The organism is Micromonospora sp. SD19 (genome assembly GCF_054462275.1).
Genome location: NZ_JBTLMN010000001.1, coordinates 1,254,318 through 1,311,988, shown reverse-complemented (window position 1 = coordinate 1,311,988; position 57,671 = coordinate 1,254,318). Strand labels below are relative to the sequence as shown.

Here is a 57,671-nt window from a genome sequence, read left to right as displayed (position 1 = left end):
TGTCGTACGACTTCTTACCCTTGGCCAGCGCGATCTCGACCTTGGCCCAGCCGTCCGAGAAGTAGACCTGCAACGGGACGATGGTGAAACCACCCTCGCGGGTCTTGCCGACGAGCTTGTCGATCTCGCCCCGGTTGAGCAACAGTTTGCGGGTACGCCGGGGCTCATGGTTGGTCCAGGTGCCCTGGGTGTACTCCGGAATGTGCATCGCGTGCAGGTACAACTCGCCGTCACGTTCCTGCGCGAACGCGTCGACGAGCGACGCCCGCCCGGCCCGCAGCGACTTGACCTCGGTGCCGGTCAGCGCCATGCCCGCCTCGTACGTGTCGAGGATCGCGTAGTCGTGGCGCGCCTTCTTGTTGGAGGCGACCACCTTGCGCCCCTTTTCCCGTGGCATCGGTGCCACCTCCTCTCCCTCGTCCGCGGCCGGTTCACCCGGCCGGACAACCGATCATGCTACCCGAGTGGAAGGACCCTCCCGCGCCGTTTATTTCCGGCTGCGGGAGGGTCCTCGGAAGACCACGGGACGACCCGTACGGTGCCTAGACCCGCAGGTAGAAGCGCAGGGTGATCCAGGCGGTGGCGGCGCTGACCAGACCACCGACGCCAGCCATCAGCGGGAAGATGAACAGGATGTCGCCCCAGGTGATCGGCGAGAGCAGACCCTGCAACGCGCTCAACGACCCGTCGAAGAGCAGATACTTCGCCGCGACCAGGGCCACCAGACCGAGCAGTGAACCGATCAGGCCGGCCACCACGGCCTCCAGCACGAACGGCGCCTGGATGAACCAGTTGGACGCGCCGACCAGCTTCATGACCGCCACCTCACGCCGCTTGCTGTACGCGGCCACCTGAATGGTGTTCGCGACGAGCAGCAGGGCGGCGATCGCCATCACGATGGCGGCGGCCAGGGCGATGTTCTGGATCGAGGTGAGGATGTTGAAGATCTTGTCGAGCAGTCGACTCTGGTCGATGATCTCCTCGACGCCCGCCGTGTCCTTGTACTGGTCGTAGACGTCCTTGTACTGCTCCGGGTTGTTCAGCTTGAGCCGGAACGCCTCGGGCAGCTGGTCGGGCTTGACCGCGTTCACCAGGTCCGGCGCGTCCTGGTACATCTCCTTGAAGCGCTTGTACGCCTCGTCCTTGTTGACGTAGAGGACATCCTTGACCAGGGGGTCGCTGTCGAGCTTGGTCTGCAGGTCAGTGCGTTCCTGCTCGGTCACCTCCTGGGTCAAGAAGATCGAGACTTCGATGTTCTTGTAGTAGAGGTCCTTCATGTCGTCGACCTGGCGGTACATGAGACCGCTGGCGCCGAGCATGGTCAGCGAGACCGCCATCGTGATGATCATCGCGATGGACATGGTCACGTTGCGCCACAGTCCGACCAGTACCTCGGACAGGACGTATTTCACGCGCATCGGGATTTCCTCCGGGTCTCCGGCATGAGGTGTTCGTCGTCAGGCTGCGCAGGGGTGGAGCGCCGGCTCACCCGTAGACGCCGCGGGCCTGGTCACGCACGATGCGACCGCTCTCAATCTCAACGACGCGGCGGCGCATCTGGTTCACGATGTTGGAGTCGTGGGTGACCATCACGACGGTCGTGCCGGTGCGATTGATCCGGTCCAGCAGACGCATGATCTCGATCGAGGTGTCCGGGTCCAGGTTTCCGGTGGGCTCGTCCGCGAGAAGGATCAGCGGACGGTTCACGAACGCCCGGGCGACGGCGACCCGCTGCTGCTCACCACCGGAGAGCTCGTGCGGGTAGCGGTGCTCCTTGCCACCGAGCCCGACCAGCTCCAGCACCTCCGGCACGACGCGGCGGGCAACCGCCTTCGTCTTGCCGATCACCTCGAGAGCGAACGCCACGTTCTCGTAGGCGGTGCGGTTCGGCAGCAGCCGGAAGTCCTGGAAGACGCAGCCGATCGAGCGCCGGAAGTGGGGTCGCTTCCAGGACCGCATCGACGTGACGTCCTTGCCGTTCACCACGACGCGGCCCTTGTTGGGGGCCACCTCGTGCAGCAGCATCTTGATGATCGTGGACTTGCCGGAGCCGGATGGACCGATGAAGAAGACGAACTCGCCCTTCTCGATCGAGACGGACACGTTGTCGAGCGAAGGCCGGGACGCCTTCGGGTACGTCTTCGTCACTTGCTCAAGCTGAATCACGGGTGGTGAGTCTACGCGGTGTAACAACTGAGCCAAGCCCCACGCCCCGCCGATCCGGCACGAGTCGTCGAATCAGGCTCCTACCTGGAGATCGATGACGCGCTCCGCCCGCGCGCCGTCACGCACCGTCGCCGGCGAGCTGCCGCTGCTTACGCCAACGGATGCCCGCCTCGATGAAACCGTCCAACTCGCCGTCGAAGACCGCGCTCGGATTGCCGGTCTCCTGCTCAGTTCGGAGATCCTTCACCATCTGATAGGGGTGCAGGACGTACGAGCGCATCTGGTCACCCCACGAGCCCGCCGCGTTCTCCTTGAGCCCTTCGAGCTTGGCCTGCTCCTCCTGGCGCTTGCGCTCCAGCAGCCGAGCCTGGAGCACCCGCAGCGCGGAGGCCTTGTTCTGCAGCTGGGACTTCTCGTTCTGGCAGGTCACCACGATGCCGGTCGGGATGTGCGTCAGCCGCACCGCCGAGTCGGTGGTGTTGACGCTCTGCCCACCCGGGCCGGAGGAGCGGTAGACGTCGACGCGTACCTCGTTCTCCGGGATGTCGATGTGGTCGGTCTGCTCGGTGACCGGCAGGACCTCGACCCCCGCGAAGCTGGTCTGCCGACGCCCCTGGTTGTCGAACGGGCTGATCCGGACCAGCCGGTGCGTGCCCGACTCGACACTGAGCGTGCCGTACGCGTACGGCACCTTGACCGCGAAGGTGGCCGACTTCAGACCCGCCTCCTCGGCGTACGAGGTCTCGTAGACCTCGGTCGGGTAGCCGTGCCGCTCCGCCCAGCGCAGGTACATCCGCAGCAGCATCTCGGCGAAGTCCGCGGCGTCCACACCACCGGCGCCGGCCCGGATGGCGACGAGTGCCTCCCGGGAGTCGTACTCGCCGGAGAGCAGGGTGCGGACCTCCATCTCCTGGATGGCCTTGGTCAACCCGGTGATCTCCGACTCGACCTCGGTCAACACGCCCGGGTCGGACTCGGCCTCGGCCAGCTCCAGCAGCACCTGGGCGTCGTCGAGCTGGGAGCGCAGGCTGCCCAGCTTGCTGATCTCGCCGTTGACGTACGACAGCTGCGAGGTCACCTGCTGGGCCTTGGCCTGGTCGTCCCACAGGTCGGGGGCGGACGCCTCCTGCTCAAGGCGGGCCTTGTCCTCGTGGAGCCGGTCGAGGTTGAGGACGGCCTCGATGTTTCGCAGGGTCGCGTCGAGTTCCTTGAGCTGTTCGGCGTAATCGGCAGCGGTCACGACAGACAAGCGTACTGCGCGGGCGAGGGGTGAGCTTGCGAGCCCCGCGGAGCAGCGTCAAATCGGGGGTGCGCCCCCGGGCTCACGGCAGCCCGTTGCCGGTGCGCGAACCAGCCGATCGTCACCCGACGGGGGCGGACTTCAGCCACGAGAGGGCAGCCCGGTGGTAGGCGACCGCGAACTCCAGCGCGCTGGCGTCGTACGTCTCGCCGTCCCGTTTGGCGTTCTTCACCTGCTCCCGCACCTGGGCGAGGGCCTCGGTGTGGTATTCGTTGGCCGAGGCGTACAGGCTCTTCAGCTGGCTGGCGGAGTGCAGGTTGCCGAAGGCCATCCGCAGCGCTATCGGGTTGCGGATGGTGTCCCGCCCCGGGTTCTCCGCGAGCCAGCGGGAAAACGTCCGTTTTCCGCTGGCGGTCAGCGCGTACGGCTGGCTCATCCGCGGCCCCGGCTTGCCGAGCCGCACAAAACCCCGCTCAGCCAGCACCGGCAACTCGCGGTACACCTGACTGCGGGTCATCGACCAGTACGGCGCCAGACGGCGCTCAGCGGCGGCCATCAACTGACCGCCTGTCATCGGGCCCTCGTGGAGGAGGCCGAGCAGGGCCGCCGCCGTAGGGTTGACTCCGGAATCCGCCATGCCCACTACGCTGCCACTTTGCGCACGCGGCGTCCAGGATTTGCCGGTTTGCCACCCAACAGGACTTCCTAAGTGCACTGTCGGCGGCAGACTGTCCGTTGAGGACTATCGATGGATTGGCCGTTCCGGGCGTCCGCCGGCGGCGCTCACGCACGCCGCCGGCGGGTCGTCGCCGGTCAGCCCATGTGGGGGTACGTGTGGTCGGTCGGCGGCACGAAGGTCTCCTTGATCGTTCGCGGGGAGACCCAGCGGACCAGGTTCAGCCAGGAGCCGGCCTTGTCGTTGGTGCCGCTGGCGCGGGCGCCACCGAAGGGCTGCTGCCCGACCACCGCGCCGGTCGGCTTGTCGTTGATGTAGAAGTTGCCGGCCGCGTAGCGCATGCGCTCGCCGACCGACTCGACGACCCGCCGGTCGGTGGCGAACACCGAGCCGGTCAGCGCGTACGGGGCGATCGACTCGGCCTGCGCCACCACCTCGTCGAACCGGGCGTCGTCGAACACGTGCACGCCCAGGATCGGCCCGAAGTACTCGGTCGTGAAGGTCTCGTGGGCGGCGTCGCCGCACTCGAAGAGCGTCGGGCGCACGAAGTAGCCGACCGAGTCGTCGGCGGTGCCACCGGCCAGCACCCGGCAGCTGTCGTCACCGGCGATCAGTTCCAGCGCGGCGGTGTGCCGGGCGAACGCCTTGTCGTCGATCACGGCGCCGCCGAAGTTGCTGAAGTCGACCACGTCACCGTAGGTCAGCGAGTCGGCGGTGGCGGCCAGGCGGTCCCGCAGCCCACCCTCCCAGATCGAGCGCGGCACGTACGCCCGCGACGCCGCCGAGCACTTCTGGCCCTGGTACTCGTACGCGCCGCGGATCAGCGCGGTGTGCAGAGCGTCCACGTCGGCGCTGGTGTGCGCGACGACGAAGTCCTTACCGCCGGTCTCACCGACCAGGCGCGGGTAGCCCCGGTACCGGGCGATGTTGTCGCCCACGGTCCGCCACAACTGCTGGAAGACCTTCGTCGAGCCGGTGAAGTGGATGCCGGCCAGATCCGGGTCGGCGAGCACCACATCGGAGACCTCCTCGCCCCGGCCGGTGACCATGTTGATCACACCGGGCGGCAGGCCGGCCGCCTCGAACAGCCGCATGGTGAAGTGCGCGGCGAACTGCTGGGTCGGGCCCGGCTTCCAGACCACCGTGTTGCCCAGCAGGGCCGGCGCCGACGGCAGATTGCCGGCGATGGCGGTGAAGTTGAACGGGGTGACCGCGTAGACGAAGCCCTCCAGCGGGCGGTGGTCGAAGCGGTTCCAGACGCCGGGCGAGGACGCCGGCTGCTCCTCCATCAGGCGACGCGCGAAGTGCACGTTGAACCGCAGGAAGTCGATGAACTCGCAGGCCGCGTCGATCTCCGCCTGGATCGCGGTCTTCGACTGGCCGAGCATGGTGGCGGCGTTGAGGGTGTCGCGCCAGGGACCGGCGAGCAGCTCGGCGGCGCGCAGGAAGATCGCGGCGCGCTCCTCGAAGGGCAGCGCCCGCCACATCGGCGCGGCATCCTTTGCCGCCTGCACGGCGGCGCGGGCGTCATCGTGGGTGGCGTGCGCTGTCACACCCAACACGTGGGCGTGCTTGTGCGGCTGCACCACGTTGATCGGGTCGCCGCCGGCCATCCGCTGCTCACCGCCGATGGTCATCGGCAGGTCGATGCGCTCGGCGGCGAGCTCGGTCAGCCGCCGCTGGAGCCGGTCCCGGTCGGGGCTGCCCGGCTCGTAGTTGCGAACCGGCTCGTTGCGCGGCTCGGGTACGGAGAACACGGCATCCATCAGGGCTCCTGGCGATCTCGACAGCAGTGGCGAAACCGGACCCGCGGGCACCGACCGGACGGCCGGACACCGGACGCCACACGAGAGGCCGGGCAGCGGCGGGACCTCCCGTGATTCTCCCACGACGGGCCGCGCGACCCACCTCGGCCACCGCCCTGCGCCAAGGACCGCAGCACCCCTCCCCCCTTACCGACTGGTCTCGATCCATCCCGCTGTCCCGGGGCGACAGGCAGCCCAGCGGGCCCGCGTACCCTGAATGGTCGGTGACCTGCCGCCTCGAAGGGGAGACGATGACCAAGCAGCCCGGCCGCCCCCCGGCCGCCGAGTCGGACGAGCCGGCGGTCAACGCGGGCACTCGGCCGCTGCCCGCCCCCGGCGCCACTGTGCTCGCGCTGCTGGCGCTCGGCTGGCTGGCCGCCATGCTCTGGTCCACCCGGGAGGCCATCACCTCGGCGGCGGCCGGCGTCACCGCGATCAGCCTCTCCGCGTTCGCCCTACCCGGCGTGATCTCGGCCGCGCTGGTGGCCGGGGCCGCCGTCGCGCTGGCCGGTGGCAACCTGCTGGCCCGCCGGTACGGCGACTGGGCCACCCTGCGCTTCGCCGGCGCGATCGGCGGCGGAATGCTGGTCGGGCTCGCCGCCGCGGTGGCCATCAACCTCACCTACTTCGACACGTCCACCACCAACGTGATCGCCGGCACGACCGCGGCAGCGGCGATCATCGGGGGCGCGCTGGCCGCCGCGCGAACCGCCCCGGCGATCGGTGCCGTGGTCACCGCCGCGCTGGGCACCCTGATCTTCGTGGTCGCGTTCAGCCGCGCCCGCGACCCGCTGTTCGACCTCTTCGGCGCCGGCGACAGCCAGGAATCGTTGATCAGCGCGGCCAAGTGGGTGTCCCGCACCGAATCGCTCGTCGCCGGGCTCCTGGCCGGCCTCCTGGCCTTCGGCTACCTGACCTGGGCACGACGTCGAGCCGTCCGCCGCGATCCCGACGCCCCGGGGCTGCGCTGGCCCGCGTACCTGCTCGCCGGCGCCGGGCCGGGGCTCCTCCTGCTGCTCGCCGAGGTGATCATCCGGGTCGGCGGCCGGTCGTTGCTCGACCTCGCCAGCGCGCTCAGTGAGGCGGACGCGGTGGCGCAGACCTCACTCGGCACCTCCCGGGTGGACAACGGCATCTGGGTGCTGTTCGTGGGGGCGCTGACCGCGCTCATCGCGTTCGGCCGCACGCTCAGCCCCGCCCACAGCGACGACGACGAACCAGCCGACAGCCCGGCCCCGGTCCCGGACCAGGCCGACCCCGAGGACGACAAGCCGGGCTACGCCAAGGCGTACGACGCGGACCCGACCGAGACCTCCGACGACGCTCAGGCGGTCGACGCGGACCCGGCAAAGGCGGACCCGGCTCGCTGACCCGGCGTCGGGCCGGTGTCCGGCGGTCCCGGCCGGTGTCCGGCGCCAGGCGGTCCCGGCCGGTGCGCGGTGTTCGACGGTCCCGGCCGGTGTCCGGCGGTCCCGGCCGGCGTTCGACGTCAGGCGGTCCCGGCCGGTGCGCGGTGTTCGACGGTCCCGGCCGGTGTCGGCTCAGGTGGCGGCGCGGAGCAGTTGGTCCAGCTCCGTCACGTCGTACCACTCCAGCTCGTGATCCTCGGCGCCGTCGACGGTGAACTGGGCGTCGGGGTCACCAGCCGCCGCCTCGGCCACCACGTCGGCCGCCGCGCCGATCTCCTCGACCGCGTCCGCGCCGTCCACGTGGATGGCCGCCACCGCGCCCACCGGCACGGCACCGGTCAACGCCACAGTGCTGGAGCCCAACTCACCGTCGCCACGCCCGATCGCCCCCGACGGCAGGTCGACCGAGACGACGACGCGACGGCGGGGCGCGCTCGGGTCGGCCCGCAGCAGGTGCAGGGCGTCCTGCGCAGCCCGGGTGAACGCGACGTACTCCAACTCCTCCTCGTCGCCCTCCGCGTACCACTCGCGAAGCGCCGGGGTCACGGCGTGCGCCTGGTCGGCGGCGAGCCCCTCCTCACGCAGCCGAGCCAGCATCGGTACGGTCGCCGGCACGTACACCCGGACAAGCTCGTCGGTCACCGGTCGTCTCCCCGCGTCGTCCTCCACCGGCGGCCGCCGGCACGGGCGCAGATCATGCCGCACGCCGTGACCGTCATACACCTCGCCTCCGGCCGGAGGAAGCTCCCGCCCGGTGTGTCTCGCGCTGCCGGTCGGCCGCCGAACCGGGCCGGTGCTGGGCGGTCAGCGCTGTCGGTGGCAAACTGAGCCAAACGACATCAACACCGGGAGTGCCTGTGGAGCCGAGGTTCCTGCTGCTCTCCGACGTGGCTGCCGAGCTCAACGTGTCGGATTCGCAGGTCTACCACATGGTGCGCAGCGGCGAACTGCCGGCGATCAAGATCGGCGGGCGCGGCCAGTGGCGCGTCGAGCGGACCCGCCTGGAAGAGTACATAACGCGCAAATACGATGAAACCGCAGATTGGGTGCAGAGCAATCCGCTGATCGACCGGGACCCCGAGTAGCGGCCCAGCCCATCCGGTCGGCCTGACCGCCCGCCTGACCGCCCGCCTGGCTGCTCACCCACGTCCCGACCAGCCTGCCTGCCGCTCGCGCCGCGCTGGCCGAGCCGCCTGCCTGCCGCTCACGCCACGGCCGTGCCTGCGCGCCGCCCACGTCACGACCAGCCCGCCAGCCGCTGGCGCCCCGCTGACCGAGTCACCTGCCTGCCGCTCACGCCACGGCCGTGCCTGCCTGCCGCCCACGTCACGACCAGCCCGCCAGCCGCTCGCACCACGCTGGCCGAGTCACCTGCCTGCTGCTCGCGTCACGACCAGCCCGCCAGCCGCTCGCGCCGCGCCGGCCGAGTCACCTGCAGCCCACGTCACGATCGACCCCTCAGCCAGCCCTTCGCCTGACGGCCGTGGGCGGTCCGGGCGTCCGACCTGGCTTGACCCACTCTGGTTTACGGAAGTCGGGGCATCGAGGCCGCCGCGGTACCGCGGTATCAAGAAACGCGAGTGGATCAAGGGCCTTTGTTGGTCGTGGGTACCGGGAAGCCATTGACCGAGACAGTTGTCTCACTCAGAATCGAGCTTGTCGGAGGCAAACGAAGGCAAACGCAAGATCAAAGGGGGCCATGATGAGCGGAGCACGACCCGGTCCTTCCCGACCACCCGTGCGACTGCGCCCCGTCCCGCCCTTCGACCCGCCGTACGTCGACGAGACCGACGGGGCGTACTGGCCAGCACCGACCGACGGTCAGCTCGCCCTCGACCTGTTCGCCTCCACCAGACCCCTCCCCCTCCGGCCGCCGGAACGCCGAACACCGCTGCGCCCGGTGCCCAACCGACCCGCCACCCATCCCGTCGCGTCGTTACCGCCGACGGCCGCTCCGGAGACCACCCGAGCGGCGCACCGCTTCGTCGGCACGTGCGTGGAGGTGGTCAACGGCTACCGCTCGCCGAACCAGGTGCGAGCGCTGCTCGACCCGGCCCGAGCAGCCGACCTGCTGACCGAACTCGCCCGCGCGTCCGGCCGGGCCGGGACAACCCGCCGTCGCACCGGCCGACCACTGGTTCGGCTGCTACGCCTGCGAGTTTGCGAGCCCAGGGAGACCGCTGTGGAGGCGGCAGCCGTCCTCACCGGCGCCAGCGGCCGAAGTTGGGCGTTGGCAGTGCGCCTGGAGCACCGTCGTGGCCGCTGGCTCTGCACCGCCCTACACGTGCTCTGACCACACTCCCGGCCCCAATCGGTCACCTGGCCGCGCCCAGGACGGCTCCAACCCGAGCCCTGCCGGGCTAGGACGAGCCGACCAAGCCAGGCAGGGCCGGGGCCAAGCCAGGCAGGGCCGGCCCGGCAGGACTAGGCCGGGCCGGGCCGAACAGGGCCGGGCCAGGGCTGGACCAGGGCCAGGGCCGGACGGGGCCAGGGCAGGGTTAAGCCAGGGCAGGACCGAGCCAGGGCAGGACCGAGCCAGGCCAGGGCCAGACCGGGTGATCCACTCCGGTTTCAGGAAATCGGGTTGTCCGGCTGTGGGTGATGGCCCGATTTTCATGAAGGCGAGGTGATCACGGTGTGCGGGTGCGTGTCACCCGAGGAGGGCCGCCCAGGCAGGTGGTTGTAGGGCCGGCGGGGCTGGCAGACACCGACGGGCCCCGGCCTGGTCGGCCGGGACCCGTCGGTCAGGGACTGTCGCTGCGGACGCTGTCGGTCAGTTGCCGCCGTTGGGGGCGCCGTGGCAGCGCTTGTACTTGCGGCCCGAGCCACACGGGCACGGCGCGTTGCGGGACGGGCCGTTGCTCGCCTCGGCCTGGTTGGGTGCCGTCCGACGGGCGGCAGCCGACGGAACAGCCGGGCCACGCAGCCCGGATGCCGGCCGCTGCGGAGCGGACGGCGCGCTCTGCCCCGGTGCCGCCGGGGCACCCGGAGCCGGTCGGCCAACGCCGAGCGCCGGAGCCTGCTGCTCGGCCTGCTCCACGGCGACCGCACCGGGGCTGGCCTCGCCGTCGATGGTGGGCGCGGAGTATTGCAGGCCCTGCCGCCGCGGTGCCTGGTTGAGGCCCTTGGCCCGGATCTCGACGGGCTTGTCGAGCAGCGTGACCTCGTCGGCTCCCGCCTCCGGCTCGGGTTCGGTGACCTGGACCTCGATGTTGTAGAGGAAACCGACGGTCTCCTCCTTGATGCCCTCCATCATCGTGGCGAACATGTCGAAGCCCTCGCGCTGGTATTCCACCACCGGGTCGCGCTGGGCGTACGCGCGGAGGTTGATGCCCTCCTGGAGGTAGTCCATCTCGTAGAGGTGCTCGCGCCACTTGCGGTCGATGACCTGGAGCAGCACCATCCGCTCGAGTTGGCGGACGCCCTCGGTGCCGAGCTGCTCCTCCCGCCGGTCGTACGCGGCGTTGGCGTCCTCCTTGAGGCGGGCGACCAGGAAGTCGGCGTCCATGCCGGCCCGAGAGCCGCCGGTTTCCTCCTCCAACTCCTCGATCGTCACGCTGACCGGGTAGAGCTGCTTGAGGCTGGACCAGAGCTGCTCAAGATCCCAGTCTTCGCCGTAGCCCTCGGAGGTGGCACCCCGCACGTACGCCTCGACGGTGTCGTCGATCATGTTGCGGACCTGGTCGGAGAGGTCTTCACCGTTGAGCACCCGGAGCCGCTCGGCGTAGACGACCTGGCGCTGCTTGTTGAGCACCTCGTCGTACTTGAGGACGTTCTTGCGGATCTCGGCGTTCTGGCCCTCGATCTGGGCCTGGGCGCTCTTGATCTGCCGGGTGACCATCTTCGACTCGATGGGCACGTCCTCCGGGATGTTGAAGCGCTCCATCACCGCCTCGACGGCCCCGGCCCGGAAGCGCCGCATCAGCTCGTCCTGCAGCGACAGGTAGAAACGGGACTCGCCCGGGTCGCCCTGCCGGCCGGCGCGACCGCGCAGCTGGTTGTCGATCCGCCGGGACTCGTGCCGTTCGGTGCCCAGCACGTAGAGGCCACCGGCGGCGGCGACCTCCTCCGCCTCGGCGTCGCAGGCCTGCTTCCACTTGGGAAGGACCTCCTCCATCGCCTTGGCGTACTCTTCCTCGTTCTCCAGCGGGTCGAGGCCGCGCTGGCGCAGCTCGTTCGCGGCGAGGAACTCGGCGTTGCCGCCGAGCAGGATGTCGGTGCCGCGACCGGCCATGTTGGTTGCCACGGTGACAGCGCCCTTACGCCCTGCCTGGGCGACGATCTCGGCCTCCCGCGCGTGGAACTTGGCGTTCAGCACGTTGTGCGGGATGCCCCGGCGGCGCAGGAGCTGCGAGAGGATCTCGGAGTTTTCCACCGAGACGGTGCCGACGAGCACCGGCTGGCCCATCTGGTGCCGCTCGGCGATGTCCTCGATGACGGCGTTGAACTTGGCCTTTTCCGTCTTGTAGATGACGTCCGGCCGGTCTTCGCGAACCATCGGGCGGTGGGTCGGGATCGTCACGACGCCGACCTTGTAGACCTTGTTGAACTCGCTCGCCTCGGTCTGGGCCGTACCGGTCATTCCGGACAGCTTCTCGTAGAGGCGGAAGTAGTTCTGGAGGGTGATGGTGGCCAGGGTCTGGTTCTCCTGCTTGATCTCCACCCCCTCCTTGGCCTCGATCGCCTGGTGCATGCCCTCGTTGTAGCGACGGCCGTGCAGGATGCGACCGGTGAACTCGTCGACGATCAGGACCTCACCGTCGCTGACGATGTAGTCCTTGTCGCGCTTGTAGAGCTCCTTGGCCTTGATGGCGTTGTTGAGGTAGCCGACCAGCGGGGTGTTCACCGACTCGTACAGGTTGTCGATGCCGAGCCGGTCCTCGACCTTGGCGACGCCCCGCTCGGTCACCGCGATGGTGCGCTTGGAGTGGTCGACCTCGTAGTCGCCCTCGCCGTCGGTGCCGGGCTGGAGCCGGGCCACCACGCCGGCGAACTCGCCGTACCAGCGGGCGGAGTGCTCGGCCGGGCCGGAGATGATCAGCGGGGTGCGAGCCTCGTCGATCAGGATCGAGTCGACCTCGTCGACCACCGCGAAGTTGTGCCCGCGCTGCACCAGCTCGTCCTTCGACCACGCCATGTTGTCGCGCAGGTAGTCGAAGCCGAACTCGTTGTTGGTGCCGTAGGTGATGTCGCACTCGTAGGCGGCCTTGTGCTCGCTGGCCGGCCGGTTGGGCAGCACCACGCCGACGGTCAGCCCGAGGAACTCGTGCACCCGGCCCATCCACGCCGCGTCACGCTGGGCGAGGTAGTCGTTGACCGTGATGACGTGGACGCCCTTGCCGGAGAGCGCGTTGAGGTAGACGGCCATGACCGAGGTCAGCGTCTTACCCTCACCGGTCTTCATCTCGGCGATGTTGCCGAAGTGCAGCGCCGCGCCGCCCATCACCTGGACGTCGTACGGGCGCTGGCCCAGCACCCTGGCGGCTGCCTCGCGGGCCACCGCGAACGCCTCCGGCAGCAGATCATCGAGGGTCTCACCCTCCTCGAGCCGCTCTCGGAACTGCTCGGTCATGCCGGCCAGTTCCTCATCGGTGAGGTTGATGTAGTCGTCCTCGATCGAGCTGACGGCATTGGCGATCGCCTTGAGGCGGCGCACCATGCGGCCCTCGCCCGCGTTAAGGACCTTTTCCAGAATCGACACGGATCAACGCTCCCCTAGACAGTCTCGAACCATCGTAGGCGCTCCATCGGCGCGATGGTCACTGGTGGCGGTGCTCGACCCCGCGGAACCCGACATAACTCGCGTCCTGCGCTCGCCCCAAACGTTATCCGGTTACGCCGTCGGCGAACGCTACGGCAGGATGCACGAGTGGAGCCCGTGGAGATCATCGAGGACGGCGTGCTGCTGCGACCCTGGCGGGAGGCGGATGCCGAGGCCGTCCACCGAGCCTGCCAGGACCCCGACATTCAGCGCTGGACCACCGTACCGCGCCCATACCGACCGGAACACGCGCACGGATTTGTCACCGAGATGAGCCGGAAGTCCTGGGCCGAGGGCACCGGGGCACCGTTCGCGGTCTGCGACCCGGGCACCGGTGAGCTGCTGGGCGCCAACGGCCTGATCTCCATCGACAAGGACGGTACCGGTGAGGTCGGCTACTGGACGGCACCGTGGGCGCGTGGTCGGGGCGTGATGGTCCGGGCCACCCGGGCGGTGGCCCGCTGGTCCTTCGACACCGTCGGCCTGCGTCGGCTCATCTGGCAGGCCGAGGTGGGCAACCACGCCTCCCGGCTGGTGGCCCTCCGAGCCGGTTTCCGGGTCGACGGCCGGTTGCGGATGGCCAACCCGGCGCTAAAGGGCGTGGCGGACGGCTGGATCGGTTCGCTGCTGCCTGGCGAGGTGCCCGCCGCCGGGTCGCCCGGGCCGGCCCAGCCGGGCACCCTCGCCGCCCGCCGGGCCGCCGTCTTCGGCCGCCCGCAGCCCGTTCTGTTCGCCACCACCGGGGCGGGCGAGCTGCGGCTGCGGCCCATGGAGGAGCGGGACCTGGACGCCGTGGTGCGGACCTGCCGGGACCCGGAGTCGATCCGCTGGACCACGGTGCCGGACCCGTACGACCACGCCGACGCGCTGTGGTACCAGGAGCACTGCCAGGCGCTGTGGGCCCGGGGCGACGCCGCCTGCTTCGTGATCGCCGACCAGGACGACAGCTACGCGGGCACCATCGACCTGCGGCTCTCCCCGACCGACCCGCTGCTGGCCGACGTGGGGTTCATGACCGCGCCCGACGCCCGTGGTCGCGGCTACATGACGGCCGCGCTGCTCGCGCTGAGTGCCTGGGGTTTCACCGCGCTGGGTCTGGCCCGGATCGAGTGGAAGGCGAACGTCGGCAACGACGCCTCCCGTCGGGTGGCGGAGAAGGCCGGCTTCTCGTTCGAGGGGACCGCCCGAGGTGCCGTACCGCACCGGGGCGAACGGGCCGACGTCTGGGTCGCCGCGCTGCTCGCCGAGGATCTGGCGTGACCGAGCAGGAGGTCATCGAGGCGTACGGGGTGCGGCTGCGGCCGTTTCACACCGGGGACACCGCCGACGTGGTCGACGGCTGCGCCGACCCGGTCAGCCAGCGGTTCGTGTCGAACCTGCCAGCCCCGTACACCGATGTCGACGCCCGCTGGTGGATCGAGTGGGGCGCTCCGGCGGCCTGGACCGGCGGCGGCGCCGCGTACGCCATCGCCGACCCGGCCACCGACCGGCTGCTCGGCGCGGTGGGGTTGAACAACCCGGTGTCCGCCCGGGGTCAGGCCGAGATCGGCTACTGGGTGCGGCCGGCGGCGCGCGGACGCGGGGTCGCCACCGCCGCGACCCGCGCGCTGAGCGACCACGCGTTCGCCGCCGGCACCGCCCGCCTGGAACTGCTCACCGAGTCGGAGAACGCGTCGAGTCAGCGGGTCGCGCTGGCCGCCGGCTACCGCTACGAGGGCTCGCGCCGGTCGGCCGGATCCGGCCGGAACGGGGACCGCCACGACCTGCTGGCCTGGGTACGCCTCGCCGACGACCCGCCAGGCCCGACCGCCCGCCTGCTGCCCGACCTGCCCGGCGGGCTGCTCACCGACGGTGTCGTGACAGTGCGCCGGCTCGCGCCGGACGACGCGGAGCTGATGCACCGGCTGCACAGCCGACCGGAGGTCGTCGCCAACCAGGCCCCGCCGGTGCCGCCGACGCCCGAGGCGACGCAACGGCGCTGCCTGCTGGCGGAGAGCGCCTGGCTCACCGGTGTCATCGCCCGGCTGATGATCGTCGACGTGGCCAGCGGCGCGCCGGCGGGCAGTTGCGGGATGTCGATCACGGACGCGGCCAGCGGTGAGGGCTCGGTCGGCTACGCGCTGCTTCCCGAGTGGCGGGGCCGGGGGTACGCGACCCGTGCGGTCCGGCTGCTCGCCGCGTGGGCGTTCGGTTCGGCGGGTGTCACCCGGCTGGTCGCCGGCACAGTGCCGGGAAACGTCGCCTCGCACCGGGTGCTGGAGCGGGTCGGCTTCCAGCGGGAGGGGCTCCAGCGTGGCCGGCTGCCCGGCCTGGACGGCACCCGCCTGGACGATCTGACGTTCGCGCTGCTCCCCACCGACCTGCGCTGAGAACGGCGGCAGGGAGTTGTGGCGGGACGTCCCGCCACAACTCCCCGGTCGAACGAGAGGGGTGGGTCAGGTGGCGAGGGAGATGATCCCGTAGTCGTAGGCGTGCCGCCGGTAGACGACGCTGGGACGGCCGGACTCCTTGTCCTGGAAAAGGTAGAAGTCGTGGCCGACCAGTTCCATCTCGAACAGCGCGTCGTCGATGGTCATCGGCTCCGCCGGGTGCACCTTCTCCCGGGCGATGTGCCACGGCTGCTGGTCGTCGTACTCCTCCTCGACCCGCTCCGCGACGGCCGTGCCGGCGCGGGCGCCGTCGCTCGGCGCGGTGGAGACCAGGTCGGCGACCGGCAGGCCCGCGGTGGCCTCGGCGACGGAGATCGGCGCGTGCCGGCCCCGGTGTACGCGGCGGCGGTCGGCTGCGCGGCGTAGCCGGGTGTCGAGCTTCGCGATGGCGGCGTCGAGCGCGCTGTAGAAGTCGTTCGTGCAGGCCTCGGCCCGAATCACCGGACCCCGGGAAACGCAGGTGATCTCCACCCGCTGGCAGTGGTCGGCTTGGCGCGGATTGCGCTCGTGAAACAGCTCGACATCGACGCGAATAAGTTTGTGGTCGTAGCGTTCGATCTTCGCGAGTTTCTCGGCTACGTGTACCCGGTAATGATCGGGAACTTCGACGTTACGGCCCTTGACCACGATGTCCACGTGACCTCCCTTGTTCGGACGGTCTTCGATCCGGTTACCCGGCCGCGCGCCGTGGGGAGACCCGCTGGCGTCGACCGGTTGTACGGCTACGCCTCCTCTCACCGCCGAGGGCGGTTGGAACGACCTCCTACCCCCGACAGCGAAACGCTAACTCCTGTTTGCCCGGCAGTCACCCCATGTTGCCGAGACGGCCCAGAATTTTTCGCAGCTCATACACCAACGGGTGAAACGGAAACACGATGGGTTACGACTGGTGTCTTTTCTCGGTCGCCGCGAGCACCGCGGCGACTGTTGGCGCCCATCCCGTCGCGCTCAGCACTCCGCTCGCGGCGGCGAGGGTCACCCCGGTGGTGACGATGTCGTCGAGCAGCACCACGACCGGTGCCGGGCCCGCGGCACCACCCGGCAACGGTCCGGCCGAGCGAGGCTGGAAGGCCGCCTCAGCCGCCGCCGCCCGCCCGGCGCTGTCCAGGGTGACCGAGTCGGGCCGGGGCAGCGCCCGCAGCGGACGGTGCACCCGCGCCGCCCAACCGCCCCGGTTGAGCCGGGCCGCGCAGTGCCGGGCCAACCGGTCGAGGTGGTCTCCGTAACGGGACCGGGCCGCCGCCGCGGTGTCCGGGACCGGAACCAACGCCAACGGACGAGGCTCGCCGACGGCCGCCGCGACGACCTCGGCGAGCAGCGCGCCGAGTGGGCGGGCCAGGCCGTGTCGGCCGTGTTCCTTGTACGCCAGCAGAGCCTCACGCAGCGGACCCGCGTACGAGCCGAGTGCGACGCAGGACGGCAGACCCGGCGGGGCGGGGGTGGGGCGCACCGCCCGTGGCCGCAACTGGCTCAGCGCGGTGACGCAGGCGGGGCAGACCCCGTGCCGCAGGCCGGGGCGGCGCTCGCGACAACCGGCGCAGTCGGCGGGTAGCACCAGGTCGGCGAGGTCCGCCCAGAGCCCGCCCACCGGGTCAGTAGAGGAAGAACGGGGCCGACGGGTTGCTCTGCCGCACGCCGGCCGGCACCTGGGCGATGCCGCGTACCCGGCTGGGCTCGATGCGTTCGAACGGGCTACTGCGGTAGGCCACCCCGTTCACCTCGTACATGTAGGCACCGCTGGGCGCCCGCACGCCGCGGTTGCTCGGGTACGCCGTCAGGTGGTTGACCTTGGCACCGAGGTCGGTCCGCAACGGCGTCTCCAGGGCGCCGTCGACGCTGATCTCGTAGAGCGCCGGCTGGCCGACGGACCCGGCCACCACCAGTTGGTCCTCCCTGCCCCAGTCGACCGCCGTCGGGTTGGTCAGCGAGGTGACCAGCTCTCGGGGCGGGCCGATGGAGACCCCGCCGCCGTCGAGGTTGACAGCGGCGACGTAGAGGCGGCCGCCGGCGATCAGCGCCACCCGCTGGCCGTCCAACGCGGCGGCCACCGCCGTGACCTCGCCGGAGGGCAGGTTGAGCGGCATCTGATACATCCGCGCCGTCTCGTCGAACCGGTAGAGCTGCCCGTCGGCCACGACCAGGCCGCGGCCGGGTCGGGAGTCGACCATCCGCAGCCAGACCGGCCGGCTGATCGAGGAGTACTCGGTGCTGCTGCGGCTGAGCACGGAGACCGGCTCGACGCCCGTGCCCACGGCGAGCCGGTAGCGGTTCTTGCTGCCGGTGACCACCATCGCGGCGAGGATCCGCCGGTCCTTGGCGAACCCGAGGCTGGCCGAGACGACGTTGCGGTTGACCTCGGGCGCCAGCGGCACGGTGCCGCTGGGCTCGCCTTCGAAGTCGAGCGGGTGGATCGCACCGTCGTACACCCCGAAGCGCAGCGGGCTGGCGGCGTGCGGGTAGAGCGCATGGGAGTTTCGGCGCTCGCCCAGGATCACCACCGGTTGCGCGTTGTTGCGGATCTTCAGCTCCAGTTGGCCCGGCAGGTCACCCAACGACCAGGCGATCTGGGTGATCAACTGGTCGATGCCGTTCTGGTCGTCGCTGGGCATGTCCAGGTTGACCTCCCACCGACCGTTCCCACCGGTGGCGTTGTTGATCAGCTCGGTGCGGTCCGGCAGCCCGACGACTCCCGGGCGCAGCCAGTCGGAGGGACCGCCGACCAGCCACTTCACCACCTCGTTGACCCGCCGCTCGACCGGCACCGCCTGCGGTCGGTAGCGCTGGTCAGGCACCAGACGGGTGCGGTCGGAGCTCCAGAAGTAGATCGTCTCGTCCTGGTAATACTGTCGGAGCGCGGTGTCGCTGAGCAGCAGCACGTTGGGCGGGTTGATGATGTACAGGCCGGCGCGGTCATCGTCGACGCCGCCGTCGAACGACGCGCTGCGCAGGCCGAACTCGTACTCCGTCTCGGTCGCCACCGGCGGAGCCAGGGTGCCGTTGGCCCGCAGCACACCGATCTGCTGCACCGTGATCTTCACGGTCGTGGTCAAGTCCCTGTTGGGGGTGTAGACCGCCTCGCGCAGCCGCACCACGTTCAGCGCGACCTCGCTGCCCTTCTTGTCCTGTAGGCGGATCTTGTCCTCCGGGGCGACGAACGCCTTGACCCGCTCGTACGCCCGATCCGGCTCGCCTGCGGCGGCGGACAGGAAGTTGCGGACGAACACCTCTTGGAGGGTGCCGCTGGCGGTCCGCGTCGGTGGCTCACTGCCCCGGCTGATCACACCGGCCTCGGTCGCGGCACCGCCCTTGCCGTCCACCCGCACGTCGGAGGCCGCCGGAATGCCGCAGCCGGCGCCCAGCAGCACCATCACGCCGAAGGTCCCGAGCAGGGTCGGCCGTCTCACGAGTGCACCTCCGTCCGCTGCCCGTCGCCGGCCGGAGCCGGACCGATCGCCAGTGCCCCGCCGGTGCCGGGACCGATGGCAAGTTGGCCGCCGTCACGGGAGCCACCATCGCGAGGGTTGCCGTCGCGGGGGCCGCCGAACGGCAGCGTCGCGTCGGCCGGCACCAGCCGCAGCGGCGAGGTGGTCAGCCGGTCGCCGGCACGGGCCGGCAGGGTGAGCCGGAACTGCGCGCCCTGCCCGGGAGCGCCCCACGCCTCCAGCCAGCCGCCGTGCAGCCGGGCGTCCTCCAGGCTGATCGACAGGCCGAGGCCGGTGCCCCCGGTCTGCCGGGCCCGGGACGGGTCCGCCCGCCAGAACCGGTTGAACACCAACTTCTCCTCGCCCACCTTCAGCCCCACACCGTGGTCCCGGACGGTGATCGCCACGGCGGTCTCGTCGATGCCGAGGGTGATCAGCACCGGCCGGGCCTCACCGTGCTCGACAGCGTTACCGACCAGGTTGCGCAGCACCCGCTCGACCCGGCGCGGGTCAACCTCGGCGATCACCGGCGTGCCCGGCAGGTCGAGTTCGATCGGTACGCCCACCCGCTCGGCCAGCCCGGCCAGCCGGTCGACCACCCGGTGCACCACCGGCACCAGGTCGGTCGGCTCGGAATCCAGCATGGCGAAGCCCGCGTCGAACCGACTGATCTCCAAGAGGTCGGTGAGCAGTTCCTCGAATCGGTCCAGCTCGGCCTGGAGCAGTTCGGCGCTGCGGGCGACCGCCGGGTCGAACTCGTCGCGCTCGGCGAAGATCAGGTCAGCGGCCATCCGGACCGTGGTCAGCGGGGTCCGCAGCTCGTGGGAGACGTCGGAGGTGAAGCGGCGCTGCAACCGGGACATCTCTTCCAGGCGCAGGATCTGCCGTTGCAGGTTGGTGGCCATCTGGTTGAAGGACGCGGCGAGCAGGGCGAGGTCGTCCTCGCCGTTGACCACCATCCGCTGGTCGAGCAGGCCCGCGGAGAGTCGCTGGGCGGTGCGGGCGGCGACCCGGACCGGGTTGACCACCAGCCGGGTGACCAGCGCCGCGAGCAGGCCGAGCAGGATCACCAGGGCGACGCCGGTGGCCACCACTGTGGCTCGGGCGTCGGCGGCGGTGACGTCCTGCCGGCCCAGCGGGACCAGATAGTAGAGCTCGATCTGGCCGAAGCGGGTCGGCACCGGTGAGCCGTAGACCAGGTATTTGGTGGTCTCGTCGGTGAGTCGCCCGGTGCGGATCTGGCTGGCCACCTTGCCGTCGGCGATCGCGGCGCGCAGCTCGGGGCTGATCAGCGGCTGGACGTTCGCCGACGGGGAGGTGCGGGTCTGGATGTCGTTGGGGTAGTCGTCGGCGGTGATCGCCACCACCACCCCGCTGGTCTGCTGGGGGTCGCCGCCGGCCAGGTAGTTGACGGTGCCGTCGATGGTCTCCTGAAGCTGCGCCTCCTGCGGCTGCCCGTAGAAGGAGACCTGCTTGGCCGCGTAGCTGGCACCACTGGTCACCCGCTGCCGCACGTCGCTGCGCGCGCTGTCGAGCAGGATGGTGGTGATCTTGTCAGCGATGAGGAACGCGAAGCCGCCGACCAGCAGGCTGGACGCGACGAGCGTGATGGTCACCACCCGGACCTGGAGCGAGCGGCGCCAGGTCTGGTGCGCCCGACCCAGCACGCCCGCGACCCGGACACTCACCGCACGCCAGAGCTCCCCGGCGGCGCTGGGCCGGCGGGGCGCCGTACTCGGGGAGGGTGGCGGCGGCGAGGTTGACACAGTGCGACCAGGCTATCCGGTCCCCGCCTTGTAGCCCACGCCCCGCACGGTGAGGATGATTTCCGGCCGCTCCGGGTCCGGCTCGATCTTGGCCCGCAGCCGCTGGACGTGCACGTTGACCAGACGGGTGTCGGCCGCGTGCCGGTAGCCCCAGACCTGCTCGAGCAGCACCTCACGGGTGAAGACCTGACGAGGCTTGCGGGCGAGTGCGACAAGCAGGTCGAACTCCAGCGGAGTCAGCTTCACCTCCTCGTCGTTGCGGCTCACGGTGTGCGCCGGCACGTCGATGGTGATCTGGTTGTCGGGCGGCCCGATGGTGAGCATCTCGGGGGCCACGTCCTCGCCTCGGCGCAGACGGGCCCGCATCCGGGCCACCAACTCCTTGGGCTTGAACGGCTTGACCACGTAGTCGTCGGCACCGGACTCCAGGCCGAGTACGACGTCCACGGTGTCGCTCTTGGCGGTCAGCATGACGATGGGCACGCCGGACTCCGCGCGGATCGACCGGGCGACGTCTATACCGCTCATGCCGGGAAGCATCAGGTCAAGCAGCACGATATCGGGACGACTGTCGCGAAAAGCGGCCAACGCCCGCTCGCCGTCGGCCACGAACGAGGGTAGGAAACCCTCACTACGCAGCACAATTCCGAGCATCTCGGCGAGCGCGGGGTCATCGTCGACCACCAGTACGCGGGCTCTCATGGGATTAATATTGCATCCTCATTCAGTTCGGTGGGACCGGCGTCTGCCGGTACGCGCTTCGCGCCGCCGGCAAATCGGGTGACCGCGGTCCGCGGCGGCGGCGCCACGTGCTGCGGTGCCCGGCGCACGGATGGCCGTGGTCAGGCTGCCACCATGATCCCCCGGGAGCGCCGCCCGGCGCCACCGCAGGCCGGGCCGACCCGACTGTCGCCATCCGGACGACGGGCCAACCGAACAGCCCACACCCCCGGCGCTCCTCGCCGACGCGTACCCACCCCCGGCTGTGGAAGGATCCCCGCCGTGAGGGGATTCCTGCCGTGGTTGGCGGTGCTGGCCGTGGTGCTGCTGCTCAGCGCGCTACGCCTACGCGCGCTGGCCACCATCGTGTCGGTCGGCTGGCTGGTCTGGTGCGTCTGGACGTGGTTCCGGCCCACCCGGCGCGGCCCCCGTTCAGGCTGACCGCCGAAGCCGGCGACGGAAAGGCTGACCCGCCGAGAGCCGACGGCAGAGACGCTGACCCGCCGAGACCGGCGGCGGAGACGCCGAACCGGGCCGGCTGCGAACAGCCGACCCGGTCCGAACGTGTCGATCAGTAGCGGTAGTGGTCCGGCTTGAACGGACCCTCCTGGGAGACGCCGAGGTAGTCGGCCTGCTCCTTGGTCAGCGTGCTCAGCTTGGCGCCGAGCGCGCCGAGGTGCAGCCGGGCCACCTTCTCGTCCAGGTGCTTGGGCAGCACGTAGACGCCGATCGGGTACTCCTCGGTCTTGGTGAAGAGCTCGATCTGGGCGATCGTCTGGTTGGCGAACGAGTTCGACATGACGAAGCTCGGGTGCCCGGTCGCGTTGCCCAGGTTCAGCAGGCGACCCTCGGAGAGCACGATGATGGCGTGCCCGTCGGCGAAGCGCCACAGGTCGACCTGCGGCTTGATGTTGATCCGCTCGACGTCGGAACGCTTGGCCAGCCCGGCCATGTCGATCTCGTTGTCGAAGTGGCCGATGTTGCCGACGATGGCCTGGTGCTTCATCCGGGCCATGTGCTCGTTGGTGATGACGTCGAAGCAGCCGGTGGCGGTGATGAAGATGTCGGCCTGCTCGACCACGTCGTCCAGCGTGGCGACCTGGTAGCCGTCCATCGCCGCCTGCAACGCGCAGATCGGGTCCACCTCGGTCACCACGACCCGGGCGCCCTGGCCGCGCAGCGACTCGGCGCAGCCCTTGCCCACGTCGCCGTAGCCCATGACGACCGCCATCTTGCCGCCGATCAGCACGTCGGTGGCCCGGTTGATGCCGTCGATGAGCGAGTGCCGGCAGCCGTACTTGTTGTCGAACTTGCTCTTGGTCACCGAGTCGTTGACGTTGATGGCCGGAAAGAGCAGGGTGCCCGCCCGGTGCATCTCGTAGAGCCGGTGCACGCCGGTGGTGGTCTCCTCGGTCACGCCCTTGATGCCGGTGGAGATCCGGGTCCAGCGCTGGTTGTCCTCGCCGAGCGAGCGGTGCAGCAGTTCGAGGATGACCGCGTACTCCTCGGAGTCGGCGGACTCGACCGGCGGGACCGCCCCGGCCCGCTCGAACTCGGCGCCCTTGTGCACCAGCAGGGTGGCGTCGCCGCCGTCGTCGAGGATCATGTTGGGACCCTGCCCGTCCGGCCAGTCGAGCACCTGCTCGGTGCACCACCAGTATTCCGGCAGGGTCTCGCCCTTCCAGGCGTACACCGGGACCCCGGCGGGCGCCTCGGGGGTGCCGTTCGGGCCGACGACGATCGCCGCGGCGGCGTGGTCCTGGGTGGAGAAGATGTTGCAGGACGCCCAGCGCACCTGCGCGCCGAGCGCGACCAGCGTCTCGATCAGCACGGCGGTCTGGATGGTCATGTGCAGCGAGCCGGTGATCCGCGCGCCGGCGAGCGGCTGCGCGTCGGCGAATTCCCGACGGATCGCCATCAGGCCGGGCATCTCGTGCTCGGCGAGTTGGATCTCTTTACGCCCGAACTCGGCGAGCGACAGATCCGCCACCTTGAAGTCGCCGTCCGCGAGCGTGCTCGGCCGGGCCTCGGACGGCGTGCCGCTGGCGGACGCCGGGAGGGTGCTGGTCATGAAAGCTCCTGTCGAACGATGTCTGCGCCGACCCTCCACCTTACGCGCGTCGGCGACGGGCCTCAGGCACGGTCCGCGGACAGCGCACGGGGCGGTCGGTGATGGACGGACCTTCCCGCCATCTCCCGCCCGCCCCGTGCATCCCCCCGGTTTGGTTTCCCCCGCACGTTCTCGGACCGTCGTCGCGATAACGCTGCGTACTCATAGAGTCACACTCAGCCAGGATGACGTCAAGCTATTCCGGGAAAGTCGGACTTGTGTCGTCGCCGGCGAGCGCGTCAGCGCAGCCCGGACGTCGCCACGTACGCCATACCGGCACCGTCGATCCGCAACGGCGCATCGGACGCCGTACCGATCGCGGCCTCACCGGAGACCAGCGTCAACGCGCCGGCCCCGTCGTCCACGGTGATCGAGCCGCCAGCACAGAGCACCACCCGGGGGCCGGGCAGCGGCAGCGACACCGAGGGCACCGCCGCGTCGACCCGCACCCGGTGCAGCGCGAAATCGTCCACCGGGACCGGCCACCAGTCCACGCCCGGACCGACCGTCTCCGGGGCCCGCACCGGATCGTCGAGCACCTCGAAACGCAACACCCGCAACAGCTCGTCGACGTCCACCCGCTTCGGCGTCAGGCCGCCGCGCAACACGTTGTCGCTGGCCGCCATGATCTCCACTCCGCAGCCGCTCAGGTAGGCGTGCAGGTTGCCGGCGGGCATCCAGATCCCCTCCCCCGCCACCAGCCGCACGTGGTGCAGCAGCAACGCGACCAGCGCGCCCGGATCCCCCGGGTACGCCGTGGCCAGCCGGCGGACCAGCTCCGCGTCCGGGCCGTCGGCCGGAGCCGCCACCACGGCGGCCAGCAGCTCGTGACGCTGGGCGACCGGCCAGCCGAGCAGCGTCCGCACCGCCGTCCGCAGCCCTGCCGGCCCGGCCCGCAACGCGGCGACGACCGGCGCCAACGCCGGTACGCCGAACGCGGCGAGCGCCTCGGCCGACTCCACCGGATCCCGGAACCCGCACAGCGCCTCGAACGGGGTGAGCGCGACCAGCAACTCCGGCTTGTGGTGCGGGTCGACGTAGTTGCGCTGCCCCTCGGGACGCCCCGCCTCCGCCGCGAAGCCGGCCCGCGCCTGCTCGGCGTCCGGGTGGGCCTGCAGGCTCAGCGGGGCATCGGCCGCGAGCACCTTGAGCAGAAACGGCAGCCGACTGCCGAACCGCTCGGACACCCGCTGACCGAGCCACTGACCTGACTCGTCCCGCACCAGATCACAGAGGCTCACCCGCAGACCGGCGCGATCCACGCGGGCCGGGGCGCCCGGGTGCGCCCCCAACCACAGCTCCGCCTCCGGGCCCGCACTCGGCACCGAGCGCCCCTGGAGGAGAGCGATGGCCGAGCGCGAACCCCAGGCGTAGTCCCGGATCGGCCCGTACAGTGGCTCCACCCGTCAGCCCCCGGGCCGCCCGGCCGCCTCGCCCGACGCGTCCTGTGGCTGCGGCACGGCGGTGTCGGCGGCGGCACCGGTCCCGGCCTTGGCGGCAGCGACGCTGTAGACGTCCGGCTCCAGATAGATCACCCGGGCGATCGGCACCGCGGCCCGGATCCGCGCCTCGACGGCGTTGATGCCGCGTGCCAGGTCGTGGGCGCTCTCCCACTCCGGCACGGCGATCTTCGCGGCCACCATCAGCTCTTCCGGGCCCAGGTAGAGCGTCTTCATGTGAATGATCCGCTCCACCTCGGGGCCGTCGGTGACGGCCCGCTCGATGGCGGCCACGTCGGACGCCTCGGCGCCCTCACCGAGCAGCAGGCTCTTCGTCTCGATGGCGAGCACGACCGCGATCACGACCAGCAGGATGCCGATCATCGCGGTGCCGGCGGCATCCCACTCGCCGTTACCGGTGATCAGTGTCATGGTGACGCCGAACAGGGCGAACACCAGGCCGATCAGCGCGCCGAAGTCCTCCAGCAGCACCACCGGAAGCTCCGGCGCCTTGGCGCGACGGATGAAACGCACCCAGGACTGGTTGCCCCGGATCTGGTTGGACTCCTTGATGGCGGTCCGGAACGAGAACGACTCCATGATGATCGCGGCCACCAGCACGGCCACCGGCAACCACTGCCAGGACTCGATGCCGCCCTTGTGATGCCACTTGTGGTACGCCTCGTAGAGCGCGAACAGGCCACCGATGCTGAACAGCACGATGGACACGATGAACGCGTAGATGTAGCGCTCCCGGCCGTACCCGAACGGGTGTTCCGGGGTGGCCGCCCGCTTCGCCCGCTTGCCGCCGAGCAGCAGGAGGCCCTGGTTGCCAGAGTCGGCGACCGAGTGGACCGCCTCGGCCAGCATCGACGACGAGCCGGAGAGCAGGAACGCAATGAACTTGGTGACGGCGATGCCGACGTTGGCCAGCAGGGCGGCGACGATCGCCTTCGTCCCACCGTTGGCGCTCATGCCACCGCTCCGCTTCGCGACACGAAGCCGACCGGTCCGCGCATGGCGTGCCGCCCCCTACGTTCGTTCACTGGTTCGACAGCTCCTTCATCTCGGTGATGGCCGGAACGGCCATCGGGTCCAGCCCGTGGGCCAGCGCAAGGTAGATCGAGGCGAAATCCGGGACGGCGATCAGTGACGCCAGCCGCTCCAGGGCGGAACCGCCCTCGGCGGTCACCACGTCGCAGCGCACGCCACGACGCTCCGCGAGGGTCTGCACCGCGTCCGCGCGGCGCTCCTCCACGGCGAGCGGCTCGTCGGTGTCGTCCTCGGCGTTGAGCCCGCCGTCACGCAGCAGCACCAGCCGCAGCCGGGTGCCCTCTCCGTCGTCCTCGGCCGGGTCGGCGAAGATGTCCCGCTCCCCCTCGGCCAGGCCGCCGAAGACGCCGTCGAGGAGCCCGACGCGACCCCGCCCGGCCTCACCCAGCGCCCCGGTGACCACCGGGTAGCGGGCGTTGGCCGACAGGGTGTCGCCGAACCGGCGGGCCGCCACCGTGGCCAGCGGGGACGAACCCCACACGATCGGGATCGAGCCGGCCAGACCCAGCGCCAGTGACTTCGCCGGGTTGACGAAGGACTCGGCGGCGGACCGGCAGCGGTCCGCGTCCGCGTCGAGCCGGGCCGCGGTCTCCGCCAGGTCCGCCTCGTTGACCTTCACGAGCCCGAGGGAACGGGCGGCGAGCAGGACCGGCACGGTGAGCGCCCAGAGGCTGGCCCGGGCCGGGGCACGCCGGGGCACCGGGATGAACGGCGCCCGGGCCTGCTCGGCGATCGACTGCAACCGCGAGTCCGGGGCACCCACGGCGACGAGTCGGGCGCCACGGCGGTGGGCCGCCTCGGCGGCGCCGAGCGCCTCCGGGCTCCGTCCGGACGCGCTCACCGCGATCACCACGTCGGCAGCGCCCACCCAGCCGGGTACGCCAGCGGAGCGGTGCCCGATGATCGGGACCGGGCAGCGGGGCCCGGCGACAGTGGCCAGCACGTCCCCGGTACGCCCCGCCGTGCCGATGCCGGCGATCACGACGGCTCGGGGCCGCCCGTCGTCGGCGAGCACGGCAAGGTTCGCCTCGGCCGCCAGCGCGGCGCTCTCCCGAACCTGCGCGCCGGCCGACGCCGTGTGCCGGAGCATGCCGCCCGGGTCGGCCTCGGCCAACGCCTGCGCGTTGTCGAGCAGGGCCTCGTCGGCGTCGCGGCGTCCGCTGACCCCGGCCGTACCGTCGATCATGAGGGCTGCCCGGGGCCGCCGCGCGCCTCGTCGAGCAGCAGCACCGGCACGTCGTCGCGGACCTCGAAGATCCGACCGCACTCCGTGCAGGTCAACGTCTGCGCCTCGGCGTCATAGCTGAGCGGGGCGTGGTGCGTGTCCGGACAGGCAAGGATCTCGAGCAACTGCGGATCCAGGGCCATGGCACGGCTCCTTCCACGTGTGCGGCTTCACCGACGGCGGTGCCGACCGGCGCAGGCGATCTTATCGGCGAACGCGGTCGAGCACGTCGTCCCGGAGCGAGACCATCCGATCCCGGGTCGGCGCCTCGACGTTGAGCCGCAGCAGCGGCTCCGTGTTGGAGGCGCGCAGGTTGAACCAGGCGCCGTCGGGGAAACGCAGGGTGAGCCCGTCCATCTCGTCGGCAACCGCGTCGGGGTACGCGGCGCGCACCTCGGCCACGGCAGCCGCCTGGTCGGACACCGTCGAGTTGATCTCACCGGAGGCGATATAGCGCTCGTACTCACCGGCCAACACGGACAGCGGCAACGACTGCTCGCCCAGCGCCGCCAACGTGTGCATCGCCGCCAGCATGCCGGTGTCGGCGAACCAGAAGTCCCGGAAGTAGTAGTGCGCGGAGTGCTCGCCGCCGAACACGGCGTTGGTGCGGGCCATCTCCGCCTTGATGAAGGAGTGCCCGACCCGGGCGACGACCGGCTTCCCGCCGTGCTCGCGGATGATCTCCGCGACCGCGCTGGAGGTGATCAGACCGTGGATCACCGTGGATCCGGGGTGCTTGGCCAGCTCCCGGGCGGCGACGAGTGCGGTGATCGCCGACGGTGAGACCGGCTCGCCGCGCTCGTCGATCACGAAACACCGGTCGGCGTCGCCGTCGAAGGCCAGGCCGATGTCGGCCCCGTGCTCGACCACCGCACGCTGCAGGTCGACCAGGTTCGCCGGGTCCAGTGGGTTGGCCTCGTGGTTGGGGAAGGTGCCGTCCAGCTCGAAGTAGAGCGGCACGATCTCCAGCGGCAGCGGCGACAGGGCGGCGTCACCCAGCACTGTCGGAACGGTGAAGCCACCCATGCCGTTGCCGGCGTCGACGACCACCTTCAACGGGCGGATGCCCGAGAGGTCGACCAGCTTGCGCAGATAGCCGGCGTAGTCGGGAAGCAGGTCGCGCCGCTCGGCGGGCCGGGTGGGCGCACCGGCGGGACGGGCGTCACCCGAGTCCAGCATGGCCTGGGCCCGGTCCCGGATCTCGGCCAGACCGCTCTCCTGGCCGATCGGGCGGGCACCGGAGCGGCACATCTTGATGCCGTTGTACTGCGCGGGGTTGTGGCTGGCCGTGAACATCGCGCCGGGCAGGTCGAGCGAGCCGGACGCGTAGTAGAGCAGGTCGGTGGAGGCGAGACCGATCTCGATCACCGAACGCCCCTCGGCGCGTACGCCGGTGGCGAAGGCGGCGGCCAGGCCGGGCGAGGTGCCCCGCATGTCGTACCCGACGACTACTGCGTCGCCCGGCTCGTCGGTGGAGTTGAGTAGTTGGGTGAACGCGGCTCCCAGTGCCTCGGCGACCCGCTCGTCCCACTGGTCCGGCACCGTCCCGCGGACGTCGTACGCCTTCACGATCTGGGACAGATCAGACACGTGTTCCACTCCTTGGCCGCAGGTTAGACACCGATCCTGAGCCTAACGGAGGGGGCGGGTCGTACTCCGCTCAGCCGGGGAGCCGGGGTATGAACACGGTGTGGCCCCCGCCGTCGGTGGGCGGGTCACCGGGCAACGGCCGACCGTCGGGCCGGCCCGGCATCGGCTGCGTCGCCTCCGGGGGCGCGGCAGGGGTCTCCGGCCGGGCACCGTAGACGCCGCCGGTAGCGGGACGCGGTGCGGGCACCGCACCCCAACCGGCGGCCGGCGGCTGCTGGCCGTACACCTGACCGGGGCGACCGGGCGCGGCCGGCAACCCGCCCCCGGCGCGGTAGGTGGTGCCGCCCGGGTTGCCCGGCAGGATGCCCGGCCCGTCGTCGGACGGCTTGCGGTCCTGCCGCGAACGACGGATCAGCAGCACGATGAGCAGTAGTCCGACTGCCACCAACACAATGCCGATGAACATCACTGGTGAACCTCCTCCGGACGATTCGGCGGCGGTCGCCCTGGTGTTCGGCGCGCTGGACAACACCGCCGGGTTCACCGCCTCGTCGACGGTCGCGACCTCGGACGGGCTCGGGGTGGGCGTCGGCTTCGTCGACCGCGACGGAGTCGGCGACGGGGTGACCCGCGCGCCGGTCAGCCGCGCCGCGTCGGTGGCGTGACCCAACGTCTGGCCGGCCGCGCTGATGCCCGCACCAGTGACCACGAGCCGGCCGCCCGGCGTACCCGCAGCGAACGCCACCCGGTAGCGCACCGTGATGCCCTTGCCCTTGCACAGCGTCGGCTTCGCTGGTGACGTCTGCGCGGTCGACACGTTGCCGCCGCCTCCGCTGACGGCCACCGGGAACCAGCGCCCGCCCGCGTTGACCTGGACCTTCACCTGGTTCGGCTGAAGACCCTCCATGGTGAAGCCCAGCGCGGTACGCAGCAGGACGCACCCGTCGGTGCGCTTGCGCACCGCGACGTTCACCCCCTGTGCGGAACCACCAGCGGCGAAACTGCTGGCCGCGCCCACCCGGACCGAGTCCTCGTCGGCCAGCGCCGGCGACGCACCGAGCAGCACCAGGCCGCCTGCCAGACCGCAGACCGTCGCCAGCCGTGCCGCGCGTCGACGCACTGTCATGATCACCTCGCCGTCCTCCCCGGGTGGGGTCCGCAGGTCAGGCTACTACCGGCCGGCCCACCCCATCGGTCATAGAGCGGCCCGGATGTGTGCGGCGTTACGGTTTAGCACCCGCCCGCCGACCCCGCTGACCAGCCGATCAGCCCGACGGTCCGGGCGTCAGCCGGCCTGCTCCGGCCCGGTGGTCTGCCTCCGCGTCAGCCGGCCCGCTCCGCCCCGACGGGCCCGGTTGCCCCCGGCGTCAGCGGGCCCGCTCCGCCTCGGCGAGGGCGTCGCGGCACAGTCGGTCGGCGGTGCGGGTGGTCTCCGGCAGGCGGTAGCGCGGGGTCAACGCCAGCACCTGCGCTGTCGCGTTCTCCAGGCTCATCCGATGCCCGACGCTGACGAAGACCGGCTTCACCCCGTCCCGGGTCCGCAGCACCCGACCGACGACGTCACCACCGTCCCGCAACGACGACCACGAACCCCGCTCGGCGGACGGCGGATCCCACGTCCCGACCAGCGGTGTCTTGCCCACCCCGATCGCGGGCAACCCGGTGACCACCCCGAGGTGGCACGCGAGCCCGAACCGGCGTGGATGGGCCAGCCCGTGCCCGTCGCAGACCAGCAGGTCCGGAATGGTGGTCAGGCGATCGAGCGCACCGAGCAACGCGGGCACCTCACGGAACGCGAACAACCCCGGAACGTAGTCGAACGCGGGTCGCCCCACGCCGACAGCGGAGTCCACCACCGCCAGGGTCCGGGCGTCCAGGACCGTCACAGCCGCCGCCAGCAGGTCACCACCCTCGGCGTACGCGACGTCCAGGCCGGCCACCGTCGCGGGCGCGCTCGGCCCCGGCCCGACCAGGTCCACCAGCGGCCGCAACTCCTCCTGTAGGGCCACCGCCTCGGCAACACTGCCCGGCGCCACTGCCCCCACGCGCGCCGTGCGAGCTGGCTGCGGCATACCCGCTGCCTGCGGCATGCCCGCTGCGCGCGCGGCCCGCCATGATCCACTCGACATCACGAAAGTCGGGCTATCCCCCGGACCCGGATGCCCCGATTTCAAGAAACCGGAGTCGATCACCCTCGACCCGACGCATCGCCGCCACCTCCGGCAGCCCTGCCGTGCGGGCCGCCCCGGGCACTGTCACCGTCGGCCCGACCCCTGATCAAACCCAGGCCGAGCGCGACAACGATGCCGGTGGCGACACCGAAGGCGACGCCACCCTTCGCCCCGAACACCGGAATGCCGATAGCCAGGCCGACCAGGATGCCGACCGGCCAGGCCCAGACAGTCGACCTGATGCCCTTCGTGCCAGATTTCGCCATGCGTCGATCTTATTCGGCGCCGCCAGTGCCCTACCCCACCGAACGCGGCTTCCAGCCGGACGACGCACGGTCAGGCAAGCCCTCACTCGGCACGACCCCCTCGACCCACCGCCCGACCCATGCGCACCGCTGTCGGCCGGGATCCCGGCCCGCCTCGACTGCCTGTTCGTACACCCATCACTGTCGACCGGATGGCTGCGGGCCGCCCGCGCTGGGGTCGGTAGCGAACATGGCTCGGATGTCGTCCTCGTCGGGCAGCACACGACCCCCGCTGACAGTCTCAGCCACTCTCTCGGCCGTCGCCCGATCAACGGTTTCAAAACGGTCCATGTTTCGATAGTCGTTGACAAAACGCACGACGAGCGCTGGATCGAAGGCCCAGCGTCCGCTACGGTGATCCCAGAGGATCGCGCTGCCTGCGCCTACGTCCATGACGAAGAGCCCGGCTGGTCCTCCGACCCTCTCGTCATTCCGGTAGATCACGTAATACGTCAACAATCTCTTTCTCCAACTTGGTGACGACGTCCGCCGCAATAGGGAAATCGGAAGAGCTCAAGCCCAAATCGTGCACTACCTGGGAAAAGCTGATCCCTTGACGGTCGAGCCACGACCGATACTTCGGCCAGGCATCTCCGCTCTGGCTCAACCACTTGGCAAAGCTCGCGTCCTTCGTCGGGAACTCTGCGGCCAAGCCGTCCGGTACGGACTCCGACATCCGGCGCTCACGGTTCGCCGCAAGCATCCGCAGGAAGGCGTGCACATGCTCCTCCGGCCGGTTCGAGACCCGGCGCAGGATCTCGTAGTCGCCGTGGGTCCGCATCCACGCCTCCCGCGAGTCACGTGTGTGCAACTGCAGTTCGACGAGGAGCCCGTCGGGAGTGCGAAGGGTGCAGGTGAATCCGTAGAACCTGTTACCCGCCCGCCAGAAGTTCTTGAGATCCGACCTCGGGACGGAGAATCCCGCGTCGGTGAGGCCCGCGAGCACCAACTGAACGCCCCGCAGGTAGTTCACCCCGGGTGGCATCTCGAACAGGAACCGGAGGACGTCGTTCACCGTCTGCGAAAACTCCTCAACCCCAATGTTCGAGCCGCGCGCCTCATCGACGAACTTACGTGCCAGCGAACCCAGCTCTTTGACGCGAGCGGCGCGGTCGCGCAACTGCACCGGCTCTTCGAGACCCAGGGTTTCTGTCACGTTACGCCCGACCTGATCTAGAGCCGCTTCGACTCGATCGGCGGCCATCAGGGCGCGCTGCCGAAGCTCGGTCAGAGCGGCCAGCTCGCCTGCGGTCAGTTGCGCCAGCTCGTCGGCTGGATCACCCAGTTCGTGTGCCGCAGTCGGATCTCCGGCTGGCCTGTCCGGGTGTTGCGCCGAGCCAGGACCGTCGAGGAGCAGGTACATCCGGTTGATGTACGGGTCACCGTGCCCGCCGTCGTCGTACGTCGATGGGTGATCCGGCAGGTCGGGCCGTTCGCTGAACCGGCCCCGGGGCAGGCCGCCGAGCGGCATCGGTCGGCCGTCCCCGCTCAGCACCAGCGCGTCGATGCCGACCACGTCCGGGTAGAGCGGCCGGTCCCGGACCGCGCCGTTCTGCGGGTCCACGTAGAGAATCGTGCCGTTCTGGTTGAGCGCCACCCAGGCGTGCGAACCACCGTGTGCCCACTCGGTGACCAGGAACGAGTAGCTGCCGTGGCCGCCCAGCAGCAGTTGGTCGTGCAGGTTGCGGTAGCCCCGGTCGACGGCCTGCCGCGCCTGCGCTGCGTCCGTTGGTTGGCCGGACGTCGGGGCGACGAGTTGTTGGAAGCGCCCGCCGGTCACGTCTTCGACCCGGCCGGGGCCGCCTGCCTCGCCACGGATGGGACGCCTGATGTCGCCGTCGAGGTAGCCGTCGAAGGTGCGCGGTGCCGAGACGCGGGGTCGCCCGTGCACCCAGGTCTCGAAGAGCGACAGGGTGCAGTCCAGGCAGTTGATGCCCCGGGTGGCGTCGGCGGCGGGACCGCCGTCGTTGAGGAGCCGGAACCAGCCGCCCTGCCGGGGGTCGGCGGTGCGGATGACGGTGCCGTCCGGTTCGCGGGGCATCTGCCGTTCCACGTCGACCTGGTGCAGGGCGAGCGGTGGACGCAGCCCTCCGGGCTGCCCGTACGGGCGGGAGTCGTCGATCGGCGGCGGATCGTCGTCGCCGGTGAGCCTGGACGGGCCGGCGGTCTCCACCGCGCCGAGCGCCAGCGCGCCCACGTCCCGGTTGGCGTACTCGAAGGTGGCGCTGATGTCCACCACCGACGGGGCGGCGCTGCCGGCCAGCACCGCGTCGGCCAGGTCACGCCATTCGGAGTACGCGCGGGCCTCCTCGTTCGCGGCGCGCTGCCAGCCGTCGGCCCAGAGCCGGTTGCCGGCCTGGTGCAGTTGTCGGGCGTAGGTGGCGTACTCGACGGTGCGACGATCGTGCTCCACGGCGCGCGTACGCAGGCGGGCGGCTTCGGTCTGCCGGCGGTTGGTCTCGAACTCGATGCGCAGTGATTCGTAGTGCTCCTGGTAGCGCCGCCGCTCGGCGGCTTCCGCCGCGGCGGCCCACTGCGCCGCGTACGAGTCGTCGGGGTCGGGATCCTGCACCGACGGGGCACCGAACGCGGCCACGTCGACGGGGACCGACGCCCTTCCCCGGGCCGGGTGCTCGGGTGCGCGCACCGGTGCCGGTGTCTCCCGCGTCGGTGCACGCGGCGGCACGACGGATCGACCCACCACCGCCGGGGTGGGGGCGACCGGCGGCGACGTGTTGGCGGTGCTCGGGACGCCGTAGGTGACCGGCGTCGCGAGGCCGGGAGTGAGCGTCGGCGCGGAAGGGCCGGTTGTCGGAGACCAGGCGGTCGGCCCTGAGGGAGTGACGTGCGGCGAGTTGCCGGGGTGCGGCGGGGATCCACCGGTGGCAGCCGGGCCACTGTTCGATTCGACAGGGACGGCAACCGGCGCGGCCGAGAGCGTGGGGTCGGCCGTGGCCGGGTGCGGTAGGCCCACTCTCTCCCCGACCGGCGCGGCAGTGGACGGCGCCGCCTCGGTCGACAGTGCCGACGAGTCCATCTCGGACACCACACCGACCGGGACCGGTGCCGACGTCTGGCCGTCGGGCGTGACGGGTGACGCCGACGACTGCTCGGCGCCAGGGGACGTCGGCGCAGCCGGCTGGTCCGGCGACGACACGTCGACGGTCTCCGTGGCCTGCACGGGTACGACCCCGGCCGTAACCAGACCATCCGAAGCCACACCATCGGCAGCCACCGAGGACGCGGCCCCCACCGCAGACGGCACCGCCGTCGCCGACGCGGCCCCCACCGCCGACGGCATCACCGCCGACGGGACCTCCGCCGCCGCAGACGCAGCCCCCACTGAGGACGCCCCCGCAGAGGGCACATCCTCCGCGTCGGGCGGCGCCGACGGGAGGGATGGGCCAGCGAGCGACGCTCCCGCCAGGGCGTTCGCCTGGGCGTCGAGCCGGGCGCGTAGCGCGTGGTCGGTCTGGCCGGTCGCCGAACCGGTGGCCCCGGACGCGGCGGCGCGCGCCACGTCCTCCATCGAGGTCAGGCCCTGACCGGTGGCCAGGCTCGCCGCCCCCTCGGCGAGCACCTCGCCGGTCATCTCCCGCCCCAGGTGCTCCCCGACTCGCGCCGCCCGCCCGGTCGCGTGCCGGCCCAGGCCGGCCAGCGGGGCCACCGCCCCGCCGGCGAGCCCACCGACCGCCGAGGCGCCGAGATCGGTCAGGTCCAGGCCGTGGGCCCGGCCGGTGGAGTTCTGGTACGCCTGGGTGGCCAGGGTGACCCCGGCCTCCTCGGTGGCCTCCTCCAGCCCTTCGCGGGCGGCCCGCTTGGCGAACCCGCGTGCGCCCCCTCGGGCGACCTCCTTGGCGGCCCGTTCGCCGGCCTCCTTGAGCCCGTGTTTGAGGGATTTGCTGGCCAGTTGGCCCATCAGCCGCTTGAAGATCTGGTGAACCAGCAGCCGGGTGGCGGTGATCGCCGCGCCGGCGGCCGGGGTTGCGGCGCCGGCGGTCAGCACCGCCGCCACCGCCACGGTGAGCAGCTCGATGACCAGGATGCCCAGCTCGATCCAGACTTCCAGCTTGGCGCCCTCGATGTCGCACCCGCACTCCTCGACCAGTCGGCCCAGGTCGGCCGTGACGGCGAGCAGTACGGGCAGCGGCGCGTCGGTGTCCTCGGCGAGCCTGCGCCAGGCCGCCTCGAACGCCGCGCCGACGGCTCCGACACCGCCGTATCCACTGTGCACCTCGGCGGCGGCCGTGGCGGCGTCGGCGTGCGGCCCGGCGAGCACGGAGGCGACCGCGTACCACTGGTCGGCGACGTCCCACACGGCCCGCTCGTTGCCCTCCGGCCACTGCACGCCGACCACCCAGTCGAGGGCCTCGTAGATCCAGCCGGGCACGTCCCACGGAGCGTGGTCCAGTGGGTGCGGGATGGGGCTCGGCAGCACGCTCATCTCAGATCGCCGGTTGTCAGCGCCGGTCGGCGGCCCGACCGAGGCGGGTGGCGTTGGCGGCGTCGGTCTGCACGCTCGCGTCGACGGACTGGACCACACCGCCGCCCAGCTCGGTGAGCCGGTGCCCGACGCCCGCCCAGGCGCGCAGCACGGTCTGTTCGAACCCGCGGTAGTTGCGCTCGAAGGCGGCGCCGATGTCGTCGCGCCCCCACGGCCGGGCACCGCTGGCGGCCTCGATGGCGCCCCCTTCCGCCGCACGACGGGCCGTCACCGCCTCGCCGGCGAGCGCCAGGTCGGCACCGCCCCGGCGGGCCCGGGACGGATCGAGCCAGAGCTGCCCGTCGGTCATGCCGTCGCCTCACCCTTGCGGAGCACGGCGTCGGCCCGACCGAGCAGCGCGGCGTAGTCGCCGGTCCTGAGGAAGTCCATGGCCCCGGAGCCGGCCGGCATGCTCTCGGCGACGAGGTCGCTGGTGGCGTCGGCGGCGGCGGTCGCGGCGGCCCGGATCGTTTCGGTGATTTTTCGGCCGAGCGCCAGGGCGTCCCGGTCCCGGTAGATGGCGGCGGTCAGCTCGACCTCGATCAACTGGCCCTGCGCGCCGACGGTCGCCGTCACCTGCCCGTCGGCCGACCGCCGGGTCACCCGCAGCGCTTCGAGCCGCGCCTGAAGGGTGTCCAAACCGGACCTGAGCTGCTGGTACTGCCCATAGATGTCGTCGAATCGGGCCCGTAGCTCGCGATTGACGTCCCGGTCCGCCTGTGCGTCCACCGCCGCCCCTCCCGTCACCGTCGGTAGAGCGAAACGATACCGGCTGCCATCGATCCGTGTAGTCCGGTAGTTTCAATGCGTGATCGACCGTCAACAGGCCGAGCAGCTCGCGGCCACCTGGGCCCGCCGCGACTCGCAGCGGCTCGGCCACGAGTGCAGCGCGATGGTCGACGAGTTCGACCTGGGTTACGTCATCACGTCCGTCGTGCCCGGCGAGGTGCGCACGGTGCCGGGCGACCTGCCGACGACGGTCATCGACAAGCAGACCGGCACTGTAACCACCTGGCCCCGGGTGCCGAGCACCGTGGTGGCGGAGATGTACCGGCGTAGCCAGCCCGACGGGCCGACAGCGCCCCGCACCGTCGACCCGTCGACGGTGCTGCTGCGGGAGATAAGCCGGGGCGTCACCCCGAACACCGCCGCGCACCTGACCATCGACGGACGGATCTGGACGGCCCAGGGCACGAGGGCCGAGGTGCCACTCAACCACCACCCGCTGGTCCGCGACTATCTGGCCCAGCTGCCCCCCGGCGAGCTGGTGCGCGGCGGGGAGGCTCACGCCGAGCTGATCGTGGTCTCCGACGTCCTGCACGAGTACGACCACCGCCGCGCCGCCGAGGGCATCGCTCCGATGGGGAGGGCCGAGGCGGCGGCGCTCCTGGGGAACGCCCGCTTCGAGGTCTTCCGGATCCGTGAGCCGGGTGATCCCGCTGGTGGGCCGGCCGAACGGCCCTGCGACTCGTGCGTCGCCTTCCTGGTCCGGGCGAACGTCCTGCCGGAGGCGGCGCGCGCCTTCACCGAGACCTGGACCGCGCCGGAGGCCCCGGATCCGGATCCGGGGCGCTTTCCCCCGGCGGTCGCCAACGCGCTGGTCGCGGCCGGGTGGCGACCACACATCGGTGACCAGATCATGGCCGCTGCCGCCGTACGGGACGTCACGTCGGTGCCGGGGCGAGACCATCGGCACGAGGTCTTTCCCGCCGCCGTGGAGGCGCTCACCGCGTTCCCCAGCCTGGTCGGGGCGCGGCGCGGCCGGGGCGAGCAGGTGTGGATCTCGCGTTTCGACATCCGTCCGCACGCCATCGCGCACACCGCCGACACCCTCGCGGACTTCGGCGCGGTGCTCGGCGTGCGCCTCTTCCCGATCGGCACCGAGCAGCAGGACAGCATCCTGGCGGTGGACGAGCGCGGCCGGGTGTTCGCGCTCGACCAGGCCGGCGAGTGGTTCCTCGGCGACACCGTCGACGCCGCGCTGACCACCCTGCTGCTCGGCCGCGCCCCCGCCCGAGTGAGCGACGACGGCACCTGGCAGGCCGACTAGCTCGGCGCGGGGCCGCCTCCTAGAGCGCGAGGCCGGTCAGCACCATCACCCGGGGCTCGGTGTAGTCGTCCATCGCGCTGCGCAGCCCTTCCCGGCCGACGCCGCTGCCCTTCACCCCGCCGTACGGCATCTGGTCGGCGCGGTACGACGGCACGTCGCCGACGATCACCCCGCCCACCTCCAGCGCGCGGGCGGCGGCGAAGGCCACGTCCAGCCGCCGCGTGAAGACGCCGGCCTGCAAGCCGTACGCCGAATCGTTGACCGCGGCGAACGCGGCCTGGTCGTCGGTGACCGGGGCGACCACCAGCACCGGCCCGAACACCTCCTCGGCCACGACCCTGGCGTCCGCCGGGACGCCGGTGAGGACGGTCGGGGGGTAGGTGGCACCTGCGCGCAGGCCGCCCACCTCGACGGTGCCGCCGGCGGCGACGGCCTCGGCGACCCACGTCTCGACCCGGCGGGCCGCGTCCTCGGACACCATCGGCCCGACGTCGGTCAGCTCGGAGGCGGGGTCGCCGGTGCGCAGCCCGCGCACGGCGGCCACCAGCCGGGGCAGGAAGTCGGCGTAGCGGGCGTGGTGCACGTACACCCGCTGCACGGCGATGCACGACTGGCCGGCCTGGTAGTTGGCGAACGTCGCGATGCGCTGCGCGGCGTAGTCCAGGTCCTCGTCGGAGGTCCAGTCCGCACACAGCACCGCTGCGGCGTTGCCGCCCAACTCCAGCGTCACGTGTTTCTGCGGCGCGGCGCGGCGGATGGCCGCGCCGACCGGACCGGAACCGGTGAACGACACGACCGGCAGCCGGGGTTCGGTGACCAGTTCGGCGGCCCGGTCGTTGGGCAGCGGCAGCACCGAGAACATCCCGGCCGGCAGGTCGGTCTCGGCCAGCAGCTCGCCGAGCAGCAGCGCGGTCAGGGGCGTCGCGGGCGCGGGCTTGACGATGATCGGCGCGCCGACGGCGATGGCCGGCGCCACCTTGTGGGCGACGAGGTTGAGCGGGAAGTTGAACGGCGTGATGCCCAGCACGGGGCCTCTCGGCACCCGCCGGACCAGCGCGATCCGCCCGCCGGCAGCCGGGTCGGTGTCGAGTCGTTGCAGCTCCCCGGAGAAGCGTCGGGCCTCCTCGGCTGCCCACCGGAAGGTCGACACGGCCCGACCGACCTCGGCGCGGGCCCACTTGAGCGGCTTGCCGTTCTCCGCGGTGATCAGTGCGGCGATCTCGGCGGCGCGTTCGGTGAGCCGCCGGGACACGTGGTCGAGGGCCGCCGCGCGGGCGTGCGCGGGCAGGGCCGCGGCGTGCGCGGCCACCCCGGCCGCGGCGGCGACGGCGGCGGCGACCTGGTCGGGCGTGGCGAATGTGGTACGCCCCACCGGGCGGCCGTCGTACGGGTGGTGGACGGTCAGCTCACCCTCGCCGGTGGCGGGTCGGGAGGCGACGAAGAAGGGTGCGGGCTCCACGCCGAGCAGCGTAGCCGAGCGATCAGCCGACGGAAACAGTCGCGATAACCCTTGTCTGCCGCGAATTCGGTAGCGAAGATGGCAGAGAGATTGCGATAACCGCCGCAGAACCGCGCCCCCGGCCCCCTCGGAGTGAACCCTCATGAGTGACCAGCAGCAGCTGCGCAACTTCGTCAACGGCTCCTACGTCGACCCGGCCGACGGCGGCTACGCCGATCTGGTCGACCCCTGCACGGGTGAGGTGTTCGCCCAGGCCCCGGTCTCCGGGGCTGCCGACGTGGACGCGGCGATGAACGCCGCCGCCACCGCCTTCGAGAGCTGGCGGGAGGTCACCCCCGCCGAACGGCAGCGGGCGCTGCTCAAGCTCGCCGACGCCGTGGAGGCGCGCGCCGCCGAACTTGTCGACGCCGAGGTGCGCAACACCGGCAAGCCCCGGCAGCTCACCGCCGAGGAGGAGCTTCCCCCGGCGGTGGACCAGTTCCGGTTCTTCGCCGGTGCCGCCCGGATGCTGGAGGGTCGCTCGGCCGGGGAGTACCTGGCCGGGCACACCTCGTACGTGCGACGGGAGCCGATCGGCGTCTGCGCGCAGGTCACGCCGTGGAACTACCCGCTGATGATGGCGGTCTGGAAGATCGCCCCGGCGCTCGCCGCCGGCAACACCGTGGTGCTCAAGCCGTCGGACACCACCCCGGTGTCGACGCTGCTGCTCGCCGAGATCGCCGCCGAGTTCTTCCCGCCGGGGGTGTTCAACGTGGTCTGCGGCGACCGGGACACCGGTCGTACCCTCGTGTCGCACCCGACCCCGCAGCTGGTGTCGATCACCGGCTCGACCCGCGCGGGCATGGAGGTCGCCGCCGCGGCGGCCCCCGACCTGAAGCGGACCCACCTGGAGCTGGGCGGCAAGGCCCCGGTGGTCGTCTTCGACGATGCGGACGTGGCGGCGGCGGCCGAGGCCATCGCGTTGGGTGGCTACTTCAACGCCGGGCAGGACTGCACGGCGGCCACCCGCGTGCTGGCCGGGCCGGGCGTCCACGACGACTTCGTGGCGGCGCTCGCCGAGCAGGCCCGCGCCACGAAGACCGGCGGGCCGGACGACGCCGACGTGCTCTACGGCCCGCTGAACAACGCCAACCAGCTCGCCCGGGTCAGCGGTTTCGTGGACCGGCTGCCGGACCACGCGGCGATCCAGACCGGTGGGTCCCGCCACGGCGAGCGCGGCTACTTCTACGCGCCGACCGTGGTCTCCGGGCTGCGGCAGGCCGACGAGATCATCCAGGACGAGGTGTTCGGTCCGGTCATCACCGTGCAGCGCTTCACCGACGAGGACGAGGCGGTGCGCTGGGCCAACGGCGTCGACTACGGCCTGTCCGCCTCGGTCTGGACCAAGGACCACGGCCGGGCCATGCGGATGACCCGACGGCTCGACTTCGGCTGCGTCTGGGTGAACACGCACATCCCGTTCGTCTCGGAGATGCCGCACGGTGGCTTCAAGCACTCCGGGCACGGCAAGGACCTGTCGGTCTACAGCCTGGAGGACTACACCCGGATCAAGCACGTCATGCACAACATCGAGGGCTGAACCCATGCCGAGTTCGGAGGAGTTGCACAAGCGGCGCGGCGGCGCCGTCGCCCGGGGCGTCGGCAGCGTCACCACGTCCTACGTGGACAGTGCTGCCGGCGGGACGATCACCGACGTCGACGGCCGGGAGTGGATCGACTTCGCCGCCGGCATCGCCGTCACCAGCGTCGGCAACTCCGCCCCGAAGGTGGTCGAGGCGGTCCGCGCGCAGGTCGAGCGGTTCACCCACACCTGCTTCATGGTCGCGCCGTACGAGTCGTACGTGGCGGTGTGCGAGCACCTCAACGCGCTGACGCCGGGCGGGTTCGAGAAGCGTTCGGCGTTGTTCAACTCCGGCGCGGAGGCGGTGGAGAACGCGGTGAAGGTCGCCCGGCACGCCACCGGTCGACCGGCGGTGGTGGTGTTCGACCACGCGTACCACGGCCGGACCAACCTGACGATGGCGTTGACCGCGAAGAACATGCCGTACAAGCACCGGTTCGGGCCGTTCGCCGGGGAGATCTACCGGGTGCCGATGTCGTACCCGCTGCGCGACGGTGGGCTCTCCGGAGCGGAGGCCGCAGCTCGGTCGATCGAGATGATCGAGAAGCAGGTCGGCGCGGAGAACGTCGCCGCGCTACTCATCGAGCCGATCCAGGGTGAGGGTGGTTTCGTCGTACCCGCGCCGGGTTTCCTGCCCGCGCTGCGTGCCTGGGCGACGGCGGCCGGGGTGGTCTTCGTCGCCGACGAGATCCAGACCGGCTTCTGCCGGACCGGCGACTGGTTCGCCTGCCAGCACGAGGGCGTCGAACCCGACCTGGTGACACTCGCCAAGGGCATCGCCGGTGGCCTGCCGCTGGCCGCGGTGACCGGTCGGGCCGAGCTGATGGACGCGGTGCACGTGGGCGGGCTCGGCGGCACGTACGGCGGCAACCCGCTCGCCTGCGCCGCCGCGCTCGCCACCATCGAGACCATGCACGAGCTGGACCTGGTCGGGGCGGCCAGACGGATCGAATCGCTGCTGGTCCCCCGGCTACGGGCCATCGCCGAACGGGACCCACGGGTCGCCGAGGTACGCGGCCGGGGCGCGATGCTCGCCGTGGAGCTGGTGCTGCCGGGCACGCTCACCCCCGACCCGGTCGCCACCGCGGCGATCTCGGCGGCCTGTCACGCCGCGGGCCTGCTCACCCTGACCTGCGGCACGTACGGAAACGTGCTGCGCCTCCTACCCCCGCTGGTGATCTCCGACGCCCAGCTCAACCGGGGCGCGGACCTGCTCGACGCCGCCTTCCGCTGAGCGGCTGAGCGGCTGGGCGGCGGAGGGGCCCGGTGCACGGGCCCCTCCGCCGACGTCAGCGCAGCACCTCGACGGTGTTGCGGCGCACCAGGTTCTTGCCCGGCTCGCGGATCTGATCCATCGCCGCCGCGTTGAGCAGCACGCAACTGCCCGACGGGCCGGTCACCGTCACCGTGGTGGAGCGGTTGTTGTCCAGATTGGTCACCCGCAGCCGGGTACCCACCGGGAACTGCCCGCTGGTCGCCGCCGGCCCGGCCGCCTCCTCGAAGAAGGTGATCGCCCCGGTGCACGCCGACCGGGGCGCCGGTCCGGGCGCGCCGGGCGACGCCGCGCCGGGGCGGACCGTGCCGGGGGCCGGAGCGCCGGCGGGCGGCGCGGCGCCGTCGACGCGTTCCACCACGTTGCGGCGGATCACGTTCTTCCCCGGTTCCCGCACCAGCTCCATGGCCGCCGCGTTGAGCAGCACGCAACTGCCCGACGGGCCGGTCACCGTCACCGTGGCCGCCCGGTTGTTGTCCAGGTTCGTCACCCGCAGCCGGGTACCCACCGGGAACCGGTCGCTGGTCGCCGCCGGCGCCCCGCCCTCCGCCGAGAAGGTGACCGAGCCGGAGCAGACCGACGACCGGGCCGGGGCCGTGTCGGCGAACCCGAAGCTGGTCCCCACCGCCACACCCGCCGCGGCGAGCACCGCCACGCTCGCCGCCAGCACGTGCCTGCGCTGCACCCTCATCGCCGTCACTCCCGTCCTCGGTGGTGTCTTCACCCACCTGGTACGGGCCGCAGCGCCCTACCGTTCAGCCGGCACCGGTATCGATCGCGCGGCGGCCAGGTCAACCGGCCCGTACCGGGTACACGGCGCGCCGGTGATCAGCGCCCAGTAACGGTCGCCGTACGACCAGTGCCACCACTCCGTCGGGTAGTTCACCATCCCCGCGCCGCCCAGCGCGTCCACCATGATCTGCCGGTGCCGACGGGCGGCGCCGACGATCGCCGGGGCGTCGGTGAAGCAGGCGTCGGCGCTGTCCTCCGGGGTGGCGTCGATGGCAGTGCCCAGATCCACCTCCACCCCGTCGTCGGTGCAGAGCGTCAGGTCCACCGCGCCGCCGGTGCTGTGCGGGGCCACCTCGACCGGTGAGACGAACTTCGTCGTCTCCCGGTGCAGCCGCTCGGGTGACCAGTCCGGGTGTCGTCGGCGCAGCTCGTCCCGGTAGCCGGTGAAGATGGCCAGCTGCGCCCGGTACGGCCGGTAGCCCTCGACCACCAGCAGGCGCAGCCCACCGGGCAGGGCACGCTGCGCGGCGAGCAGGCGGTCCACCACACCGGCGCGCAGCCGGGCGTACGCCCCGGCGGGGTCGGCCGCCCGGCCGTCGAGCCGCAGCTCCGGCACCTCCCGCAGGTCCACGAACTCGTCGCCGTCGTCGGCGCTGGGCACTGCCGCCACCCGGGGATCGGAGAGCAGGATCATCCGAGGCTCCCCACCGTGCTCGCCGACCGTTCCGCGTGCCGGACCCGGGCCAACTCGACGAGACGGTCCACCACCTCCCGGTAGGAGACCCCGACGGCGGCCCACACCTTCGGGTACATCGAGTGCGCGGTGAAGCCGGGCATCGTGTTCAGCTCGTTGACGTACAACTCGCCGGTCGTCTCGACGTAGAAGAAGTCGACCCGGGCCAGGCCCCACCCGCCGATCGCGGCGAACGCGCGCAGCGACAGCTCACGGACCCGCGCGGTCACCTCGTCCGGCAGCACGGCGGGGACGATCATCGGGTCGTCGTCGCCGAAGTACTTCTGCTGGTAGTCGAACCAGCCGCCGCTGACCCGCACCTCGCCGACCGCCGACGCCTCGGGACGCCAGCCACCGAGCACCGCACACTCCAACTCCCGGCCCACGACCCCCTGCTCGACCATGACCAGCTGGTCGTGGCGGAGCGCCTCCCGCACGGCGGCGGCCAGGTCGTCGCCCTCCCCGACCCGGGAGATGCCGATCGACGAACCCATGCTGGCCGGCTTGACGAAGAGCGGCCGGCTCAGCCCGGTCACCAGCTTCTCCGGGTCGTCGACCGTCCGGTAGGTGTGCGCGTCGAACGCCACGTACGGGGTGACGGGGATGCCCTCGGCGCGCAGCGCCCGCTTCATCGCCACCTTGTTCATGCCCACCGCCGAGGCGAGGATGCCGCAGCCCACGTACGGCACGTTCAGCGACTCCAGCAGCCCCTGCACCACACCGTCCTCCCCGTACGGGCCGTGCAGCACCGGGAAGAGCACGTCCAGCTCGGCGTGCACAGCGCCGGGGGCGTTACCGGCGGTCACCTGCACGACGCCCGGACGCGGACCGGCCCGCAACTCGACGGCCGGCCCGCTCACCACCAACTGGTCGTCGATGGCCCGCTCACCGGCCGGCCGGTCGCGCAACTCGGCCAGCAGCGCGTCGGGCATCAGCCGAAAACCGCCGCCGCGGGTGACACCGATGGCGACAGTGCGGTAGCCGCCACCGGCAAGCGCCCGGGCCACCCCGAGCGCGGACGCACACGACACCTCGTGCTCCGCCGACGGCCCACCGAAAAGGATGCCGATCCGAACTGGCGCGCTCACGCCGCCGCCCCTTCCCCGGTCAGGTCGGCGGACCGGGGTGCCATCAACCGGGCCACCAACGCCGCCTCCACGTTCCCGCCGGTCAGCACCACACCGACCGTCCGCTGCCGGTCCGTCACCGGCGCAAGGCGGAGGGCGCCGGCCAGGGCCGCCGCGCCGGACGGCTCGGCGAGCACCTTGAGGTCGGTCAGGATCAGCCGGAACGCCGCCGCGATCTCGTCGTCGTCGACCCGGACGACGCCGCGCAGCCTGTCCCGCGCGATGGCGAACGGCAGCTCACCCACGCAGGACGGCCGCAGCCCGTCCGCGATGGTGGGCGCCGGTGCGACCGGCACGCGAACACCGGCCGCCAGGCTGCGGGCGAGCGAGTCGCAGCCCACCGGCTCCACGCCGTACACCTCGATGCCGGTGCCGGCGGCGGCCAGGCACCCGCCGGCCACACCGCCACCACCGCCGACCGGTACGACGAGCGCGTCCAACGGTGTCCCCGCGCGCTCGGCGTCCTCGATCAGTTCCAGGCTCGCCGTGCCCTGCCCGGCGATCACGTCCGGGTGGTCGTACGCGTCGACGACGGGGTGACCGCTGTCGTCGCTGAGCCCGTTGGCCACCGCCACCCGCTCCTCGACGGCGGTGCCGGCGAACACCACCCGCGCCCCCGCCGCGCGGGCCCGCTCGACCTTCGTCGGTGCCGCGTCGACCGGCAGCACCACTGTCGCCGCGAGGCCGTGCTGTCGGGCCGCCAACGCCACCGCCACCGCGTGGTTGCCGGTGCTCTGCGCGATCACCCCGGTGTGCCCGGCCGCGGCGAGGCGACCGACAGCGCGCAGTGCGCCGCGCATCTTGTACGAGCCGCCGTGCTGAAGGTTCTCCGCCTTGAGCAGGACCCGGGCGCCGGCGAGTTCGTCGATCACCGGGGACCGCAGCACTGGTGTGCGGACCACGCGGCCGGCCAGCCAGCGGCTGGCCTCCTCGACATCGGCCCGGGTCTGGCCAACGGTGCGTGACATCGTCTCTCCTTTTTCGGGCACACCACGGGCGGGATCCAGCAGTACGTGGACCCCGGGACGGTGGGTGGAAGTGTCAGGTCACTGTGGGTAGCTGAACGTCGACCCGCAGGCCGCCGTGTTCGGCGGGCCGGGCCGCGATGATGCCGTCGTGCGCCTGGGTGATCGAGCGGGCGATGGCCAGGCCCAGACCGGCCCCGCCGCCCTGCGAGGTCCGGTCCCGGGCGAGCCGGCGGAACGGTTCGAACAGACCCGCCACCGCCTCGGCCGGCACGGGTTGACCGGTGTTGACCACCGACAGTGCGGGCACGCCGCTCACCACGACGGTCAGCGAGCCGCCCGGCCGGTTGTACTTGATGCCGTTCTCCACCAGGTTGGTGACCAGGCGCTCCAGCAGCACCCGCTCGCCGACGACGACCCGGGGCACGAGGTGGGTGCCGATGGTGACCCCGGCCTCCCGGGCGCGGTCGAGGTATCCGGCGAGCACCGCCTCGACGATCGTGTCGAGCCGCTGCGGGATCCGCGAGCGCAGGCCCTGGTCACTCTCGCTGAGCGCGAGCAGACCCTCGATGAGGCGTTCGTTGCGCTCGTTGGTCTCCAGCAGCTGGCTGGTCAACAACTCCAACTGCTCGCCGGTGAGCGTCCTGGCCATGCCGACCTCGATGAGCGTCCGCTGCACCGCGAGGGGCGTCCGCAGCTCGTGCGAGGCGTTCGCCGCGAACCGCCGCTGCCCCTCGTACCCGGCGGAGACACGTTCCATCATCTCGTCGATCGCCCGGGCCAGCCGGGCCAGCTCGTCGCGGCCCCGGGGCCGGATCCGGTGACCGAGGTTCTGCGGGCCGAGGTGACCGATCGGCCCGGCCAGGTCAGCGACCGGGCGCAGGCACCACGCCGCGCCGAACCAGAGCCCCACCAGGGCGGCCACTGTCACCAGCAGCACGGCCCCCAGGGGCAGCATGTACGCCCCCGGTCGCACGTCGGCGCAGACGGTACTCAGTCCCGGCACCGGCAGGTCACAGAACTGCCGCCCCCAGATCCAGGTCACCCCCGCCAGCCACTTGCCCATCGCCGGCAGCACCGGCCCGGCCAGCAGCGCCAGCAGGCCCACCAGCAGCACCCGACGTCGGGGCGTCCAGCTCACGCCGGTCCGCCGATGCGGTAGCCGGCCTTCGGAACGGTGTGGATGATCGCCGGGTCGCCGAGCTTCTTGCGCAGGGTCATCACGGTGACCCGTACGGCGTTGGTGAACGGGTCGGCGAACTCGTCCCAGGCCTGCTCCAGCAACTCCTCGGCGCTGACCACCTGACCGTCCGCGCGCAGCAGCACGTGCAGCACCGCGAACTCCTTCGGGCTCAGCGCGAGCGGGCGGCCGTCACGGGTGGCCACGTGCCGGCCCACGTCCAGCGCCAGACCGTCCTGGGAGAGCACCGGTGGCAACGCCGGAGTGGACCGCCGCCCGAGGGCCTGCACCCGGGCCACCAGCTCGGCGAAGGCGAACGGCTTGGTCAGGTAGTCGTCCGCGCCGAGGCCGAGCCCTTCCACCCGGTCGCGGATGCCGGCCGCCGCGGTGAGCAGCAGGACCCGGGTGCCGACCTGGGAGTCGGCGATGCTGCGGCACACCTCGTCACCGGTGTGCCCCGGCATGTCCCGGTCGAGCACCGCGACGTCGTACCGGTTCACCCCGACCCGCTCCAACGCACCGTCACCGTCGTAGCAGACGTCGACGGCCATCGAGAGGCGACGCAGCCCTTCGGCCACCGTGTCCGCCAACAACCGTTCGTCGTCCGCCACCAGCACCCGCACGTTTGTCCGCTCCCCCATTCGGCTTGCCCGGCATACCGTCGCAGGCCCGGGTTAAGGGTTCTGTAAGCACCCGCCGCAGCCATCCTCCACGCGCGTGTCCAGCGGGCAAACCATCGCCAGCCAGCGGATGTCGGCTTCGTTCCTGGCTCACGTCGTCTGCGTGGTCCGTCCCCGACAACCACGGCGGTTGGCGCTAGCGGGTGAGCTGCGTCACGATGGGGCCGAGGAGGTCGCCCGATGGCTGACCCGTGGCTCGCCCTGGAGTTCGGCGTCGATCCGGCGGAGCGGATCGCGCAGGTCGGCGCCGCCCACGAGGCGTTCCTGACCGCTGGCTCGGCCCCGCACCGGGTACGGGACGTGGTCCGTCGTTCCTGGGAACGCTCGGCCCGGCTCGACCCCGAGGCCACCCCGCCGATCGACCTGGCCGACGACGTTCTGGCCGCGTACCGGGCGGCCCACCCGCTGGCCCGGGTCCTGCCGCTGTTCCGCGACCTGCTCGGCGGCATCGCCCAGGACGGCGCGCACCTGATGGCGGTCTGCGACGCGCACGGGCGGCTGCTCTGGGTCGAGGGGCACCCGGGTGTGCTGCGGCACGCCGAGCGGATGAACTTCGTGCCCGGTGCCCGTTGGGACGAGACACACGCCGGCACCAACGCGCCGGGCACCGCGCTGGCCGTCGACCACAGCGTGCAGATCTTCGCCACCGAGCACTTCAGTCGCCCGGTCCAGCGGTGGACCTGCGCCGCCGCACCGATCCACGATCCCGCCACCGGGCGGCTGCTCGGCGCGATCGACATCACCGGCGGGGACCACCTGGCCAATCCGCAGAGCCTGGCGCTGGTGCGGGCCACCGCCCGGGCCGCCGAGGCGCAGCTCGCCGCCGACCGACCGCCGGAACCCGGCGTGGCCACCGTTACCGCGCTCGGCCGCGACGAGGCGGAGCTGCGGCTCGACAGTCGACGCGTCCGGCTCGGCCGACGGCACAGCGAACTGCTGGTGCTGCTGCTCCAGCACCCCGAGGGACGCACCGGTGAACAACTCGGCCTCGACCTGTACGGCGACGACCGGCTGCACCCGGTAACCCTTCGTGCCGAGCTGTCCCGGTTGCGGCGAGTGCTCGGCCCCGAGTTGCTCGACTCGCGCCCGTACCGGCTACGCGGCACCGTCCGCGCCGACTTCACCACCGTCGCCGACCGGTTGGACCAGGGCGATCCGGCGGGGGCGCTCGACGCGTACCCCGGGCCGTTGCTGCCCGGCTCGGACGCGCCGGGAGTGACGCGACTGCGCCGGCTGATCGACGGTCACCTCCGCGCCGCCGTGCTGGCCACCGCGGACCCGGCGCTGCTCGCCGCCTGGACCGCGACGCCGGCCGGCGCCGACGACCTCGCCGCCTGGCAGGCCCTGGCGCGGGCGCTGCCGGTGGGCGCGCCGCGTCGGCCCCTCGCCCTCGCGCGCATCGACCAGCTCGCCGGGGAGTACGACCTCCAGCGCGCAACGTGGCTGCAACGTTCCTGAAACTAGCGTCGCCGTCGGCACACCCGCACAACGACGGCGGAGGTAACCATGACGCGCTACGACGCGCCCACCCACTGGCAGTCCCGTTACGACCACTTCATCGGCGGCGAGTACGTCAAGCCGCACGGCGGCGCCTACTTCGAGAACCCGACCCCGGTCACCGGGCAGACCTTCACCGAGGTCGCCCGCGGCACCGCACCCGACGTGGAGAAGGCCCTCGACGCGGCACACGGCGCCGCCGACGCCTGGGGCCGGACCCCGGTGGCCGAACGGGCGCTGATCCTCAACCGGATCGCCGACCGGATGCAGGACAACCTGGAGTCCCTGGCCATCGCCGAGAGCTGGGAGAACGGCAAGCCGGTACGGGAAACCCTCGCCGCCGACATTCCGCTCGCCATCGACCACTTCCGCTACTTCGCCGGGGCGATCCGAGCCCAGGAGGGCTCACTCGGCGAACTCGACGACGACACCGTGGCGTACCACTTCCACGAACCGCTCGGCGTGGTCGGGCAGATCATCCCGTGGAACTTCCCGATCCTCATGGCGACCTGGAAGCTCGCGCCCGCGCTGGCCGCCGGCAACGCCGTGGTGCTCAAGCCGGCCGAGCAGACACCAGCGTCCATCCACTACTGGCTGTCCCTGGTGGCGGACCTGCTGCCACCGGGAGTGCTGAACATCGTCAACGGTTTCGGCGTGGAGGCCGGCAAACCGCTCGCGTCCTCCGCCCGGGTCGCGAAGGTGGCCTTCACCGGCGAGACCACCACCGGGCGGCTGATCATGCAGTACGCCAGTGAGAACATCAAACCGGTCACGCTGGAGTTGGGCGGCAAGAGCCCCAACATCTTCTTCGACGACGTCAGCGCCCACTCCGACGACTTCCTCGACAAGGCGCTGGAAGGCTTCACCATGTTCGCCCTCAACCAGGGCGAGGTCTGCACCTGCCCGTCGCGGGCGCTGATCCAGCAGGGCCACTACAGCGACTTCCTCGCCGCGGCGATCTCCCGCACCGAGCAGATCGTGCAGGGGCACCCCCTGGACACCGACACGATGATCGGCGCGCAGGCCTCCAATGACCAGCTCGAAAAGATCCTGTCCTACCTGGACATCGGCCGGCAGGAGGGTGCTCGCGTGTTGACCGGCGGCTCCCGCGCGGACCTGGGCGGAGACCTGTCGGGCGGGTACTACGTTGAGCCAACCATCTTCGAGGGCGACAACTCGATGCGGATCTTCCAGGAGGAGATCTTCGGGCCGGTGGTCTCGGTGACCTCCTTCGCCGACCTCGACGACGCCGTGAAGATCGCCAACGACACCCTGTACGGGCTGGGCGCGGGCGTCTGGAGCCGGGACATGAACACCGCCTACCGGGCCGGGCGGGCCATCCAGGCCGGACGGGTGTGGACCAACTGCTACCACGCGTACCCGGCACACGCCGCGTTCGGCGGGTACAAGCAGTCCGGCATCGGCCGGGAGAACCACAAGATGATGCTGGAGCACTACCAGCAGACGAAGAACCTGCTGGTCAGCTACTCCACCAAGAAGCTCGGTTTCTTCTGATGCCGGTCGTCTCCGTCACCCCCGCCGCGGCCGAGTTGATCCGGTCGCTGCGGGGGCGGCACGGCCCACTGATGTTCCACCAGTCCGGCGGCTGCTGCGACGGCAGCGCCCCGATGTGCCTCCCGGCGGGCGAGTTCCGCACCGGCGCGTCCGACGTGCTGCTCGCCTCGCTCTCGGTCGACGGGGTGGCTGAGCCGGTCGAGTTCTGGATGTCGGCGTCCCAGTGGGAGTTGTGGAAACACACCACGCTGACCGTCGACGTGGTGCCGGGCAGAGGCAGCGGCTTCTCCCTGGAAGCCCCCGACGGCGTCCGCTTCCTCATCCGCTCCCACCTGGCCCCGTAAGGCCCCACCCACCCCACCCCCACCCCACCCCCACCCCCCGCCGATCTTGCATTTTGTGTTGCCAAAATGTCCTCGATGGCCAATATGTCGGGACAGGAAGTGCAAGATCGGCGAGCGGGGGTGGGGGTGGGGTGAGGGCCGGGGTTAGGAGAGGGCGGTTTGGATTGTGGCTTTTATGTGTTGGGGGCGGCGGTAGATGTCACGGTCGGTGAAATAGCGCATCCGCCAACCCGCCGCGTCCAGCCAGTTGATCCGCTCCCTGTCGTACCTGAGTCGGTCACGGCCCAGGTGCGACAGCCCGTCGTACTCGATGCCGATTCGGCGTTCGCGGTAACCCAGATCGAGCCGGTACAGAGGAATGCCATAGCCGTCGGCCACCCATATCTGCGGCTCCGGCGGAGGCAGCCCTCCATCGATCAGGATCAGCCGCAACTGGCTTTCCTGGCGGCACTCCGACCTGCCGTCCGCCAGCGGTATGAGTTGGCGGGCTTGTCGAACACCACGCAGCGCATTGTGGGCTGCCACCTCGGCCAGCAGTTCATCCTGGGTGACCAAGCCCGACCGGAGCGCGGCATCGAGCACCGGGAGTGCGTCGAGCCGCCGAACGGCGCGAGCCAGGTCGACTGCGCAGCGAGCCGCCGGCACACAGGGCAGACCATCGACGAAGACCGGTTGAGCGGGTAGGACCGTTCGGTGAACGACCACTCCGGGCAGTCGGGGCTTCGGCATATCGGCGGGCAGCTGTATGTGGATCAGATCATCACGCAGCACCCCGAAGCCGTGTCGGCGGGCGGCACTCTGTCTCGCCAACATCGCCCCATCGGGCAGCCGGAGCATCAGTGCGCGCAGTTCGTCATCGTCGCTGCAGGGCTGGTCGGCATAGACCCCTCTGCGCACGCGATGGAGTTCCTCCCGGTCGAGCCGACTGCGGATCCGCCCAACGGTGAGTTGTCGCATCAGTGCGTCGGTGCGCCACAACTGAGTAACCATGGGAGCAGGCTGACCAACCCCGGACCCCACTGAGATCCCGCAACGACCGCCTGTGGACAACCCTCCCCCCTGTGGAAAACCCCCACCCCCTAGCCCCACCGTGCTAGCGCGCCCCACCCCACCCCCACCCCCACCCCCACCCCCGCGATCTTGCACTTTCTGTGCTCATCTTTCATGCCTTATCGGGCATCTCGGCGACAGGAAGTGCAAGATCGCGGGGACAGGGGTGGGGACGGGGGTGGGGTGGGGACGGGGGTGGGGTGGCAGGGGTTAGTCGCAGGCGGTGCCATCGCCGTCTCGGTCCAGGTCGTAGATGTCGTCGCCGATCACTTTGATTGGTCCGCTGACATAGGCGGGACCGTTGCCACTGCCACCGGCGCAGTCGACGTCGCTGGCGATCGGGACGCAGCCGCTGTAGTTCGGGTCGCACTTCGACGCCTGCGGCTTCTTGGTGCCGACGGCGACGACCTGGGTCACCGGCTGCTTCGTCACGGCGGACTTGACGAGCTTCCTGCCCGTCGTCACCCCGTCGGTGGTGGTCACCTCGTAGGTCAGGGTCCGTACCCCGTTCACGCCCTTGGTGCGGACGACCCGCTTGCCCTGGGCCAGCGACGAGTCCTTGACGGTCCGCTCGCCGTACCGGATGGTGGCCCGCTCCGTCACCGTCGTCACCTGCACCACGGGCGCGGCCGCCGCGCTGGACGCGCTGGGTGCCACCGACGGGGGTGCCGACGAAGGCACAGTGGAGGGTGCGGCAGCCGCCGACGACGCCTCCTCGGTCGGCTCGCCGGGTGTCGCCAGGATGGGCTGCTGCGGCTGCTCGGCAGCGGTGCCGGTCTGGGTCGGCTTCGGCTCGCCGGTCAGCGCGCTGACGATGGCGGTGCCGGTGCAGCAGAGCAGCAGGATCGACAGGGTCACCGAGCCGAGGATCACGGCGGCCCGACCGGCGGGAGTGGTCCGACGGAACCAGTTGGGCCGGGGCTGCTGGCCGGGCGGCGGCGGGTACGACGGACCCGGGTTCTGTGGTGGTTGCATCGTCACGGCGATGAGTGTCGTCGCAAATACCGTGTGCAATATCCACCGTCGCGTTCGTCACCTGCGCCTTTCGCTTCCCGGGACGGGTCGGTGGGCGCGCCTGTGGGGGACGAGTCGATAGGCGCGGCAACCCACCAGGCCGGCGGGGCAGGGCCGATCGTGCGGGTGTCAGCACCACCAAAAACCGCAAATCACCATGCACCGGTTCGATGAGCGATCGGACGCCCGTCGCGGCGACGAAACTGTCGCGATGCCGTCACCCGGACGCGTTCATCGCTCCTGCAACCCCCAGCGAGGCGTCGGGGGGAGCGCCCTCGGCCGCGCACCCCGACACCGGCCCACGCGCCGGTGGCGGGCAACTCCAACGCGATGACCGGGTTGAGGGAGGTATGCCAGACCACCGCCTGGTGCCCGTACTCCCGCGTCGACAACGAGTGGACGACGAGAGTACGGGACGGGCGGGATCAGCCGATGCTGACGAGGGCGTTGTCCATTGCGCCGCGGAACTGGTCGTTGTTGGACAGACCCGGTCCCTTGGCGCCGATGTTGACCTTCGCCGTGTTGGTGATGGTCATCGTGGCACCGGTCGAGGACGCCACCGTCTCACTGCCGACGATCAGGCTGAGGACGTCACCGCGCCGCTTGCACTGGACGAACTTCCAGCCCTGGTCGGCGATGGAGGCGTCGGCGGTGATGAGCAGCGACGCCGCCCCGTTGGGGCCGGTGCCGGCGATCCGGCAGCCCGGCTTGCCGTCGTCGAGCTGGAGCTTCCACTGCGCCGGGTCGGCGAAGACGCCTTTCTGCATGAGGTTGGCGCCGCTGGTCACCTGACCGGCTGAAACCTTCACCAGGGTGCTGATGGTGAAGTCCTGGCTGCCCGGGTTGAGGTTGGCGGCATCCGGGACCTGGACGACGGCGCTACCGGAGGCCGGGAAGGCGATCGCCGGGCTGGCGCCCCCACCACTGGGGCGGGTCGTACGCGAGATGGCGCCCGGGGCACCGACCGCGATGCAGCCGGAGTCGCCGGGGGTGGCGACGTCGGCAAAGCACCCGGTCGTCCACGGACCGGGCTCGATCTGCCCGGTGGGAGTGGCGTCGAAGTCGAGGCGCAATTCCTCTGTGGCGGCGTACGCGGGTGCGGTGTCAACCAGGACTGCGGCGGCGAGAGCGGTGACGCCCAGAGCGAGTGCGGACATGGCACGACCCATGGTGGCCCCCCAGAGATTGGTCTGCAGGCCCCCGTGTGGCCGCAGCGCATCAATATGATCACTATGAGTACGGCCGCAGTCAATGCCGTCCGGGGTGGCCGGTCACCGTTCCTGCAGGCCCCAGGGGGAGCCGTATCCGTTCAGCAGGTCGAGGAAGGGCATCGGGGGCAGCGCCTCCGGCCCGAGCACCCCGACACCGGCCCACGCGCCGCTGGCGAGCAACTCCAACGCGACGACCGGGTTGACGGCGGTCTGCCAGACCACCGCCTGGTGCCCGTACTCCCGCATCGACCACTCGTTGTCGACCACGTGGTACAGGTAGACCTCGCGGGGTCGCCCGTCCGGGCCGAGGCCGCGTACCCAGGTGCCGGCGCAGGTCTTGCCGCGCATCCGGGCGCCGAGCGTGGCCGGGTCGGGCAGACTCGCGGCCACCACGTCACGCGGGGAGACCTCGACCCCGCGGACCCGCACCGGGGAGACCGCGTCCAGGCCGAGCTTGTGCAGTGTCTTGAGCACCTCGATGAACTCGTCGCCGAGGCCGTACTTGAAGGTGACCCGCCGGGCGTTGACCCAGCGCGGGATGAGCAGCACCTCCTCGTGTTCGACGTTGACGCACTCGACCGGCCCGATGCCCTCCGGGAAGTGGAAGACCTCCGGCTCGGAGAACGGTTCGGTGGTGAACCAGCCCCGGTCCCGCTCCCAGACGACTGGCGGGTTGAGGCACTCCTCGATGGTGGTCCAGATGGAGAACGAGGGCGCGAAGTCGTACCCGTCGACGGTGAGGTTCGCCCCGTCCCGAACACCGATCTCGTCGATCTCGCTGAACAGCTCGTCGGCGGCGTACCGGGCGAACACGTCCGACAGGCCGGGCTCGACCCCGATGCCGCAGAGCGCGAGCCGACCGGCAGTCGACCAGGTGTCGGCCAGTGCGAACTGTTCGTCACCGAGCTTCACGCCGGTCTCGGCGTGCGACAACGACATCGCCATGTCCAGATAGTCCGCGCCGGCCGCGAACGCGCCGTTGAAGATCGGCATGACGAAGCGCGGGTCGACGGCGTTGAGCACGTGCGTGATCCGGTGCTCCCGGCACAGCGCGGTGACCGCGTTGGCCGAGGCGGCGTCCACCTGGGCGGCGACGAAGCGGTCACCATGCCCGGCGACCGCCCGCTGGGCGCGAGCGGGGTCGTGGTCGGCAACCACCATGGTCTCGAAGAAGGTCCGTCGGGCGGCGATGGCTACGGCGGCGGAGCCGACGCCACCGGCGCCGACGAGGAGGACACGCATCAGGAATCAAACCCCAAACCGAAACGATCGAGAGTACGGAGCCAGAGGTCGCGCCGGCCCTCGCGCGCGTCGGCGCGGGCCAGTGACCAGCGGGTGAGATTGATGCCGACCGCGCGGACGGGTTCCGGCGGGAACGGCAGTGGCTTGCGGCGAACCAGGTCGAGCCCTGTCAGCGGGGTGTTCCCGCCGTCGAGCAGGTCGAGCAGCACCCGGGCGCCGAAGCGGGTGGCCCCGACGCCGAGGCCGGTATAGCCGGCCGCGTACGCCAACCGACCGCCGTAGGCGGTGCCGAAGAACGGGCAGAACCGGGTGCAGGTGTCGATGACGCCGCCCCATCGGTGGCTGAACCGCACGTCCGCGAGCTGCGGGAACGTGGTGAAGAAGTGGCGGGCGAGGGTGGTGAAGGTGGCCGGTCGTTGCTCCAGCTCGGGTGCGACCCGGTTGCCGTAGTGGTAGACGGCGTCGTAGCCGCCGAAGAGGATCCGCCCGTCGGCGGTGATCCGGTAGTAGTGGAACTGGTTGGCGGTGTCGGCGAGCCCCTGCCGGTTGCGCCAACCGATGGCGTCGCGCTGGGCTGGGGTGAGCGGCTCGGTCATCAGCACGTGGTCGTAGACCGGCACCAGGTAGGCCCGCAGCCGGCGCAGCAGCGGCGGGAACGCGTTGGTGGCCAGCACCACCCGACGCGCCCGCACCGAGCCGGGTCGGCCGTCGGCCCGGGCGTCGACCGGGTGGGCGGTGGGCTCGGCGCCCAGGGTGCTGGCGTGCAGCGCGGCACCGTCGGCGCGCAGCCCGGTGACCCTTGTGTGTTCGTGCACGCGTACGCCGAGGTCGAGGCAGGCGCGGCGAAGCCCCCAGGCCAGCTTCGCCGGGTCCACCATGGCCACCCGGTCGGCGTCGAACATCCCACCCAGGTAGGTCGGTGAGTGCACCTCGGCGCGCACCTCGTCCCGGTCGAGCAACCGCACCCGGTGGCCGTACCGGCGGGCCAGGTCCGCATCGGCGGCCAGCCCGTCGAGTTGGTACGGCTCGACGGCGACGGCCAGCTCACCGGTGCGCTCGAAGTCGCAGTCGATGTCGAACGTCGCGACTGTGGCGGCAATGGCGTCCAGGTTGTCCCGGCCGAGACGTTCCAACTCGCCGACCTCGTCGGGGAACCGGTCGACGCCGTTGGCGAGGCCGTGGGTCAGCGAGGCGGCGCAGAACCCGCCGTTGCGCCCGGACGCGGCCCAACCGCAGGTCCCGGCGTCGACGAGCAGCACGTCCCGGTCCGGGTCCGCCTGCTTCGCCAACAACGCGGCCCACAGTCCGCTGTAACCGCCACCGATCACCAGCAGGTCGGCGGAGTGCCGACCAGTCAGTGGCGGTAGCGGGTCGGGGCGGTCCGGGCGATCGAGCCAGTACGGCACGGGTGCCGCGTCGGCCAACGCCCGGCCGGTGTGCGGAATCGTCATGACGGAACACCGGTCGGAAGACCCGCATCCGGGAGGGTCATGACGACCGACGCAGGTGACCCGGCGGCCCGGCCAGCAGGTTGGCGCGGCGGGCCCGTCGACCGCGCAGCGAGCTGAGCCCCACCAGCAGCAGCGCGACCGCGAACATCGCGGTGCCGATCACGTTGACCTGCGGTGGGATGCCACGCTGGGCAGCGCCCCACACGTACATCGGGAACGTGACGGTGGTGCCGGCGTTGAAGTTCGTGATGATGAAGTCGTCGAAGCTCAGCGAGAAGGCCAGCAACGCGGCGGCCACGATGCCGGGCAGCACCAGCGGCAGGGTGATCCGCCGGAAGGTCTGCCACTCGTTGGCGTAGAGGTCCATGGCGGCCTCCTCCAGCCGCCGGTCCATCCCGGCGAGCCGCGCCTTCACGGTGACCACCACGAACGACACGCAGAACATCACGTGCGCGATCAGGATGGTCCAGAAGCCCTGCGGCACGCCCGCCGACACGAACAGGGCCAGCAACGACGTGCCCATCACCAACTCCGGGGTGGCCATCGGCAGGAAGATCAGCACGTTGATCCCGGACCGACCCCGGAAGCGGTGCCGGACCAGCGCGAACGCCATCAGGGTGCCGAGCACGGTGGCGACCACTGTGGCGAGGAAGCCGATCTGCACGCTGCGGACCACGGCGTCACACATGTCCGAGGTGGCACACGGTTGCCGCCAGTTGTCCAGCGTGAACTCGTTGAAGTCGTACGACAGTCGGCT

51 protein-coding genes (2 of these 51 cut by a window edge) are annotated in these 57,671 nt (G+C 71.3%); 12 read left to right on the top strand and 39 right to left on the bottom strand.

From position 1 onward, the window contains the following. The 6 genes from smpB to pruA all read right to left on the bottom strand — a co-directional run. Positions 1-397, bottom strand: the 5' portion of a protein-coding gene (gene smpB / locus ACX27O_RS06075) for an SsrA-binding protein SmpB (protein WP_030331487.1). 83 nt of this gene lie to the left of the window's left edge; the window shows 397 of its 480 coding nt (coding positions 1-397); its start codon is at positions 395-397; its stop codon lies off the left edge, out of view. A 145-nt stretch (positions 398-542) separates the two neighbouring features. Further along, a complete protein-coding gene (gene ftsX, locus ACX27O_RS06070; protein WP_357593001.1) occupies positions 543-1,418 on the bottom strand; it encodes a permease-like cell division protein FtsX in 876 nt (291 codons plus the stop codon). Between the two features lie 67 nt (positions 1,419-1,485). Continuing rightward, a complete protein-coding gene (gene ftsE, locus ACX27O_RS06065) occupies positions 1,486-2,166 on the bottom strand; it encodes a cell division ATP-binding protein FtsE (protein WP_030331491.1) in 681 nt (226 codons plus the stop codon). A 118-nt stretch (positions 2,167-2,284) separates the two neighbouring features. Beyond that, a complete protein-coding gene (prfB, locus tag ACX27O_RS06060; protein WP_279517056.1) occupies positions 2,285-3,406 on the bottom strand; it encodes a peptide chain release factor 2 in 1,122 nt (373 codons plus the stop codon). A gap of 121 nt (positions 3,407-3,527) precedes the next feature. After that, positions 3,528-4,043, bottom strand: coding sequence for a PadR family transcriptional regulator (locus ACX27O_RS06055; protein ID WP_030331495.1), 516 nt, complete (start codon positions 4,041-4,043; stop codon positions 3,528-3,530). Between the two features lie 176 nt (positions 4,044-4,219). Continuing rightward, positions 4,220-5,848, bottom strand: a complete 1,629-nt coding sequence (gene pruA / locus ACX27O_RS06050; protein ID WP_400447062.1) for an L-glutamate gamma-semialdehyde dehydrogenase — start codon at positions 5,846-5,848, stop codon at positions 4,220-4,222. A gap of 290 nt (positions 5,849-6,138) precedes the next feature. Here pruA and ACX27O_RS06045 point away from each other — a divergent pair, with 290 nt between their 5' ends. Beyond that, entirely contained in the window at positions 6,139-7,257 is a 1,119-nt protein-coding gene (locus ACX27O_RS06045) for a hypothetical protein (RefSeq protein ID WP_247680360.1), read from the top strand. Between the two features lie 171 nt (positions 7,258-7,428). Here the strand turns inward: ACX27O_RS06045 and ACX27O_RS06040 are convergent, their stop codons facing one another. Beyond that, a complete protein-coding gene (locus ACX27O_RS06040) occupies positions 7,429-7,938 on the bottom strand; it encodes a DUF6912 family protein (RefSeq protein WP_030331501.1) in 510 nt (169 codons plus the stop codon). 215 nt (positions 7,939-8,153) lie between these two features. Between ACX27O_RS06040 and ACX27O_RS06035 the strand changes: the two genes are divergently transcribed. After that, positions 8,154-8,381, top strand: coding sequence for a helix-turn-helix domain-containing protein (locus tag ACX27O_RS06035; protein WP_030331503.1), 228 nt, complete (start codon positions 8,154-8,156; stop codon positions 8,379-8,381). A gap of 614 nt (positions 8,382-8,995) precedes the next feature. Next, positions 8,996-9,589, top strand: coding sequence for an Rv3235 family protein (locus ACX27O_RS06030; RefSeq protein WP_458939032.1), 594 nt, complete (start codon positions 8,996-8,998; stop codon positions 9,587-9,589). Positions 9,590-10,069: 480 nt separating this feature from the next. On the opposite strand, the gene secA is transcribed toward ACX27O_RS06030, so the two are convergent. After that, a complete protein-coding gene (gene secA / locus ACX27O_RS06025; RefSeq protein WP_030331506.1) occupies positions 10,070-12,997 on the bottom strand; it encodes a preprotein translocase subunit SecA in 2,928 nt (975 codons plus the stop codon). 168 nt (positions 12,998-13,165) lie between these two features. Here secA and ACX27O_RS06020 point away from each other — a divergent pair, with 168 nt between their 5' ends. Further along, positions 13,166-14,317 (top strand): GNAT family N-acetyltransferase, encoded by a 1,152-nt coding sequence (locus ACX27O_RS06020; protein WP_358131386.1) that lies wholly within the window; start codon positions 13,166-13,168, stop codon positions 14,315-14,317. Further along, complete coding sequence (locus ACX27O_RS06015; protein ID WP_458939031.1) at positions 14,314-15,426, top strand: GNAT family N-acetyltransferase; 1,113 nt, start codon at positions 14,314-14,316, stop codon at positions 15,424-15,426. The genes ACX27O_RS06020 and ACX27O_RS06015 overlap by 4 nt, the downstream gene beginning before the upstream one ends. 66 nt (positions 15,427-15,492) lie before the next feature. On the opposite strand, the gene hpf is transcribed toward ACX27O_RS06015, so the two are convergent. From hpf to mtrA, 5 genes are all read right to left on the bottom strand, one after another. Then, positions 15,493-16,122, bottom strand: a complete 630-nt coding sequence (gene hpf / locus ACX27O_RS06010) for a ribosome hibernation-promoting factor, HPF/YfiA family (protein ID WP_030331512.1) — start codon at positions 16,120-16,122, stop codon at positions 15,493-15,495. Positions 16,123-16,366: 244 nt separating this feature from the next. Beyond that, positions 16,367-17,074 (bottom strand): ComF family protein, encoded by a 708-nt coding sequence (locus ACX27O_RS06005; RefSeq protein WP_458939030.1) that lies wholly within the window; start codon positions 17,072-17,074, stop codon positions 16,367-16,369. Between the two features lie 4 nt (positions 17,075-17,078). Next, positions 17,079-18,854, bottom strand: coding sequence for an LpqB family beta-propeller domain-containing protein (locus ACX27O_RS06000; RefSeq protein ID WP_357638381.1), 1,776 nt, complete (start codon positions 18,852-18,854; stop codon positions 17,079-17,081). A gap of 32 nt (positions 18,855-18,886) precedes the next feature. Beyond that, positions 18,887-20,674 (bottom strand): MtrAB system histidine kinase MtrB, encoded by a 1,788-nt coding sequence (gene mtrB / locus ACX27O_RS05995; RefSeq protein ID WP_051708407.1) that lies wholly within the window; start codon positions 20,672-20,674, stop codon positions 18,887-18,889. A gap of 12 nt (positions 20,675-20,686) precedes the next feature. Continuing rightward, complete coding sequence (gene mtrA, locus ACX27O_RS05990) at positions 20,687-21,376, bottom strand: MtrAB system response regulator MtrA (protein ID WP_030331519.1); 690 nt, start codon at positions 21,374-21,376, stop codon at positions 20,687-20,689. A 300-nt stretch (positions 21,377-21,676) separates the two neighbouring features. Here mtrA and ACX27O_RS05985 point away from each other — a divergent pair, with 300 nt between their 5' ends. Further along, positions 21,677-21,835, top strand: a complete 159-nt coding sequence (locus ACX27O_RS05985) for a hypothetical protein (protein ID WP_210860778.1) — start codon at positions 21,677-21,679, stop codon at positions 21,833-21,835. 130 nt (positions 21,836-21,965) lie between these two features. Here ACX27O_RS05985 and ahcY read toward each other — a convergent pair whose 3' ends face one another. From ahcY to ACX27O_RS05920, 13 genes are all read right to left on the bottom strand, one after another. After that, entirely contained in the window at positions 21,966-23,465 is a 1,500-nt protein-coding gene (ahcY, locus tag ACX27O_RS05980) for an adenosylhomocysteinase (RefSeq protein WP_210860776.1), read from the bottom strand. Positions 23,466-23,743: 278 nt separating this feature from the next. Continuing rightward, positions 23,744-24,907 (bottom strand): mannose-6-phosphate isomerase, class I, encoded by a 1,164-nt coding sequence (gene manA / locus ACX27O_RS05975; RefSeq protein ID WP_387222240.1) that lies wholly within the window; start codon positions 24,905-24,907, stop codon positions 23,744-23,746. 3 nt (positions 24,908-24,910) lie between these two features. Continuing rightward, entirely contained in the window at positions 24,911-25,918 is a 1,008-nt protein-coding gene (locus tag ACX27O_RS05970; RefSeq protein ID WP_030331530.1) for a cation diffusion facilitator family transporter, read from the bottom strand. 67 nt (positions 25,919-25,985) lie between these two features. Further along, a complete protein-coding gene (locus ACX27O_RS05965; RefSeq protein WP_030331537.1) occupies positions 25,986-27,182 on the bottom strand; it encodes an SIS domain-containing protein in 1,197 nt (398 codons plus the stop codon). Beyond that, entirely contained in the window at positions 27,179-27,364 is a 186-nt protein-coding gene (locus ACX27O_RS05960) for a Trm112 family protein (RefSeq protein ID WP_030331539.1), read from the bottom strand. The genes ACX27O_RS05965 and ACX27O_RS05960 overlap by 4 nt, the downstream gene beginning before the upstream one ends. A gap of 61 nt (positions 27,365-27,425) precedes the next feature. Beyond that, positions 27,426-28,811, bottom strand: coding sequence for a phosphomannomutase/phosphoglucomutase (locus ACX27O_RS05955; protein ID WP_210863067.1), 1,386 nt, complete (start codon positions 28,809-28,811; stop codon positions 27,426-27,428). 70 nt (positions 28,812-28,881) lie between these two features. Beyond that, positions 28,882-29,937, bottom strand: coding sequence for a hypothetical protein (locus tag ACX27O_RS05950; RefSeq protein WP_245233618.1), 1,056 nt, complete (start codon positions 29,935-29,937; stop codon positions 28,882-28,884). A gap of 241 nt (positions 29,938-30,178) precedes the next feature. After that, positions 30,179-30,883 carry a deoxyribonuclease V gene (gene nfi, locus ACX27O_RS05945; RefSeq protein WP_458939029.1) on the bottom strand — a complete coding sequence of 235 codons (705 nt, stop codon included), beginning with the start codon at positions 30,881-30,883 and terminating at the stop codon, positions 30,179-30,181. Positions 30,884-30,999: 116 nt separating this feature from the next. Further along, the gene (locus ACX27O_RS05940) at positions 31,000-31,248 is read right to left on the bottom strand and encodes a hypothetical protein (protein ID WP_156057518.1); all 249 of its coding nucleotides are present in this window, start codon (positions 31,246-31,248) and stop codon (positions 31,000-31,002) included. A 177-nt stretch (positions 31,249-31,425) separates the two neighbouring features. Next, positions 31,426-31,743 carry a hypothetical protein gene (locus ACX27O_RS05935; RefSeq protein WP_458939028.1) on the bottom strand — a complete coding sequence of 106 codons (318 nt, stop codon included), beginning with the start codon at positions 31,741-31,743 and terminating at the stop codon, positions 31,426-31,428. Continuing rightward, positions 31,715-35,731 carry a toxin glutamine deamidase domain-containing protein gene (locus ACX27O_RS05930; RefSeq protein WP_458939027.1) on the bottom strand — a complete coding sequence of 1,339 codons (4,017 nt, stop codon included), beginning with the start codon at positions 35,729-35,731 and terminating at the stop codon, positions 31,715-31,717. The genes ACX27O_RS05935 and ACX27O_RS05930 overlap by 29 nt, the downstream gene beginning before the upstream one ends. 16 nt (positions 35,732-35,747) lie before the next feature. After that, positions 35,748-36,080 (bottom strand): hypothetical protein, encoded by a 333-nt coding sequence (locus ACX27O_RS05925; protein ID WP_458939026.1) that lies wholly within the window; start codon positions 36,078-36,080, stop codon positions 35,748-35,750. Beyond that, positions 36,077-36,499: a YbaB/EbfC family nucleoid-associated protein gene (locus tag ACX27O_RS05920; protein WP_458939025.1), complete on the bottom strand. Its 423-nt coding sequence runs from the start codon at positions 36,497-36,499 to the stop codon at positions 36,077-36,079. Before ACX27O_RS05920 ends, ACX27O_RS05925 begins: the two co-directional genes overlap by 4 nt. A gap of 79 nt (positions 36,500-36,578) precedes the next feature. Between ACX27O_RS05920 and ACX27O_RS05915 the strand changes: the two genes are divergently transcribed. Next, positions 36,579-37,820 (top strand): SUKH-3 domain-containing protein, encoded by a 1,242-nt coding sequence (locus tag ACX27O_RS05915; RefSeq protein WP_030331552.1) that lies wholly within the window; start codon positions 36,579-36,581, stop codon positions 37,818-37,820. A gap of 19 nt (positions 37,821-37,839) precedes the next feature. Here the strand turns inward: ACX27O_RS05915 and ACX27O_RS05910 are convergent, their stop codons facing one another. Continuing rightward, a complete protein-coding gene (locus tag ACX27O_RS05910; RefSeq protein WP_458939024.1) occupies positions 37,840-39,279 on the bottom strand; it encodes an aldehyde dehydrogenase family protein in 1,440 nt (479 codons plus the stop codon). Between the two features lie 142 nt (positions 39,280-39,421). On the opposite strand from ACX27O_RS05910, the gene ACX27O_RS05905 reads away from it, so the two are divergent. Next, the gene (locus tag ACX27O_RS05905; RefSeq protein ID WP_357638201.1) at positions 39,422-40,858 is read left to right on the top strand and encodes a gamma-aminobutyraldehyde dehydrogenase; all 1,437 of its coding nucleotides are present in this window, start codon (positions 39,422-39,424) and stop codon (positions 40,856-40,858) included. A 4-nt stretch (positions 40,859-40,862) separates the two neighbouring features. Continuing rightward, a complete protein-coding gene (gene gabT / locus ACX27O_RS05900; RefSeq protein ID WP_357638199.1) occupies positions 40,863-42,134 on the top strand; it encodes a 4-aminobutyrate--2-oxoglutarate transaminase in 1,272 nt (423 codons plus the stop codon). Positions 42,135-42,189: 55 nt separating this feature from the next. Here gabT and ACX27O_RS05895 read toward each other — a convergent pair whose 3' ends face one another. From ACX27O_RS05895 to ACX27O_RS05870, 6 genes are all read right to left on the bottom strand, one after another. Next, on the bottom strand, positions 42,190-42,864 hold the full coding sequence (locus tag ACX27O_RS05895) for an RlpA-like double-psi beta-barrel domain-containing protein (RefSeq protein ID WP_030331563.1): 675 nt from the start codon (positions 42,862-42,864) through the stop codon (positions 42,190-42,192). A gap of 57 nt (positions 42,865-42,921) precedes the next feature. Continuing rightward, complete coding sequence (locus ACX27O_RS05890) at positions 42,922-43,599, bottom strand: M15 family metallopeptidase (RefSeq protein ID WP_210865067.1); 678 nt, start codon at positions 43,597-43,599, stop codon at positions 42,922-42,924. After that, positions 43,596-44,726, bottom strand: a complete 1,131-nt coding sequence (locus tag ACX27O_RS05885) for a D-alanine--D-alanine ligase family protein (protein WP_358127614.1) — start codon at positions 44,724-44,726, stop codon at positions 43,596-43,598. The genes ACX27O_RS05890 and ACX27O_RS05885 overlap by 4 nt, the downstream gene beginning before the upstream one ends. Then, positions 44,723-45,733: a threonine ammonia-lyase gene (locus ACX27O_RS05880; protein ID WP_458939023.1), complete on the bottom strand. Its 1,011-nt coding sequence runs from the start codon at positions 45,731-45,733 to the stop codon at positions 44,723-44,725. The genes ACX27O_RS05885 and ACX27O_RS05880 overlap by 4 nt, the downstream gene beginning before the upstream one ends. Before the next feature lie 73 nt (positions 45,734-45,806). After that, positions 45,807-46,871 (bottom strand): sensor histidine kinase, encoded by a 1,065-nt coding sequence (locus tag ACX27O_RS05875; RefSeq protein WP_357638194.1) that lies wholly within the window; start codon positions 46,869-46,871, stop codon positions 45,807-45,809. Beyond that, positions 46,868-47,533 carry a response regulator transcription factor gene (locus ACX27O_RS05870; RefSeq protein WP_030331573.1) on the bottom strand — a complete coding sequence of 222 codons (666 nt, stop codon included), beginning with the start codon at positions 47,531-47,533 and terminating at the stop codon, positions 46,868-46,870. The genes ACX27O_RS05875 and ACX27O_RS05870 overlap by 4 nt, the downstream gene beginning before the upstream one ends. A gap of 237 nt (positions 47,534-47,770) precedes the next feature. On the opposite strand from ACX27O_RS05870, the gene ACX27O_RS05865 reads away from it, so the two are divergent. The 3 genes from ACX27O_RS05865 to ACX27O_RS05855 are packed head-to-tail and all read left to right on the top strand — an operon-like array spanning position 47,771 to position 50,946. Continuing rightward, on the top strand, positions 47,771-49,048 hold the full coding sequence (locus ACX27O_RS05865) for a GAF domain-containing protein (RefSeq protein WP_030331574.1): 1,278 nt from the start codon (positions 47,771-47,773) through the stop codon (positions 49,046-49,048). Between the two features lie 48 nt (positions 49,049-49,096). Then, complete coding sequence (gene adh / locus ACX27O_RS05860; protein WP_458939022.1) at positions 49,097-50,602, top strand: aldehyde dehydrogenase; 1,506 nt, start codon at positions 49,097-49,099, stop codon at positions 50,600-50,602. Further along, complete coding sequence (locus tag ACX27O_RS05855; RefSeq protein WP_458939021.1) at positions 50,602-50,946, top strand: DUF779 domain-containing protein; 345 nt, start codon at positions 50,602-50,604, stop codon at positions 50,944-50,946. The genes adh and ACX27O_RS05855 overlap by 1 nt, the downstream gene beginning before the upstream one ends. A 144-nt stretch (positions 50,947-51,090) precedes the next feature. Here ACX27O_RS05855 and ACX27O_RS05850 read toward each other — a convergent pair whose 3' ends face one another. From ACX27O_RS05850 to ACX27O_RS05825, 6 genes are all read right to left on the bottom strand, one after another. Further along, a complete protein-coding gene (locus ACX27O_RS05850; RefSeq protein ID WP_210865065.1) occupies positions 51,091-51,936 on the bottom strand; it encodes a DUF559 domain-containing protein in 846 nt (281 codons plus the stop codon). Positions 51,937-52,206: 270 nt separating this feature from the next. After that, positions 52,207-52,971, bottom strand: a complete 765-nt coding sequence (locus ACX27O_RS05845) for a G5 domain-containing protein (RefSeq protein WP_458939109.1) — start codon at positions 52,969-52,971, stop codon at positions 52,207-52,209. A 464-nt stretch (positions 52,972-53,435) separates the two neighbouring features. Continuing rightward, positions 53,436-54,167 (bottom strand): LamG-like jellyroll fold domain-containing protein, encoded by a 732-nt coding sequence (locus ACX27O_RS05840; protein ID WP_210859662.1) that lies wholly within the window; start codon positions 54,165-54,167, stop codon positions 53,436-53,438. A gap of 114 nt (positions 54,168-54,281) precedes the next feature. Continuing rightward, a complete protein-coding gene (locus tag ACX27O_RS05835) occupies positions 54,282-55,463 on the bottom strand; it encodes a saccharopine dehydrogenase family protein (RefSeq protein ID WP_357638187.1) in 1,182 nt (393 codons plus the stop codon). Next, the gene (locus ACX27O_RS05830; protein ID WP_458939020.1) at positions 55,463-56,914 is read right to left on the bottom strand and encodes an NAD(P)/FAD-dependent oxidoreductase; all 1,452 of its coding nucleotides are present in this window, start codon (positions 56,912-56,914) and stop codon (positions 55,463-55,465) included. The genes ACX27O_RS05835 and ACX27O_RS05830 overlap by 1 nt, the downstream gene beginning before the upstream one ends. 37 nt (positions 56,915-56,951) lie before the next feature. After that, positions 56,952-57,671 carry the 3' portion of an ABC transporter permease gene (locus ACX27O_RS05825; RefSeq protein WP_036412865.1) on the bottom strand. The gene runs 117 nt beyond the window's last position, so only the last 720 of its 837 coding nucleotides appear in the window; its start codon lies off the right edge, out of view; its stop codon occupies positions 56,952-56,954.

What these genes read in the sequence shown, in the direction of transcription:
- ACX27O_RS05960 (WP_030331539.1), bottom strand. Translation starts at nt 27,364, where the DNA reads ATGGCCCTGGATCCGCAGTTGCTCGAGATCCTTGCCTGTCCGGACACG.
- ACX27O_RS05855 (WP_458939021.1), top strand. Translation starts at nt 50,602, where the DNA reads ATGCCGGTCGTCTCCGTCACCCCCGCCGCGGCCGAGTTGATCCGGTCG.
- ACX27O_RS05930 (WP_458939027.1), bottom strand. Translation starts at nt 35,731, where the DNA reads ATGAGCGTGCTGCCGAGCCCCATCCCGCACCCACTGGACCACGCTCCG.
- ACX27O_RS05950 (WP_245233618.1), bottom strand. Translation starts at nt 29,937, where the DNA reads ATGACAGTGCGTCGACGCGCGGCACGGCTGGCGACGGTCTGCGGTCTG.
- ACX27O_RS06055 (WP_030331495.1), bottom strand. Translation starts at nt 4,043, where the DNA reads ATGGCGGATTCCGGAGTCAACCCTACGGCGGCGGCCCTGCTCGGCCTC.
- ACX27O_RS05840 (WP_210859662.1), bottom strand. Translation starts at nt 54,167, where the DNA reads ATGTCCGCACTCGCTCTGGGCGTCACCGCTCTCGCCGCCGCAGTCCTG.
- ACX27O_RS06030 (WP_458939032.1), top strand. Translation starts at nt 8,996, where the DNA reads ATGATGAGCGGAGCACGACCCGGTCCTTCCCGACCACCCGTGCGACTG.
- ftsX (WP_357593001.1), bottom strand. Translation starts at nt 1,418, where the DNA reads ATGCGCGTGAAATACGTCCTGTCCGAGGTACTGGTCGGACTGTGGCGC.
- ACX27O_RS05880 (WP_458939023.1), bottom strand. Translation starts at nt 45,733, where the DNA reads ATGTCACGCACCGTTGGCCAGACCCGGGCCGATGTCGAGGAGGCCAGC.
- ACX27O_RS05835 (WP_357638187.1), bottom strand. Translation starts at nt 55,463, where the DNA reads ATGCGTGTCCTCCTCGTCGGCGCCGGTGGCGTCGGCTCCGCCGCCGTA.
- ACX27O_RS05965 (WP_030331537.1), bottom strand. Translation starts at nt 27,182, where the DNA reads ATGATCGACGGTACGGCCGGGGTCAGCGGACGCCGCGACGCCGACGAG.
- ACX27O_RS05850 (WP_210865065.1), bottom strand. Translation starts at nt 51,936, where the DNA reads ATGGTTACTCAGTTGTGGCGCACCGACGCACTGATGCGACAACTCACC.
- ACX27O_RS05940 (WP_156057518.1), bottom strand. Translation starts at nt 31,248, where the DNA reads ATGGCGAAATCTGGCACGAAGGGCATCAGGTCGACTGTCTGGGCCTGG.
- ACX27O_RS05865 (WP_030331574.1), top strand. Translation starts at nt 47,771, where the DNA reads ATGGCTGACCCGTGGCTCGCCCTGGAGTTCGGCGTCGATCCGGCGGAG.
- ACX27O_RS05905 (WP_357638201.1), top strand. Translation starts at nt 39,422, where the DNA reads ATGAGTGACCAGCAGCAGCTGCGCAACTTCGTCAACGGCTCCTACGTC.
- ACX27O_RS05895 (WP_030331563.1), bottom strand. Translation starts at nt 42,864, where the DNA reads ATGAGGGTGCAGCGCAGGCACGTGCTGGCGGCGAGCGTGGCGGTGCTC.
- ahcY (WP_210860776.1), bottom strand. Translation starts at nt 23,465, where the DNA reads ATGACCAGCACCCTCCCGGCGTCCGCCAGCGGCACGCCGTCCGAGGCC.
- ACX27O_RS05970 (WP_030331530.1), bottom strand. Translation starts at nt 25,918, where the DNA reads ATGAGCGCCAACGGTGGGACGAAGGCGATCGTCGCCGCCCTGCTGGCC.
- nfi (WP_458939029.1), bottom strand. Translation starts at nt 30,883, where the DNA reads ATGCCGCAGCCAGCTCGCACGGCGCGCGTGGGGGCAGTGGCGCCGGGC.
- ACX27O_RS06045 (WP_247680360.1), top strand. Translation starts at nt 6,139, where the DNA reads ATGACCAAGCAGCCCGGCCGCCCCCCGGCCGCCGAGTCGGACGAGCCG.
- ACX27O_RS05845 (WP_458939109.1), bottom strand. Translation starts at nt 52,971, where the DNA reads ATGCAACCACCACAGAACCCGGGTCCGTCGTACCCGCCGCCGCCCGGC.
- ACX27O_RS05890 (WP_210865067.1), bottom strand. Translation starts at nt 43,599, where the DNA reads ATGATCCTGCTCTCCGATCCCCGGGTGGCGGCAGTGCCCAGCGCCGAC.
- ACX27O_RS06000 (WP_357638381.1), bottom strand. Translation starts at nt 18,854, where the DNA reads ATGGTGCTGCTGGGCGCCGGCTGCGGCATTCCGGCGGCCTCCGACGTG.
- pruA (WP_400447062.1), bottom strand. Translation starts at nt 5,848, where the DNA reads ATGGATGCCGTGTTCTCCGTACCCGAGCCGCGCAACGAGCCGGTTCGC.
- ACX27O_RS05830 (WP_458939020.1), bottom strand. Translation starts at nt 56,914, where the DNA reads ATGACGATTCCGCACACCGGCCGGGCGTTGGCCGACGCGGCACCCGTG.
- gabT (WP_357638199.1), top strand. Translation starts at nt 40,863, where the DNA reads ATGCCGAGTTCGGAGGAGTTGCACAAGCGGCGCGGCGGCGCCGTCGCC.
- mtrA (WP_030331519.1), bottom strand. Translation starts at nt 21,376, where the DNA reads ATGAGAGCCCGCGTACTGGTGGTCGACGATGACCCCGCGCTCGCCGAG.
- adh (WP_458939022.1), top strand. Translation starts at nt 49,097, where the DNA reads ATGACGCGCTACGACGCGCCCACCCACTGGCAGTCCCGTTACGACCAC.
- ACX27O_RS05925 (WP_458939026.1), bottom strand. Translation starts at nt 36,080, where the DNA reads ATGACCGACGGGCAGCTCTGGCTCGATCCGTCCCGGGCCCGCCGGGGC.